This is a genomic window from Tangfeifania sp., from assembly GCF_055108615.1.
In genome coordinates this window covers 1-50109 of record NZ_JBSQIC010000021.1, presented here as the reverse complement: position 1 = coordinate 50109, position 50109 = coordinate 1, and the positions used below count along the sequence as shown (strand labels likewise).

General features: G+C 42.8%; 48 protein-coding genes, 3 tRNA genes and 1 pseudogene. 24 read left to right on the top strand and 28 right to left on the bottom strand.

Annotated features, from left to right (window positions below):
* The first annotated feature begins 40 nt into the window (after nucleotides 1–40).
* The 12 genes from ACTCNA_RS06940 to ACTCNA_RS06885 all read left to right on the top strand — a co-directional run bounded on the left by ACTCNA_RS06940 (nucleotide 41) and on the right by ACTCNA_RS06885 (nucleotide 11793).
* On the top strand, nucleotides 41–169 hold the full coding sequence (locus ACTCNA_RS06940) for a GxxExxY protein (RefSeq protein ID WP_462947176.1): 129 nt from the start codon (nucleotides 41–43) through the stop codon (nucleotides 167–169).
* A 188-nt stretch (nucleotides 170–357) separates the two neighbouring features.
* Entirely contained in the window at nucleotides 358–2520 is a 2163-nt protein-coding gene (locus ACTCNA_RS06935; protein WP_462947175.1) for a DUF5916 domain-containing protein, read from the top strand.
* A 172-nt stretch (nucleotides 2521–2692) separates the two neighbouring features.
* The gene (mdh, locus tag ACTCNA_RS06930) at nucleotides 2693–3628 is read left to right on the top strand and encodes a malate dehydrogenase (RefSeq protein WP_462947174.1); all 936 of its coding nucleotides are present in this window, start codon (nucleotides 2693–2695) and stop codon (nucleotides 3626–3628) included.
* A gap of 74 nt (nucleotides 3629–3702) precedes the next feature.
* Nucleotides 3703–4128, top strand: a complete 426-nt coding sequence (locus ACTCNA_RS06925; RefSeq protein ID WP_462947173.1) for an aspartyl protease family protein — start codon at nucleotides 3703–3705, stop codon at nucleotides 4126–4128.
* A 52-nt stretch (nucleotides 4129–4180) separates the two neighbouring features.
* The gene (locus tag ACTCNA_RS06920; RefSeq protein ID WP_462947172.1) at nucleotides 4181–4594 is read left to right on the top strand and encodes a hypothetical protein; all 414 of its coding nucleotides are present in this window, start codon (nucleotides 4181–4183) and stop codon (nucleotides 4592–4594) included.
* A 122-nt stretch (nucleotides 4595–4716) separates the two neighbouring features.
* Complete coding sequence (gene secDF / locus ACTCNA_RS06915; protein ID WP_462947171.1) at nucleotides 4717–7752, top strand: protein translocase subunit SecDF; 3036 nt, start codon at nucleotides 4717–4719, stop codon at nucleotides 7750–7752.
* 123 nt (nucleotides 7753–7875) lie between these two features.
* Entirely contained in the window at nucleotides 7876–8319 is a 444-nt protein-coding gene (locus tag ACTCNA_RS06910) for a twin-arginine translocase TatA/TatE family subunit (RefSeq protein ID WP_462947170.1), read from the top strand.
* A 14-nt stretch (nucleotides 8320–8333) separates the two neighbouring features.
* A complete protein-coding gene (locus ACTCNA_RS06905; RefSeq protein WP_462947169.1) occupies nucleotides 8334–9359 on the top strand; it encodes a calcium/sodium antiporter in 1026 nt (341 codons plus the stop codon).
* A 31-nt stretch (nucleotides 9360–9390) separates the two neighbouring features.
* On the top strand, nucleotides 9391–10065 hold the full coding sequence (locus ACTCNA_RS06900; protein WP_462947168.1) for an ABC transporter ATP-binding protein: 675 nt from the start codon (nucleotides 9391–9393) through the stop codon (nucleotides 10063–10065).
* A complete protein-coding gene (locus ACTCNA_RS06895) occupies nucleotides 10062–10199 on the top strand; it encodes a hypothetical protein (protein WP_462947167.1) in 138 nt (45 codons plus the stop codon). Before ACTCNA_RS06900 ends, ACTCNA_RS06895 begins: the two co-directional genes overlap by 4 nt.
* Before the next feature lie 2 nt (nucleotides 10200–10201).
* Nucleotides 10202–10918, top strand: a complete 717-nt coding sequence (locus ACTCNA_RS06890; RefSeq protein WP_462947166.1) for a tRNA1(Val) (adenine(37)-N6)-methyltransferase — start codon at nucleotides 10202–10204, stop codon at nucleotides 10916–10918.
* A 206-nt stretch (nucleotides 10919–11124) separates the two neighbouring features.
* Nucleotides 11125–11793: a ferredoxin--NADP reductase gene (locus ACTCNA_RS06885; protein ID WP_462947165.1), complete on the top strand. Its 669-nt coding sequence runs from the start codon at nucleotides 11125–11127 to the stop codon at nucleotides 11791–11793.
* Nucleotides 11794–11907: 114 nt separating this feature from the next.
* On the opposite strand, the gene upp is transcribed toward ACTCNA_RS06885, so the two are convergent.
* The 11 genes from upp to ACTCNA_RS06830 all read right to left on the bottom strand — a co-directional run bounded on the left by upp (nucleotide 11908) and on the right by ACTCNA_RS06830 (nucleotide 20600).
* The gene (gene upp / locus ACTCNA_RS06880) at nucleotides 11908–12570 is read right to left on the bottom strand and encodes a uracil phosphoribosyltransferase (protein WP_462947164.1); all 663 of its coding nucleotides are present in this window, start codon (nucleotides 12568–12570) and stop codon (nucleotides 11908–11910) included.
* Nucleotides 12571–12588: 18 nt separating this feature from the next.
* Entirely contained in the window at nucleotides 12589–13674 is a 1086-nt protein-coding gene (locus tag ACTCNA_RS06875) for a hypothetical protein (RefSeq protein WP_462947163.1), read from the bottom strand.
* A 3-nt stretch (nucleotides 13675–13677) separates the two neighbouring features.
* Nucleotides 13678–13914, bottom strand: a complete 237-nt coding sequence (locus ACTCNA_RS06870; protein ID WP_462947162.1) for an acyl carrier protein — start codon at nucleotides 13912–13914, stop codon at nucleotides 13678–13680.
* Between the two features lie 7 nt (nucleotides 13915–13921).
* On the bottom strand, nucleotides 13922–14665 hold the full coding sequence (locus ACTCNA_RS06865) for a GNAT family N-acetyltransferase (RefSeq protein ID WP_462947161.1): 744 nt from the start codon (nucleotides 14663–14665) through the stop codon (nucleotides 13922–13924).
* On the bottom strand, nucleotides 14658–16154 hold the full coding sequence (locus ACTCNA_RS06860; RefSeq protein WP_462947160.1) for an AMP-binding protein: 1497 nt from the start codon (nucleotides 16152–16154) through the stop codon (nucleotides 14658–14660). Before ACTCNA_RS06860 ends, ACTCNA_RS06865 begins: the two co-directional genes overlap by 8 nt.
* Nucleotides 16151–17179: a polysaccharide deacetylase family protein gene (locus ACTCNA_RS06855; RefSeq protein ID WP_462947159.1), complete on the bottom strand. Its 1029-nt coding sequence runs from the start codon at nucleotides 17177–17179 to the stop codon at nucleotides 16151–16153. The genes ACTCNA_RS06860 and ACTCNA_RS06855 overlap by 4 nt, the downstream gene beginning before the upstream one ends.
* Before the next feature lie 10 nt (nucleotides 17180–17189).
* The gene (locus tag ACTCNA_RS06850; protein ID WP_462947158.1) at nucleotides 17190–18098 is read right to left on the bottom strand and encodes a hypothetical protein; all 909 of its coding nucleotides are present in this window, start codon (nucleotides 18096–18098) and stop codon (nucleotides 17190–17192) included.
* Entirely contained in the window at nucleotides 18088–19413 is a 1326-nt protein-coding gene (locus ACTCNA_RS06845) for a polysaccharide deacetylase family protein (RefSeq protein WP_462947157.1), read from the bottom strand. The genes ACTCNA_RS06850 and ACTCNA_RS06845 overlap by 11 nt, the downstream gene beginning before the upstream one ends.
* A gap of 13 nt (nucleotides 19414–19426) precedes the next feature.
* Nucleotides 19427–20122, bottom strand: a complete 696-nt coding sequence (gene radC / locus ACTCNA_RS06840; protein ID WP_462947156.1) for a RadC family protein — start codon at nucleotides 20120–20122, stop codon at nucleotides 19427–19429.
* Nucleotides 20123–20246: 124 nt separating this feature from the next.
* Nucleotides 20247–20498: a 30S ribosomal protein S20 gene (gene rpsT / locus ACTCNA_RS06835; protein WP_462947155.1), complete on the bottom strand. Its 252-nt coding sequence runs from the start codon at nucleotides 20496–20498 to the stop codon at nucleotides 20247–20249.
* A 30-nt stretch (nucleotides 20499–20528) separates the two neighbouring features.
* Nucleotides 20529–20600, bottom strand: a tRNA-Glu gene (locus ACTCNA_RS06830).
* 612 nt (nucleotides 20601–21212) lie between these two features.
* Between ACTCNA_RS06830 and ACTCNA_RS06825 the strand changes: the two genes are divergently transcribed.
* From ACTCNA_RS06825 to ACTCNA_RS06810, 4 genes are all read left to right on the top strand, one after another.
* Nucleotides 21213–21428, top strand: a complete 216-nt coding sequence (locus ACTCNA_RS06825) for a type II toxin-antitoxin system HicB family antitoxin (protein ID WP_462947154.1) — start codon at nucleotides 21213–21215, stop codon at nucleotides 21426–21428.
* The gene (locus tag ACTCNA_RS06820; protein ID WP_462947153.1) at nucleotides 21425–21610 is read left to right on the top strand and encodes a type II toxin-antitoxin system HicA family toxin; all 186 of its coding nucleotides are present in this window, start codon (nucleotides 21425–21427) and stop codon (nucleotides 21608–21610) included. The genes ACTCNA_RS06825 and ACTCNA_RS06820 overlap by 4 nt, the downstream gene beginning before the upstream one ends.
* Before the next feature lie 4 nt (nucleotides 21611–21614).
* Complete coding sequence (locus ACTCNA_RS06815; protein WP_462947152.1) at nucleotides 21615–22046, top strand: hypothetical protein; 432 nt, start codon at nucleotides 21615–21617, stop codon at nucleotides 22044–22046.
* Nucleotides 22047–22124: 78 nt separating this feature from the next.
* Entirely contained in the window at nucleotides 22125–22460 is a 336-nt protein-coding gene (locus ACTCNA_RS06810) for a hypothetical protein (protein ID WP_462947151.1), read from the top strand.
* A gap of 240 nt (nucleotides 22461–22700) precedes the next feature.
* On the opposite strand, the gene lptB is transcribed toward ACTCNA_RS06810, so the two are convergent.
* Both lptB and tatC read right to left on the bottom strand, forming a co-directional pair.
* Nucleotides 22701–23423 carry an LPS export ABC transporter ATP-binding protein gene (lptB, locus tag ACTCNA_RS06805; RefSeq protein WP_462947150.1) on the bottom strand — a complete coding sequence of 241 codons (723 nt, stop codon included), beginning with the start codon at nucleotides 23421–23423 and terminating at the stop codon, nucleotides 22701–22703.
* A gap of 30 nt (nucleotides 23424–23453) precedes the next feature.
* Nucleotides 23454–24335 carry a twin-arginine translocase subunit TatC gene (gene tatC / locus ACTCNA_RS06800; protein ID WP_462947149.1) on the bottom strand — a complete coding sequence of 294 codons (882 nt, stop codon included), beginning with the start codon at nucleotides 24333–24335 and terminating at the stop codon, nucleotides 23454–23456.
* A 187-nt stretch (nucleotides 24336–24522) separates the two neighbouring features.
* On the opposite strand from tatC, the gene recQ reads away from it, so the two are divergent.
* Nucleotides 24523–26709, top strand: coding sequence for a DNA helicase RecQ (gene recQ / locus ACTCNA_RS06795; RefSeq protein ID WP_462947148.1), 2187 nt, complete (start codon nucleotides 24523–24525; stop codon nucleotides 26707–26709).
* A gap of 323 nt (nucleotides 26710–27032) precedes the next feature.
* Here recQ and ACTCNA_RS06790 read toward each other — a convergent pair whose 3' ends face one another.
* The 6 genes from ACTCNA_RS06790 to ACTCNA_RS06765 form a co-directional block, all read right to left on the bottom strand.
* A complete protein-coding gene (locus ACTCNA_RS06790) occupies nucleotides 27033–27980 on the bottom strand; it encodes a pyridoxal-phosphate dependent enzyme (protein ID WP_462947147.1) in 948 nt (315 codons plus the stop codon).
* Complete coding sequence (locus tag ACTCNA_RS06785; RefSeq protein WP_462947146.1) at nucleotides 27977–28342, bottom strand: nucleotidyltransferase family protein; 366 nt, start codon at nucleotides 28340–28342, stop codon at nucleotides 27977–27979. Before ACTCNA_RS06785 ends, ACTCNA_RS06790 begins: the two co-directional genes overlap by 4 nt.
* A gap of 128 nt (nucleotides 28343–28470) precedes the next feature.
* A complete protein-coding gene (locus tag ACTCNA_RS06780; protein ID WP_462947145.1) occupies nucleotides 28471–29415 on the bottom strand; it encodes an SMP-30/gluconolactonase/LRE family protein in 945 nt (314 codons plus the stop codon).
* Between the two features lie 89 nt (nucleotides 29416–29504).
* A complete protein-coding gene (locus tag ACTCNA_RS06775; protein WP_462947144.1) occupies nucleotides 29505–30317 on the bottom strand; it encodes a purine-nucleoside phosphorylase in 813 nt (270 codons plus the stop codon).
* Complete coding sequence (gene lpxK / locus ACTCNA_RS06770; protein ID WP_462947143.1) at nucleotides 30256–31362, bottom strand: tetraacyldisaccharide 4'-kinase; 1107 nt, start codon at nucleotides 31360–31362, stop codon at nucleotides 30256–30258. Before lpxK ends, ACTCNA_RS06775 begins: the two co-directional genes overlap by 62 nt.
* 72 nt (nucleotides 31363–31434) lie before the next feature.
* Nucleotides 31435–32901, bottom strand: a complete 1467-nt coding sequence (locus tag ACTCNA_RS06765) for a M48 family metalloprotease (protein ID WP_462947142.1) — start codon at nucleotides 32899–32901, stop codon at nucleotides 31435–31437.
* Nucleotides 32902–33406: 505 nt separating this feature from the next.
* On the opposite strand from ACTCNA_RS06765, the gene ACTCNA_RS06760 reads away from it, so the two are divergent.
* The 3 genes from ACTCNA_RS06760 to ACTCNA_RS06750 are packed head-to-tail and all read left to right on the top strand — an operon-like array spanning nucleotide 33407 to nucleotide 37144.
* Nucleotides 33407–34507 carry an AccI family restriction endonuclease gene (locus ACTCNA_RS06760; RefSeq protein ID WP_462947141.1) on the top strand — a complete coding sequence of 367 codons (1101 nt, stop codon included), beginning with the start codon at nucleotides 33407–33409 and terminating at the stop codon, nucleotides 34505–34507.
* Nucleotides 34507–36138, top strand: a complete 1632-nt coding sequence (locus tag ACTCNA_RS06755; protein WP_462947140.1) for an Eco57I restriction-modification methylase domain-containing protein — start codon at nucleotides 34507–34509, stop codon at nucleotides 36136–36138. Before ACTCNA_RS06760 ends, ACTCNA_RS06755 begins: the two co-directional genes overlap by 1 nt.
* Before the next feature lie 46 nt (nucleotides 36139–36184).
* Nucleotides 36185–37144 (top strand): D-2-hydroxyacid dehydrogenase, encoded by a 960-nt coding sequence (locus ACTCNA_RS06750; protein WP_462947139.1) that lies wholly within the window; start codon nucleotides 36185–36187, stop codon nucleotides 37142–37144.
* A 14-nt stretch (nucleotides 37145–37158) separates the two neighbouring features.
* On the opposite strand, the pseudogene ACTCNA_RS06745 reads toward ACTCNA_RS06750, so the two are convergent.
* Nucleotides 37159–37350 (bottom strand): annotated as a pseudogene (locus ACTCNA_RS06745) (NUDIX domain-containing protein); the annotation flags it as partial.
* 208 nt (nucleotides 37351–37558) lie between these two features.
* On the bottom strand, nucleotides 37559–40627 hold the full coding sequence (locus ACTCNA_RS06740; RefSeq protein WP_462947138.1) for a glycosyltransferase family 117 protein: 3069 nt from the start codon (nucleotides 40625–40627) through the stop codon (nucleotides 37559–37561).
* A 134-nt stretch (nucleotides 40628–40761) separates the two neighbouring features.
* Here ACTCNA_RS06740 and ACTCNA_RS06735 point away from each other — a divergent pair.
* Nucleotides 40762–40837: transfer RNA gene (locus ACTCNA_RS06735), tRNA-Gln, on the top strand.
* A 108-nt stretch (nucleotides 40838–40945) separates the two neighbouring features.
* On the opposite strand, the gene ACTCNA_RS06730 is transcribed toward ACTCNA_RS06735, so the two are convergent.
* Nucleotides 40946–41854 (bottom strand): sugar phosphate isomerase/epimerase family protein, encoded by a 909-nt coding sequence (locus tag ACTCNA_RS06730; RefSeq protein ID WP_462947137.1) that lies wholly within the window; start codon nucleotides 41852–41854, stop codon nucleotides 40946–40948.
* Nucleotides 41855–42032: 178 nt separating this feature from the next.
* On the opposite strand from ACTCNA_RS06730, the gene ACTCNA_RS06725 reads away from it, so the two are divergent.
* Nucleotides 42033–42105: transfer RNA gene (locus ACTCNA_RS06725), tRNA-Gln, on the top strand.
* A 115-nt stretch (nucleotides 42106–42220) separates the two neighbouring features.
* Here ACTCNA_RS06725 and ACTCNA_RS06720 read toward each other — a convergent pair.
* The 6 genes from ACTCNA_RS06720 to ACTCNA_RS06695 all read right to left on the bottom strand — a co-directional run bounded on the left by ACTCNA_RS06720 (nucleotide 42221) and on the right by ACTCNA_RS06695 (nucleotide 48998).
* Nucleotides 42221–42502, bottom strand: a complete 282-nt coding sequence (locus tag ACTCNA_RS06720) for a type II toxin-antitoxin system YafQ family toxin (RefSeq protein ID WP_462947136.1) — start codon at nucleotides 42500–42502, stop codon at nucleotides 42221–42223.
* 5 nt (nucleotides 42503–42507) lie between these two features.
* Nucleotides 42508–42711, bottom strand: coding sequence for a hypothetical protein (locus tag ACTCNA_RS06715; RefSeq protein ID WP_462947135.1), 204 nt, complete (start codon nucleotides 42709–42711; stop codon nucleotides 42508–42510).
* Nucleotides 42712–42783: 72 nt separating this feature from the next.
* Nucleotides 42784–44568, bottom strand: coding sequence for an ABC transporter ATP-binding protein (locus ACTCNA_RS06710; protein WP_462947134.1), 1785 nt, complete (start codon nucleotides 44566–44568; stop codon nucleotides 42784–42786).
* Nucleotides 44569–46332, bottom strand: a complete 1764-nt coding sequence (locus ACTCNA_RS06705; RefSeq protein WP_462947133.1) for an ABC transporter ATP-binding protein — start codon at nucleotides 46330–46332, stop codon at nucleotides 44569–44571. It lies immediately after the preceding gene.
* 15 nt (nucleotides 46333–46347) lie between these two features.
* On the bottom strand, nucleotides 46348–47733 hold the full coding sequence (locus tag ACTCNA_RS06700; RefSeq protein WP_462947132.1) for a glutamate--cysteine ligase: 1386 nt from the start codon (nucleotides 47731–47733) through the stop codon (nucleotides 46348–46350).
* A 215-nt stretch (nucleotides 47734–47948) separates the two neighbouring features.
* Entirely contained in the window at nucleotides 47949–48998 is a 1050-nt protein-coding gene (locus ACTCNA_RS06695; RefSeq protein WP_462947131.1) for a glutamate ligase, read from the bottom strand.
* A 381-nt stretch (nucleotides 48999–49379) separates the two neighbouring features.
* Between ACTCNA_RS06695 and ACTCNA_RS06690 the strand changes: the two genes are divergently transcribed.
* Together ACTCNA_RS06690 and ACTCNA_RS06685 are read left to right on the top strand one after the other, a co-directional pair.
* Complete coding sequence (locus tag ACTCNA_RS06690) at nucleotides 49380–49718, top strand: type IX secretion system membrane protein PorP/SprF (protein WP_462947130.1); 339 nt, start codon at nucleotides 49380–49382, stop codon at nucleotides 49716–49718.
* A gap of 20 nt (nucleotides 49719–49738) precedes the next feature.
* On the top strand, nucleotides 49739–50109 hold a 371-nt coding region (locus ACTCNA_RS06685), incomplete at its 3' end, for a type IX secretion system membrane protein PorP/SprF (RefSeq protein ID WP_462947129.1).

The window sequence follows — 50109 nt, the reverse complement described above, 5'->3', positions numbered from 1 at the left end:
AAAAATAAAAGAAACGCTAAAATTCGCAAAGAAAAAACAAATGACTGAGAATGATACTACTCAGTTGCTCACCTATCTGAAATTATCAGGAATAAAACCAGGACTACTAATAAATTTTAACTCCAAAACATTAAAGGATAACATTCACCGGGTGGTCAATAATCTTTAAACTTCGCGCTTTTTGCGCATATAATTTTGCGAGTCTTTGCGTGGAAAATTTTATCAGCACCTCAAAATAATATTCATCCCTAAAACTTTATTATTATGTCATTAAAACATGGAGCAGGTAACATTGGGGTTTTAACAATTTGAATATCTTTGAGGGCTGTAACCTAAATCAATTAACTTTTTCTGAAAATGAAAATTACCGGAACCATCTTGTTAATTTTAACCGTTTCGCTGTTAAATGCCGCCCCGCTGAAAGTGCTGAAAAACGACACAATAAATGACACTCACAACAAAGATTTTGTTTACAACGTAAAAAAAGCGCAGTCGTCAATTATCATCGACGGTGTGCTTGATGAACCCGACTGGCAGGCTGCCCAAAAAGCCCAACCATTTTACAGGGTTCTTCCCGTCGATACCGGCTTTGCCTATCAGCAGTCGGAAGTTATGATGACGTATGACGATGAAGCACTTTACATGGCCTTCGTGTTTTACGACACGGTTCCCGGCAAACGCATAATGGAGTCATTCCGGCGCGATTTCAATTTTGGAAACAACGATAACTTCCTCTCTTTTTTCGACACATTTCTCGATCAAACCAACGGTTTTTCGTTCGGTATATCAGCGTCGGGAGCAAAATGGGACGGCACCATGAGCGACGGCTCTGCAGTGAACCTCGACTGGGACTGCAAATGGGAGGCGGAAACCGTTCATCATGACGACCGGTGGGTATCTGAAATGCGCATTCCATTTAAATCGGTCCGGTATCCTTCGGGCGGCCAGCGCTGGAATGTGAATTTCAGCCGCCTCGATTTGAAAACCAATGAAAAATCGAGCTGGGCACCCGTACCGCGTCAGTTCCCAACAGCGTCGCTCGCCTACACCGGGGTGATGCGTTTTGATGAACCGCTGCCAAAATCGAAAATCAATTTTTCGCTGATTCCCTACATTTATGGAAGCTTTGCCAACGATTATGAATTTGGCGACGGTGCAGAGTACGACAAAGATTTTGGCTTCGATGCCAAAATCGGTTTTTCTTCGTCCATGAACCTGGACCTGACCTACAACCCAGATTTTGCGCAGGTGGAAGTGGATCAGCAAGTGACCAATATCGACCGTTTCGAACTGTTCTTTCCTGAAAAGCGACAGTTTTTCCTCGAAAACAGCGATCTTTTTTCAGGGTTTGGCTACCACACGGTAACACCATTTTTTTCGCGCAGGATTGGTTTAGATGCACCGGTTTTGGCAGGTGCACGGTTGAGCGGAAAACTGGGCAACGACTGGCGCATTGGGTTCATGAACATGGCAACCCGCGAACACCTGGCCCGTAATTTCACCGTGGCTTCGGTACAGAAAAAAGTTTTTGCCCGCTCCAATTTCGGGTTCATCTTTGTGAATAAAGAATACCTGAATCAACCCGACAACTCCAATTTATTTAACCGCGTTGCCGGCTTCGATTACAACCTGGCCAGCAAAAACAATTTCTGGGAAGGCAAATTTTTCTATCACCGCTCATTCCAGCCCGGCAATCCCGACAAGCAATATTCACAGGGAGCTCGCCTCGGGTACAAGACAAAAAATATCCAGGTAGAACTTTCGCAAACATCGGTAGGAGAAAATTACCGCGCCGAAACAGGTTATGTTCCCCGGACAGGATACAATTTTTTAGGACCTGAAATCCGCTATCTTTTTGTTCCAAATAAAAAAGTAGTAAGCCACGGCATTGAAGTTGAACTGGAAAATTATTTCGATCCGGAATACAAAAAAATTGAACACATTTACACCTACAGCTACATGTTTGAATTCCAAAACCGTTCAAATCTGGAGTTTGGTTACCAGGATTCGCATGTGAAACTTCAAAAAGATTTCGATCCCACTCACATCAACGGACATTCGCTGGCAGCAGGTAGCAGTTATCGTTTTGGCAGGGCTTTTATTAATTACATGTCACCATCAAAAAACCTGTTCAACTGGCAGGCCGAAGCAGCCAAAGGAACATTTTACAATGGCAATATTCAATACATAGAGGGGCAGCTCGGCTACCGTTTCCAACCCTATGTAAACATGACCATGAATTTTAACTACACCGACATGGATTTGCCACAGCCGTTTGAGCATACCAAATTATGGCTACTGGGTCCCAAGCTCGATGTTACTTTTTCTAGAAATATTTTCTGGACCACGTTTGTACAGTACAACGAGCAACTGGACAACATGAATATAAACATGCGGTTTCAGTGGCGTTACCAGCCTGTTTCGGACATTTACCTGGTATATACCGACAATTACATTCCCGGAAGCTGGACATCGCGAAACCGGGCGCTGGTATTGAAAGTTACTTATTGGTTAAATTAGGCAACTAATTTCTCAACCGAAAACCGATTTTGTTCTGTTTTACCAAAATGTTAAACCGGATGGGGCTATCTTTAAATCTTTTAAACCTCGATAAATTCGATTATCTTTGCGCTTCTTAAAAACAAATCGTATTTTATTTGTTTAAATAGTAACGTTATAAACGCAATATAAAATGAAAGTAACTGTAGTTGGAGCTGGAAATGTTGGAGCAACCTGCGCACAGATAGTTGCCGAAAAAAACATTGTTCAGGAAGTAGTTTTAGTCGATATTAAAGAAGGAGTATCGGAAGGAAAAAGTTTGGATTTATGGCAAACAGCCCCGGTTAATTATTATGACACCCGGCTAATTGGTTCAACCAATGACTATTCAAAAACAACTGACTCTGATGTAGTTGTAATCACATCAGGAGTTCCGCGTAAACCCGGAATGAGCCGCGATGACCTTATTTCAATTAACGCCGGTATTGTTAAAAGCGTTACCGAAAATGTTGTAAAATATTCTCCGAAAGCAAAAATTATTATCGTTTCCAATCCGCTCGACGTAATGACATACGCTGCTTTCGTTACGGCCAAAAAGCCTAAAAACGAAGTAATGGGAATGGCCGGAATTCTGGACACTGCCCGTTACCGTGCTTTCCTTGCCGAAGCGCTGGATGTTTCGCCACGCGATATTCAGGCATTGCTGATGGGCGGACACGGCGACACCATGGTTCCGCTGCCCCGCTATACAACAGTTTCGGGCATTCCGGTAACCGAATTAATTGACAAAGAAAAACTGGATGCCATTGTTGATCGAACCAAGAAAGGTGGCGGCGAACTGGTTAACCTCATGGGAACTTCAGCATGGTACGCACCAGGTTCGGCAGCAGCACAAATGGTAGAAGCCATTGTAATGGACCAAAAACGCATTTTCCCCTGTTGTGTGAAACTGGATGGCGAATATGGCCTCAACGATATGTTCGTTGGTTCTCCGGTTAAACTTGGCAAAAACGGTGTGGAAGAAATTCTGGAAGTGGCTTTAAACGAGGAAGAAAAAGAGATGCTGCACAGCTCAGCAAAAGCAGTTAAAGGTGTTATGGATGTGTTGGACGAAATGAACATCCTGTAAAAAATATAACAGATTACTGATAGTTGGAACGGCTGTTTTACAAAGCAGCCGTTTTTTTTGTTTATTTTTGAAAAATGAAGATTACTGTTCCCCTGCAAATAATCGAATTGGAAGACGATAATTATCACCTCGTTGTTTCCTCGGTGCTTCCCGACGGAAATGAAGGATTCTGGGTGGTTGATACCGGTGCTTCGAAAACGGTGTTCGATAAAACCCTCTCGGAATACTTCTCAATTGACAACCAGGGCCCAGAAGAAGTGCACACCGCTGGAATTGGCGAAAATCCAATTGAAACCGAAACAGGCCGGCTCCAATCGTTTTTGCTGGGTAAAATGAAAGTGGAAAACCTGCGGGTGGCGCTGCTCGATTTATCGCACATCAACACCTTTTATTCAAAAGCAACAAACCGGAAAATCTGCGGGTTAATCGGAAGTGATTTTCTGTTGAAACACCAGGCAACAATTGATTACAAAAAAAAAATGCTCCGATTGAAATTATAAACTTTTCATTTTTGCAAACCTGAACAATTTGGGTATATTTGCTGCGCTCAAAATGAAGGCTTTGGAATTAAATATCAGGATATCGAAAAAGGCACTTGCCAAAATTGCAGTTTTTGCTGCATTGATTGCGGTTGCTGTACTTTTCGACGAATATTTTGAGAACCATCCGGTAGAGATGGATGAAATGGAAGAAACGACCGACACTTCAACAGAGTTTGGCGTAGTTTACCTCTTCAACCCTGTTAATTCCTGCGGTGCCAACACATCATTTCAAAAACCCCCGTCGCGCAAACTATTTGAGCATTCGCACAACAAACACATTCAGCAATACCACCAGGTTAGAAACTACCAGGTGCTAAAAGCTGAAAGCAAAAAACCACACACCCCCTTGATTTTTTCATACCACCATCTCACGTTCAGGCATTACTACTTTACTTTCCCTGACGACGATCCGCTGCTGTCATAACCAGATTTGGTACATTCGTTATACCTGAAATAGCGAATTCCAGCAACACTTGCAAAAGTGATTCTCAACTTTTTTTCAGGAAAAAATTTCAAAAAAATAAAACAATTTAAAATTTAATTTTCATGCAAAACAAAGGTGCTATTTTAACACTTGCCATCTTGCTTGCCGCCGTTTGCCTTTACCAGCTATCGTTTACCTGGAAAGCCCAACAAGTGGAAAAAGATGCTGTGGAGTATGCCCAGGGCGACCCGGACAAAGAGTATTTTTACCTGGACTCCATCTCAGGCGAAGTTGTATATAACTTTTTGGGCCTGAAAGAATTTACCTACAAAGATGTGAAACAACTCGAGCTTAACCTCGGCCTCGACCTCAAAGGAGGTATGAACGTAACGCTTGAAGTTTCAGTTGAAGATTTAATCAGATCGTTGTCAAACAACAGCACTGACTCCACGTTCAATGCTGCTATAGCCCGTGCCAACGAATTGCAGGAAGATAGCCAGGAAGATTTTGTAACCCTTTTCGGTGAGGCATTTGAAGAAATCGATCCCAACGCGCGGCTGGCATCAATTTTCCTGACACTCGAACTTCGCGACCGAATTAACATCAATTCAACCAACGAAGAAGTGCTCGATGTTATCCGCGAAGAAACCAATGCTGCCATCGACAATGCTTTTAACATTATCCGCACACGTATCGACCGTTTTGGAGTGGCGCAGCCCAACATTCAGCAGCTACAGACAAAAGGCCGCATTTTGGTTGAACTCCCCGGGGTGAAAGACCAGAACAGGGTTCGCGATCTGCTTCAGGGAACGGCCATGCTCGAATTCTGGGAAACCTACGAAAACCAGGAAGTTTACCAGTACCTGCTGCAAGCCAATGAACGGTTAAAAGACCTGGAATCGATTGAAAGCGATACAGCAGAAACTGAAGCCGAACAGGTTGATGAAGTTGATGAAACCGCTGAAACAGCAGAAGAAGTTGCGGAAGCTGATACCGCTGAAACAGAAAGCTCATTACTCGATGAACTTTCAGAAGGTGCAGCAGATGACACTACAGGAGCTGGAATGGATAACCTTGAAAATTTCAGGGAAGAATATCCGCTTTTCGCTCTCTTAAACCCAAGCACCGACCAGCAGGGGCAACTGTTCCCCGGCCCGGCTGTGGGAATTGCTCATTTTAAAGATACGGCAAGGGTGAACGACATACTGGCCCGTGAACAAATTAAAAACATTTTCCCGCGGGATTTGATGTTCCGCTGGACAGCCAACCCGGTTGACGAAGCAGGAAATTATTTCCGCTTAATCGCATTAAAAGTAACTACCCGCGACGGTGAACCACCACTTGATGGCGACGTTATTACCGATGCCCGCCAGGATTACGACCAGTTTGGTTCAAACCCGCAAGTGTCGATGACCATGAACAGCGAAGGTGCCAAGATCTGGCAACGGATGACCAAAGAAAACATTGGCAAATCAATTGCTATCGTGCTCGACGGCTACGTTCGCTCATTCCCAACCGTTCAAAATGAAATTTCAGGCGGTCGTTCAAGCATTACCGGGCTCGAAAGCATTGAAGAAGCAAAAGACCTTGCCAACATTCTGAAGTCGGGTAAAATGCCCGCCCCGGCACGTATTATCCAGGAAGAAATTGTTGGGCCTTCATTGGGCCAGGAAGCCATTAACAGCGGTTTCTATTCGTTCCTGATTGCATTTATCCTGGTACTGATTTACATGTTCTTCTTTTACAGCCGCAATGCCGGCCTGACAGCCAATGTGGCACTGATAGCCAACATGTTCTTTATTATTGGAATACTCGCATCGCTGGGTGCTACATTAACACTGCCCGGTATTGCCGGTATTGTGCTTACAATAGGTATGTCGGTTGATGCCAACGTGCTTATTTACGAAAGGGTACAGGAAGAACTCAGGGCCGGGAAAGGACTTAAGCTGGCTATTTCTGATGGGTATAAAAATGCGTATTCCGCAATTATCGACGGCCAGGTAACTACCCTGCTCACCGGTATTGTGCTTTATGTATTCGGGTCAGGACCGATTAAAGGTTTTGCAACTACCCTGATTATCGGTATTATCACCTCACTTTTCAGTGCCATATTCTTAACAAGAATTATTTTTGACTATAGACTGAAAAAGAACAAAAAGATTTTATTCAGTTCAAAATTCACCGAAAACTGGTTGCGTAATACCTCCATTAAATTCCTGGAAAAAAGAAAAATTGCATATATCGTTTCCGGTGCACTGATTATTTTGTCCATTGGTTCGCTCGCCGTTCGCGGATTAAATTACGGCATCGACTTTAAAGGAGGCCGCACCTATGTGGTACGCTTCGACCAGGATGTGCAGGTGAACGATGTCCAAACTGCCCTGGGTAACGTTTATGGCGAAATTCCCGAAGTAAAAACCTTTGGTGCCGACAATCAGGTTCGAATCACTACTGATTACAAGATTGATGACGACAGTAAAAACGTTGATAACGAAGTGGAAGAGTTGTTAATGCAGGGGCTTCAGGAAGAAGGACTGATTGACAGCAACGTAACACTTGAACAGTTTACATCTGATTACCAGATGAGTTCGCAAAAAGTTGGCCCGTCAATTTCTGACGATATCCGAAAAGATGCTGTTATTGCCATCAGCCTTGCCCTCGTTATCATCTTTTTATACATTCTTGTCAGGTTTACCAACTGGCAGTATGGCCTGGGAGCAATTGTCGCCCTCGCCCACGACTCCATAATTGTGCTCGGTATTTTCTCGCTGCTGTACAATATTTTGCCGTTCTCGCTTGAAATTGACCAGGCATTTATTGCGGCAATTCTTACTGTTTTGGGTTACTCCATTAACGACACGGTGGTAGTTTTCGACCGCATCAGGGAATACATGAAACTGCACCCGAAGCGGCACCGGGAACAAAATGTTGACGAGGCTGTGAACAGTACGTTACGCCGTACTTTTAGTACATCGCTTTCAACGTTTGTGGTGCTGCTCGCCATATTCCTCTTTGGAGGGGCAACCATTCGCGGGTTCACATTCGCGCTTCTCGTGGGAGTTGTTGTAGGTACCTACTCATCGTTATTTGTAGCTACGCCAATTTCGTACGAGTTCCAAAAGAAAGTGGCAAAAGTTGTCAGCAAGCGTAAAAAATAATGCTTTGAAGTAATACGAATAAAGTGAATAGCCTTGCATTTTGCAGGGCTATTACTTTTTTAAGCCATCATTAAAAATTGATGGTTCCAATTTGTATATTTGTGAGCTAAATAAAAAAGTAGAATGAACCACATATTATTCATTAGCGGAGGGGAACTTGTTTTGGTAATGCTGCTGGCATTGCTTTTTTTTGGTGCAAAAGCAATTCCCGATATTGCCAAAACCCTGGGAAAGGGAATGCTCGAATTTAAAAAGGCAACCAATGAGATAAAGCGCGAAATCAACGAAAACACTTCTGATATCAAAAAGGATTTCAACGAAATTAAAGACAACGTTAAAAAGAAAACCGATGAAGTGAAGCACGAATTTGACGAGCAAACTTCTGACGTGGAAAAAAACATTCAGAAAATATCGGAAGATGTAAAAGAAAAAGCCAACGAGGCTACTGAAAAAGTGGGTAAAGAAACCACCAAATTAGGAAAGAAAATAGAAGAATCCGCTGATGATAATGCCAAAAACAAAAAAGATGATGACAAAAAAGGCATTAAAGATTACACAGAGGATTAATTAAACCCGGGATTATGGTTTTGCTTTCAGCCCTGGCAATGTTGGTTTGTTTTGTTTTACTGGCCCGCATTGTCGATTTATTTTTCATTGCTTCCTTAGACAAAATTTCCACCGATCTTCGTCTTTCAAGCGATGCCGCCGGCGCAACACTTATGGCTGTTGGCTCCAGCGCCCCGGAACTGTTCGTAGCCCTGTTTTCAGTATTAAAACCCGGAGAACACCAGGCCATTGGCATTGGCAGTATTGTGGGCAGCGCCATTTTTAACCTGCTTGCCATTGTTGGGGCAGCAGCCCTGGTACGAAAAACCAGGTTAAACTGGCAGCCCGCAGCCCGCGATTTCTTTTTTTACTCCGTTTCCGTGCTGCTGTTGATCCTGTTTATCTGGGACGGAAATTTTACCATGAATGAAGCCATTATCCTATTGGGTGTTTATGTGGTTTATGTAGTTGCCGTGATATACTGGAAAAAAGTATTGCCCTATAACGATCTCGAGTACGATGAGCCGAAAGCAAAAATTAACAAAAAAGGAATTATCGGAGTTTTCGACCGGCTGATTTCACGCATTTTCCCTGACGAAAAACATTACTACCTGGTTTTTCTCATGTCGGTTCTTTTTATTGCAGGATTGAGCTGGGCGCTGGTTGATCTGGCAGTTTTTGTGTCAGCAGCTATGAATATCCCCGAATCGATTATTGCACTTACTGTGCTTGCTGTGGGCACTTCTGTCCCCGACCTCTTTTCTTCTTTAATAGTTGCACGGCAGGGACGCGGCGATATGGCCGTAAGCAATGCCATTGGTTCCAATATTTTTGATATACTCGTGGGACTTGGTTTACCACTGGGCATTTTTATCCTGCTTTACGGCGGAACGGTAGAATCTGGCGGAGACATTACACGTTCGGCTGTCATCTTGTTCGGCTCAGTTGTTTTACTCCTGCTGCTGCTGATTTTCAGCAAGTGGAAACTTGGGAAATTATCAGGTGGTATCCTGATTGGAATTTATATTTTATACATCATTCAGGAAATACTTTTTGTTTAAAATTGAAGTTATTAAATAAAATATTTGGCCGTTGATAAAAGCAAAAAACATAAAAAAATCGTTTGGGAACCTCGAAGTGTTGAAAAATATCCACCTGGAAATTCCGCGGGGAAAAATTTATTCGGTGGTGGGTGCCAGCGGTGCAGGCAAAACCACTTTGCTGCAAATTTTGGGAACACTGAGCAAGCCCGACAGCGGCGAAATTTTTTATAACGACAAAAATGTGTCTGCACTTCCTGAAAAAAAACTTGCTGAATTCCGGAACAAGGAAATCGGTTTTGTATTTCAGTTTCACCACCTGTTGCCGGAGTTTACGGCCCTCGAAAATGTTTGTATCCCGGCTTTTATCGCCGGACTTTCAAAACGGGATGCCGAGAAGGAAGCGATGAAACTGATTGATTACCTGGGATTAATCGAACGAATCCACCATAAACCTTCAGAATTGTCGGGTGGTGAAAAACAGCGGGTAGCAGTGGCGCGCGCCTTAATTAACAAACCCGCCGTTGTTTTGGCCGACGAGCCCTCGGGCAACCTCGATTCGGCCAACCGAAACGAATTGCACGACCTGCTCTTTAACCTGCGCGACGATTTCGGGCAAACCTTTGTAATTGTTACCCACGACGATCAGTTTGCTGAACGTTCCGACAAAATTATCCACCTAAAAGACGGAGTGATTGAAGGATGGGAAAACGGGACTACAGAATGACTGAAGGGAGGTTTGATCTCAAAAAATTTCTCGACGAAAAGGCAGAAAAATACAACCGCCCGTTATTCACAGAAACCGATCCTGTGAAGTATGACTTTGCACTTTTCGGAGTGGGCATTTTTGAAAAATTTTAAACATGGCACATAACAACTGGTTTCAGTTTAAGCAATTTAAAATTATTCAGGAAAAAGCAGCCATGAAAGTCGGTACCGACGGGGTTCTGCTCGGTGCCTGGGTGAATATTTCCGGTGCAAATACAATGCTGGATGTGGGAACCGGCACCGGCATTATTGACTTGATGCTGGCACAACGCTCCCGGGCAAATATTACCGGGATCGAAATCGAAAAAAATGCAGCAGGCGAAGCAGCTGAAAATGCCCGTAATTCGCCCTGGCCAAACCGGATTTCTATTCACCACAAATCTTTTCAGGAATTTGCGGCTACAAGTCAAAATCAATTTGATTGCATTGTTTCCAATCCGCCATTTTTCGAAAACAATAAAAAACCGGCCGACAGTAACCTGGCCATGGCGCGGCACAGCGATTTACTTTCGTTTACCGATTTGGCCGAAGGAGCCAAAAAACTGTTAACAGCAAAAGGAAAACTGGCATTGATTTTACCGGCAGATAGTGCCCCAAAATTCATTGAAACGGCAAAACACCATGGGTTATACCTTTCATTTTTAACGGAGGTAAAACCCAACCCACAAAAACCGGCCAACCGCAGCCTCATGGAATTTACACAAAAACCACAACAGCCTGAAAAAACCAGCTTAAGTATTCGGAATGATGAGGGCAGCGACTTTTCACCTCAATACAAAATGCTGACTCACGACTTCTACCTGAAATTTTAAGCTACCTGTTTAATATTTTGGCTTTCAGGGGTAAACTGAAATTAAAAAATGTTTTACGAACAATTGTGTTATTAATGGGTTAATTCTCTATAATTACCGACCATATTTCAGACAAAAAAGTATTTTATTCCCGGTAGATATTATTTTTGCTGACTTTAAACAAAAAAAAGAACATTTTAACAGAAGAATACGGCATGACATTTACTATGAAACCAGAAGTACAAATTGACACCAATTACTACAGAGTACTGGATATTCGCAATTTAACAGAATCAACATTTGTGTTGCAGCTCCCCAAAAGCAGGTTCAAATTTGAAGCGGGCCAACACATTTCGCTTTCAATAAAAGGAGATTATCAAAGTCGGGAGTACTCCATATACAGCGCTGAGGAAGGAGAACACCTCGAAATTTTAGTGAAAGAAGTTGAGGGTGGTTACTTTTCGCCTAAACTGAAGTACCTGAAAAAAGGTGATATGGTAGAAATTCATGGCCCGTTTGGAAAATTCTCGCTCGACAATAAAAGGCGCGATACCCACAAACATGTATTTATTGCCAGCGGAACAGGCATTGCCCCTTTTCACAGCATGATCCTCAGTAATCCCGGTTTAAACTACCAGATGATTCACGGCGTGCGCTTTGCAACCGAAGCTTACGAAAAAGAACATTACGACAGCGACAAATTTGTTTTGTGCACTTCGCGCGATGATTCAGGTGATTTCCAGGGACGTGTTACCAATTACCTGGAACAAAACCAATTTGATGAAAACACCAGCTTTTACCTCTGCGGCAACAGCGACATGATTTTCGATGCCATGGAAATCCTGAAAGGAAAAGGGTTTAATCGCGACAACGTAAATGTGGAAGTGTATTTTTGAAAGATGTCGGAAGTCCGGGAAAAGTCCGTAAATAAAAGCTGTCATTCCCGCGAAAGCGGGAATCTCATAACCTATAGCAGATCCCCGCTTTCGCGGGGATGATGGCTGAAGCCATCACTTTGAATCCACTTTTTCACCGTAAGCGAGATCGCCGGCATCGCCGAGCCCGGGCACGATGTACGATTTAGATGTCATGCTCTCGTCAACAGCGCCCAACCATAGTGTTACATTGTCTGCTTTAATGGTTTCTTTAACGTACTCCACTCCTTGCTGACTGGCAATAATTGCCACTAGGTGAACATGTTTTGGTGTGCCTTTGCTGAATAGCGCTTCGTAACCTATTTCCATCGATTTTCCCGAGGCCAGCATGGGGTCGGAAAGAATAACCACTTTCTCGTCGAGCGATGGCGAGGCCATGTATTCAAATTCGATTTCGAAACCGCCATTCTCCGTGTATTTTCTATAAGCGGAAATAAAACAATTCTCAGCGCGGTCCAGAATTTTCAGCAACCCGTTGTGCATGGCCAAACCGGCACGTAAAATGGTAGCCAACACAGGTTGTTTTTTTAACACCGGAACTTTTGCAGTTCCCAGCGGCGTTTTAATATCTGAGGTATCATATTCCAGCTCCTTACTGATTTCGTAGGCAAACAATTCGCCAAGGCGGTATAAATTTTCCCTGAACCGCAGCGGATCTTTCTGGATGGATTCGTCCCTGATTTCTGCCAGGTACTGGTCGAATATGGTTTGGTTGTTTCCAAAAATTTTTATTTCCATTTATCAAATAATTTGTATTTACGTAAAAACAACATCTCCCTCTCCATCCTGAAAAGAAAAATTTTTTTCTGCAAAAATAGGATCCAATTCTTTTGAATAGCCAGCAAACCGGGTAATATTTTTTCGAAACCACCACATTTTTCCTGTTTTTCCAAGGGCATTTCTCAGGTGGGGATAAAAAACTACCAGGCTGGTTGATTTAATCCGGGCTAAATGGGCCCAAAGAACGTGTGCCACATCGTTCAGCACGCCTTCTTTATAGTAGATAAACGGCACGGAAGCATGGTTGTCGCGAACCGATAACAGCAGCAATGCTACAGTTTCAGGTCCCTTTTTCACCTCCAGGAATTCCTGACTGAAATTTTCAACCCGGTAAGTGAAAGGGTACGAAAATTCCGGGTCTTTTTTGTTATACGTAACCCAGGGATTTTCCACTATCCAGTTTAATTTCGCACTGTCTTGCAATAAAAAACTATCCCCGGAATGTTGTTTTACAAATTCTGCCAGATTATCACCTATAGTGATCCTCGAATTTATTGAATATTTTTCAGGTAAGTGTCTTTTTAACAGGGATGAAACACGGAGGGAAATCAAAGCATTCAAAATTTTATCGAATACCGAAAAAGGGTAGGATAAAAACCGTTTTTTTTTGTTTTTTAGCAACCACTCACCCGAGTAAAAGCGAAGAAAAAAACGGGAGCCTTTAACCGGTGGAAAAAACGTAAACAATCCTGTTTTTTCGAGAATGGATTGGGTGTGGGCTGTGGCATCGGTAACAAACATTCGCTGCCGGCAAATCCGAAGAGCATGCAAGAGCACCGGGAGACCAAACTTACGCCCATACTCTGGATGAACCCACCATCCTGAATTGGAAAACACACGCTCTTCTGATCCTGAAATTTTATGCGGAAGCAATCCCGCAAATGCCAGCAATGTGTCGTTAGTGGCAACAAAAACCAGTGCCACATCATCTTTTTCGGCATGCGGATTTTTGAATTGTGAAATAGCCCTGTGAGGTGTAATGGGTTTTGGATGGAGACTTTTATATTCCCGGCTTTGGATAAAATCAGGCAATGCTCCTACTGTAATTTCCCTGATTTCCATGCATTATTTTTTTGAGTAAATATAATCTACCAATCCGCCCACGTCCCTGATTTCAATAATCTCAAACAAATCGAATTTCATCCCGAATGTTTTTTCCAGCTCCTGTATCAAAATCACGTGGTTCAGCGAATCCCATTTATCGATATCGTCGGCCGAAGTTTGTTCACTTAAATGCGCGACATCTCCAAAAACTTTTTGAAAAATGATGAATGTCTTTTCCGCTATTTCTTTTCGTTCCATCAATGTATTACCGTTTCCAAAAAATTACCATTTTCCCGCAGACCGAAAATCCCAGCCGCGTGTACAAAGGTACTGCCTTTTGCGTGGCCTGCAAAACCACTTTGTTTGTTTCCTGTCTGCACAAACTTGTTACATGCCGAATGAGCCCTGCCGCCAAACCTTTTCCCCGAAAAGCCCGTTTCGTTGCAATAAAATAGAGCCCGGTGGTATTTAAATCGGAAAAGGCAAGAAGGCCGCTGACCAGTTCTCCTGCAGCAAATAGCCCGTAAAAACTGAAAGCATCTTTATCATTCATTTCTTCAGCCAGTACCGGATTCATTTTTGCCGATTGCAAGAATTCTGCATTTATCAAATCCATAAAATCATGAAGTTCAGTAGTCGTCTGCAGTTTTCTGATTTCAACGTTTTTTTGCTGCCCGTGTGGTTTTGATGCGAAGGATCGGGCATTCATAAGTGTCCATATTTTTACCGGATAAATATCTTTTTCACGCAGGATTTCCAAACTCTGCATATTGAAAAAATCAGCATTGCAAACTGCGAATCCTGGTAGATTTTCGGAAACGGTTTTGGTTAGAATCTGCCCGATATCTGTTGCCGGATTTGGGGAAAGCTCAAGCCCGAAAACCATTTGCGGCCAGCTGTTGTTTAGTCCGCTAACCGCGCAAAAATGGACTTCCTCAATCAGTGAAACCGAAGGACATGCACCAGCTTCGCGATAAAAATTAAACAGGTTATTTATATTTTCATTCATTTGTTTGAGAAGCAAGAAATTGTGACACAAGCATTTTTTTATCGGTCTTTCCGGAACGGTTCAGGGGAAATTTGGGAATGCCGGTAATTTTTTCCGGAATTTTATAGTGGGGAAAACGAAGGGCCATTTTTTCGGTAATTTCGTTTCCGTTCCCCTGGTAATTTTCGATGAATACCACTAACTGCTTCATCCCCGGAGATTTTTCCACGGCCACCGCGGCCACATTTCCTGCCCCTGAGATAATTTTCCGCACCCCATTTTCAACTTCAGCTAAATCAATGCGGTACCCGTTTATTTTAACCTGATCGTTTAACCTGCCCAGAAAATAAAGATCCCCCTCATCGTCTTGCTCCACTTTGTCGCCAGTTGGATAAAATTGTTTTGACTGCCCGTTGGTTTCAATTGTTTTGAAAGGCTGCTCACCGGAAAACCAGTATCCTTTCATCATTTGCTCCCCGGTAATGTATAGCTCGCCACGGTTTTCCTTTTGGCCTGGCATTTTTTGAATAAAGACTTCAACGTTTTTAAAAGGCTTGCCAATACTCACCACATTGTTTTTTTCTTTCAGTGGTTCCCCGGGAAGGCACTTATAAATGGTTGCTGTAATTGTGGTTTCGGTTGGACCATATCCATTCGAAATTTCGGCATTCGGTATGCGGGGCCGCCAGGCTTCAACGAAACCGGCAGGAAGCGCCTCGCCTCCAAAATGGAAATGTTTTAAGCGGGGCAGATGAATCGACTCAAAAAACGGCCGCAGGCAAGCCAATAATGAAGGGGTAGCCTTTACCCAGGTAATGGGTTCTTCGGAAAGAATTTTAGCTGTCGCAAAAGGTTTGAACGGGCTCTCGGGAACCGAATATACAGTAGCCCCCAGAAGAAATGGCACCAGGTAGCCGGAGAAGGCAGCATCGGCTGTTAATTCGTAGGTTTGTAAAAAATTATCGGAAGCATCGAGATCCGGGTATTTTTCGAGAAATCCTTCGAGGTAAGCCGCTACATTTTTCAGGGTGATGGGCACGTTTTTGGGTGTTCCCGTGCTTCCCGAAGTGTTTAAAACGTACAGGGTCTGATTTTCATCCCAGGGGAAAAGCGAAGATTCTTTATCCGAAGAAACATTTCTGTTATTCAAAATATTTGCATCCTTAAAACCCGTTTTGTCCGTTTTTTTCCCAGCACTGAAAATGAATTCGATATTGTATTTTTGAATAATCTCTTCATTTACTGCCTTTGGTGCCTTCGGATCCAACGGAACAAAAACGCCACCCGAAAACCAGATGGCAAAAACGGCGGCGTAGGTTTCCGAAAATTCATTGACCAGCACAGCAACCGGTTTTTCGGCCCTGAATCCGGGTTGGGATTCAAGTAATTCGCGGCTGCCGTTTATAAATGACAAAAATTCCCTGTACGTATAGCTATTATCCTTCAGACAGAAAGCTTTATTTTGTCCAAAGCGGGTAAAAGTATCGAGATATTTTTGGATGAGATTCATTTTCGTTTCACCAGGTTTTTAGCGATCAAAGCCTTGCCAAGATAGTAAAAATACTCTGACCGGATAATTTCTTCTGCTCCATTAAATCCATGAATTTCCATTGGTATTCGCTGAAGGTTTCGGGGAGCTTCATCGCGTTTAATCCCCGAGGTGCCGAAACTTATCTCCACGTTCATTTCATCGGTAAGATACCTGAATAGGGAAAGTGGTACTCCTAAGTCGCTGAAAGGGAATGAAAATACCCGGTGCCCGGTTTTTAAATTCGATTCAATAAAGCGAAAGCTCTGTTCGATTTCTGATTTCATTCGCTCCTCGTTCAGCACATGGAATTCCGGATGGCCGAAACTATGCGACCCGATTATAAAACCGTCGGATTGCAACTGCCGTATTTCTGACAAGTTCATGTAGGGTTTAAAAGTATTGAGGGCCTCTTCAAAATCGATTTTGAAAAGACCGGCCAGCGCTTCAATTTTTTCGATATCGGCAACGGTAAAATTTTTTACAATTTCCACCAAATCAACTGATTCCTGCAGGGTTTCGCCAATCAGGATACCTGCTTTTTTTAGCAGTCCGTTGGAAACCGGTTGCAACACTTTATCGATGAGGAGGCTCACCATTTGCCGATGCGATAATTGTTGGTTTCCAACAAAAGCAGGATTGATAAAAAACGCAGCGGGAATTCCTTTCTCTTTTAAAATTGGGGCAACAACATGCCAGCACTCTGCAAACCCGTCGTCGAAACTGAGAAAGAAGCCTGGTTTTTTGGGTTTTTCCCCGCTTTTGGCAAAATGGAAAACCTGGTGGTAGTCAGCTGGCGAAAAGTGTGAAAGCAGAAAATCGAGGTCTTCCCGGAACTGTTTCTCAGTTGGAACAGGATAGAGATGTTTCACGCAGGGTGATGGCGTGTTGGTTACCGTATGGTAAAAAGGAAAGATAAAATTTTGACCGGATAACCTTCGAAGCCATTTCAGTGGAAAAGGTCGAGACATTCTGAGTGCCAGTTTTTTAATTGACAGTCGGTTCATTCTTGCCGTTTTAGAATTTATTCAATGGAAAAGGCAACTTGTTTTGAAAAAGTTGGTAATACGTTTCAGGAGTAGCACCAAATCCTTCAAAAAAGCGGGCTATCCCCGGTATTACAGAGCCTTCAAAATCGATAACCAGGTTTTTGCCCGCGCTTGTCTGCAGCAGTTGATCAAGTAAATAAAACATGGCCCTTAGTTTCTTCCCTTCCGAACTGGAAACGGCATTCAGGTAAATCAACCTTTCTTTCCAACGGCAAAAATAAACGGCCGCACACAATTCATTGGATGGCGAGTAAATGCCGGTAATTTCCCCGATTCCTTTATACTGGCTGTAGGCAATGATGCTTTTTAATTTTTGAATAACAGATTTAGAAGTATTGCCCGCTAAATTTTTCTCTTTAAAAGCCAGAAACTCTTCCAGCCTGGTTCCTTCTACAAAATTCAGGTGATTTCTATTTGCCTTTGCTATGTTCCGGCGTGTATTTTTGGAATATGCCCCTGCCAGGCTTTTATAACCAATGTTTAAGGGAAGCAGGTGATTTTTTCGGGTGGACACCATAAGATTTTGCGGCGGAGGATTGGACGAGTTGGTTTGAATATTTAAATACCTGAAATAGCTGGATGCATTTTTATAAAACTGAGCTGCAATTTCGGGTGCCGGGTTCGGGAAAATTCCCAGTTGCTGACTATAAAACGGCTGATAAAGATATTTTATCCCCCATTTTTTTCGATGGGGAAGCGGCATCACAACATCATAATCTCCCCAAACCAAGGCATCCCAGACTTCAGCAGTGCGGTCGAGGTGCCACGACATGGCGTAAACCCTGCTGTTGCCGGCGCTTTCAATGCAAAGGTCCCATTTTTTATAATCAATGTCCTGATGCTCAATATATTTTATGCCTCCGCCATTACTGCTCATTTGCCCACTCAAATCCTTTTTTATTCATTTTCTCAAAAACGTTGCGGTATCCGTTCCAGTGGCCTTCGTCGTTCACCGTTTCGTTGTGCCAGATGCCCACAAATATACCACCTACATTTTTAACCTCCTGCATGAGTTGTTCCACTTTTTTAACTGCCTCATCGGGCGAGAGGTTCAGGTAATTGCGCAGCGTTACATCCATCACCTGAAACGGATAAATTTTGAGATTTGTTGCCTTCTCCTTTTTCACATCAAAAAAACAGAAAGGAGTGCAAATTCCGGCCCTGAACCCGGCCTGCGAGGAATATCCCATAGTGTAATCTTCTTCAATACCTGCCTTAACCAGTCGCCGGTAGGTCCGCGGAAATTTCAGGCGCAGAAAATGCTGCCGGCTTTTTACTGGTTTTTCGCCTGTTATTTCTTCCAGTCTTTTTATTTCAGCATACAATTTGCCTTTCCCTTTTTTCTTGCTCGAAGAATAGGACGGATGAATTCCAACATGGTACTTTTGGGCTGTTTCCTGAATAAGTTTTCTGAATAATTTGTTTTTGTACGAGATGTTTTTGTCGTAGCGTTTGTAATCGCCCAAAAGAAAGAAGTACAGTACTTTGTTCTCATTTCCTTTAAAAACCGAGTCGAGGTAACTGTAAGTGTCATACGGATCATTTTCTTTTCCCTGCCACACGCGGATACGTTTTTTTACTTCAGCAATCTCTCCTTTTGAAAATGATTTGGCAAGAGCTCCCAACCCCCGCCAGAATCCTTTATGCGAAAAAGCCCATGCATTGTCAATGTCGATGGATGAGATGAATTTAAAATTCGATTTCGGGAATTCAACTTCAGGGAATTTCTCCTTCATTTTGGCTGCCAGCATTTGTGCCCAAATGTTTACCACCGGCTTTTCAAGTAATCCGGTTTTATAAAGAATGCTCTTTTCTGCCGGGTAGCGTTTGTATTTTCCGTGTTCTTTTTCAAGGTATTCTTCGTACCGGCTTACCAGGTAAAACGCTGCAGCAAAAAGGTCGAACGGAAAAACAGAATCTTTCGAGCTTTCGAAGAAATATTTCTCCCCTTCGTACCAAACCGTTTGAATATTGGGTTGGATGAGTGCTTTGCAGTGCATAAACCGGTGTGGTTTAATGTACAACTCATCGCCAAATTTTTCGTACGAGTAATTTATTTTGGGCAGTTCCGAATTTAAAAATTCAGAAGACTTACCCGTAAAAGCTATTTCGGCATTAAGAATCTGGGAAAAAATCAATTTTGCAGTGTACTCGATACGGGGATTAAGCTCATCGGAATAAAAAAGTATCATGGTTTTGGTCTTTTTACATCATGCCTTCATCGGCAAGACTAAGATAACTGTTTTGTCCGATTATGATATGGTCGAGCACGGAAATGTCCATCACGGCTGCGGCATTTTTTATTTTCCGGGTAATTTTCAGATCGGCATCCGAGGCTTCCATTGTGCCTGACGGGTGGTTGTGGCAAAGGATTAGCGAGCTGGCCAGTTTCTCCAGTGCATTTTTCAGGATAATCCGTACATCGATAACGGTACCTGAAATTCCCCCCTGGCTAATCATAAAGTGATCGATGATTTTATTTCCCCGGTCGAGCAGCAACACCCAGAACTCTTCGTGGTTGAGATCGCCGAGCAACGGGGTGATAAAATCGGCAGCATCGCGGCTGCTGGTAATTTTCTTTTTCACAAAAACCTCGGCTTCTTTGCGGCGTTTGCCCAACTCAAGTGCCGCCACTATGGAAATGGCTTTTGCTTCGCCAATACCGTTAAACGTTTTCAGGTAGTCGATTCCTTTTCGTCCCAGGTCGTTGAGGTTGTTATTCACCGAAACAAGGATCCGGCGGCCCAGTTCTACCGCGGTTTCATTGAGGTTTCCGGAACCAATCAGGATTCCAATAAGCTCGGCATCGGTAAGTGAACGTGCTCCTTTAACCAGAAGTTTTTCACGTGGCCGATCTTCAACAGCCCACTCTTTTAGTTTAATTTTTTTGTATTCGCTCATTTTTATGGTATGGAGTGATTTAACAGGAGTAAAGTACAAAAAATATAATAAACCCTAGCGGCAGGAAGCAAAAAAAACCTCTCCGCAAAGCGAAAAGGCTTTCAATTTATCATGAAAATTTCTTTTATAAGCTATTCAACTGTCCTGCCAGTTTCGATTTCAGGTTGGCTGCCTTGTTTTTATGAATGATATTCTTTTTTGCCAGTTTATCAATCATAGAAACCACTTTAGGAAGTCTTTTTACAGCTTCTTCTTTATCGGTTTCGTTCCGCAAATCCCTAATCGCGTTGCGGGTAGTTTTGGCGTAATACCTGTTGTGTACGCGCTTTTTCTCGTTTTGCCTAATTCTTTTTAAAGCTGACTTGTGATTTGCCATTTTCTTCTTTTAAAATCATAAAAAATTAAGTAGCCCGTAGGGGATTCGAACCCCTGCTACCAGGATGAAAACCTGGCGTCCTAACCCCTAGACGAACGGGCCATCATATGTTTCCCTAAAATTGGGACTGCAAAAATACTTCATTTTTGTTATCCACCAAATTTTCTTTATAAATTTTTCTCCTCCGTCTCTGGAACCTGGACCCAAATATTTAATTATTGAAACAATGTTTTTTATATTTCGTAAATAATACCTGCTATTCTCGGATCGCTGGCAATAATGGTAATAATGGTCGATCTTGTAAAAACAACTCAAAAAGTTGTTACAGCAGAGAAATCATGAATTGTGGTTTCGGGTTATAACCTGGCCTTTCCTGCTTTCCATGCACAGAATTGTACTAAAAACAATGTTTGTACCGGCAACTGGTTTCATTTTAAAAGTCTGCCATGAATTTGTTGTGCCGGTCTTCATTCAATTTTTATTCAAAAAATTTAAAAGCCTAACATTCGGGAGTATGGATTACTTCTTCTAATTTTTTTAAAAACTATGTCAAAATTATACTTTTTCCCTTTCATTCCTTTCCCTCCATTATTTAACAATTTTTTTCCAAATTGTGCTTCAATTTGAAGCACATACGATAGCCATTCACAGTTCAAAGAGAAATTATATCAAATATTATTATTAATTTTACAACAATAATAAATAATTACTAATATGCATAACGAATTCAATGCTATAATTGAAAAAGATGGTAAATGGTTTATAGCTTATTCGCCTGAAATTCCGGGAGCTAATGGACAAGGACTTACAAAAGACGAATGTCTTAATAACCTTACAGATGCAATCTATCTTATTTTAGAAGATCGAAGAAAGGATTTCATGAGAGGTCTCCCAAGTAATGTAATAAAAGAGAAAATAGTCGTAAAGTGAAACGAAGCACTATATTAAAACATTTAAGGCGAAATGGTTGTTACTTAAAACGTGAAGGCCGATCTCATTCATTATGGTGTAATCCTAAAACCGGACATATTGAAGCTATCCCTCGTCATGTTGAAATTCCAAATAAACTAGTAAAAAAAATAGTACGTTCACTATCTTTACCTGAATTATAATAATGTGTTAGATAAAAAGCTTCAAAATTTGTCAATAGTAATAAATGATTTTATCGAAGTACCTCTTTTTAAGGAGGTTCCTTCTGATAGACTACGATCATTGGGTTTAGCCGTTTCAGATGAAGATTCATTAAGAGCAAGATTCTCAGACTTGTGCAATATTTTGGATAGAATGAATAAAAAGGAATTGGATAGGTTTACAGATGTATCTACAAAAGATAGCAGAGATTGTCTTATTTGTTTAATGAAAAGGATAGTGCCTGATGAGCATGTAAAAATAGACCAAACGATTGATGTGCCGCTTGGGATGATTTTGCTTTTTAGGGGTTATATTACTCACCGGAGGAATAGAGGTATTCAGAAGCCATTAAATTCATTACCAAATTTTTATGAATTTTTTTTTGCGATTACATTCCAACAGGGTAACTTATATTAGAGAGAAAAGAAAAAGCAAAAGTGCCGTCAAAGGCTCGAACGTTTCAACGGGAAACAGTTCATCATTTTAGTTTACACCGTGCTCAAAAGGCATTATCCTGATTTTTACCGGCTGCTGGAAAGCATCCCCGACCACAGGGCGCGGCGCAGTTACAGTATTGCCGAGATAATCATGGGCGGGTTGTCGATGTTTATTTTCAAGTGTGGTTCGCGTAACAACACCGACAAGTTTATTACCGACCGGGTAGAAAAGAATTTTATCACCATCTTCGGTCTGCGCCTGCCTGTGATGGACACGGTCGATGTTTTTTTGCGGGAGCTGCCAACTTGTGAGCTTGAAAAACTAAAACAGTTGCTGGTGCGGCAGTTAATCGAAAAACGGGCACTTGATAAGTTTCGTTATCGTGGCCGTTGATGGCACAGGAGTTTACAGTTTCGATTACGAACCTTTTGCGGGTTGTCCGCACAAAAATAGCAAGAAAAAATATTTTATCCCAATTTCATTAACTCCTTTTAATCAGTGCTTTATTGATATTAGAAAAATCAAGCGGAATTGCTGGTAAATTTTTCTCTGCAAAGATTTTTTAACCTAAACCTTAACGAACCCGGCTGACAGCATTCTGAAATTAAGTTTTTCAAGAATGTGAAAATTACATTAACGCAATTCAAAATTCTGTCCCAGGTAAACCCTTCTCACATCTTCGTCGTTGGCCAGCTCTTCGGCATTGCCTGCTTTCATAATCGATCCTTCAAAAAGCAGGTAGGAGCGGTCGGTAATCGACAATGTTTCGTGAACGTTGTGATCGGTAATGAGCACTCCAATATTCTTCTCTTTAAGTTGTATAACAATCTGCTGTATGTCTTCCACAGCGATTGGATCCACTCCGGCAAACGGTTCGTCGAGTAGAATAAATTTGGGGTCGATCGCCAGCGCCCGGGCAATTTCAGTACGGCGGCGTTCGCCACCCGAAAGCTGAACTCCCTTGCTCTTGCGAATGTGTTGCAGCCCGAATTCATCAAGCAGGCTTTCAACTTTCTCACGCTGGTATTCTTTTGAATATTTGGTCATCTCGAGTACAGCCTTCAGGTTATCTTCCACACTCAGCTTCCTGAAAACCGATGCTTCCTGTGCCAGGTACCCGATTCCTTTTTTTGCACGCTTATAAACCGGCAGTTTGGTGATTTCTTCCTGGTCAAGAAAAACTTTTCCTGAAAGGGGTTGTATCAGGCCCACAATCATATAAAACGATGTGGTTTTGCCGGCACCATTTGGACCCAGCAACCCTACAATTTCCCCTTGTTTCACATCAAAGCTAACTCCTTTTACTACCGTTCGTTTACGGTATTTCTTAACAATATTTTCTGCTCGAAGAATCATTCAGGCAAATAACGAATTTATAATTGAATATTATATTTCGTCCATCTCTTTTTCACGTTTTTTAACTACCCTGCGCGAAATAATAATACCTATTTCATACAGAAACACCAATGGGAAACAAACCATTATCTGGCTGAAGATATCGGGCGGTGTAATAACAGCCGAAAGGAGCAACATAACTACATAGGAGTGCCTCCGGTATGTTTTCATAAACTGCGGGGTGAGTAAACCCACCTTGCTCAGGAAATAGGAAAAAATGGGTATTAAAAATACTACCCCGGCTGCCAGCGAAATGGAAGTAACCGAGCCTATGTATGACTTCAGGTTAATTTGGTTGGTTACATCGCCACTTACATTGTAGGTGCCTAAAAAATGGATGGAAAGCGGTACTATTAAATAGTATCCAAACAGTATCCCCATTAAAAATAAAACAGAAGTAAAAAAAACAGCGCCACTGGCATGTTGTTTTTCGTTCTCGTAAAGCGCGGGTTTAATAAAACGCCAGAATTCGTAAAAAACCACAGGTGAGGCAATAATAAAACCCGCAATAATGGACACCCAGATGTGGGTCATAAACTGTCCGGCAATTTTAATACTTATCAACTCCAGCGGGGTTTGGTTAATCCTCAATGCATCAGTACCCACTGCGTCAGCCAGCCGGGCAAACATCCGGTTAGTCCAGAAATCGGGGGTTCGCGGATTTAAAATTACAGTATTGAAAATGAAATCTTTTAAAATAAATGCCACCACAGCAAACACAATAATGGCAAGAGCCGAACGGATGATGTGCCAGCGCAATTCTTCCATATGTTCCAAAAACGACATCTCGGCATAGGCTGTTTTCATACCGCTTTTATCTTCCCTGTTTTTCTTCTTCCCAAAACGCTTTTTTCTTTTTTCTTCTTCGCTCATTAACCTTTTCTTTAAAAAACTTCACAAATATAAATACTTCCTGCTATTAGCAGCTTTACATCAATCCAATTATTTAAAAGATTGCTATATATTTATAAAATTTATTAAAATGTATTGACATTTTACCTACTTTTAATAATTTAGAATATTAAGAATTAGCAGAAGACATTGAGGGAGAATTGTTTTTATGAATAACCAAAAAACATTAACGGATTACTTACAGCACTATTTTGGTTTCGACCGCTTTAAAGGCCAACAGGAAGAAGCGGTGAAAAGTGTGATGGATGGAAATAATACATTTGTACTGATGCCAACCGGCGGAGGAAAATCATTAATATATCAGCTACCTGCACTACTGCTCGAAGGAACTGCTATCGTTATATCTCCGCTAATTGCCCTAATGAAAAACCAGGTGGACTCCATAAGGGGAATGCATTCCGAAGATAAAGTAGCCCATTTTTTAAATTCATCATTATCGAAAGCTGCCCTGCAGGAAGTAAAAAAAGATGTGCTGGCAGGAAGCACGAAACTATTATACGTAGCGCCTGAGTCGTTGACTAAAGAAGATAATATTGAGTTTCTTAAAAAAGTGAAAATTTCATTTTATGCCATCGACGAGGCGCATTGTATTTCTGAATGGGGACACGACTTCCGCCCGGAATACCGGCGTATCAGGCCAATTGTTGATGAAATTGGCAACGCCCCCATCATTGCACTTACGGCAACGGCAACAGCAAAAGTACAGCACGATATTCAGAAAAACCTGGGTATTCTCGATGCACAGGTATTTAAAGCTTCGTTTAACAGGGCCAACCTTTATTACGAAATAAGGCCAAAAGTAAAACCCGAGGCCCAAATTATCCGGTTCATTAAACAAAATGAAGGCAAATCGGGCATTATCTACTGCCTGAGCCGTAAAAAGGTGGAAGAACTTGCCGAAACACTACAGGTTAACGGTATTAAAGCTTTGGCTTACCATGCCGGGATGGATGCTGCTACCCGCTCGGGAAACCAGGATAAATTCCTCATGGAAGAGGTGGATGTAATTGTGGCTACCATTGCTTTTGGAATGGGAATCGACAAACCCGATGTGCGGTTTGTAATCCACTACGACATTCCCAAAAGCCTTGAAGGATATTACCAGGAAACCGGACGTGCAGGGCGCGATGGCGGCGAAGGGCAGTGTATTACTTTTTACAGCTATAAAGATATTCAGAAGCTGGAAAAATTTATGCACGGCAAACCCGTGGCCGAGCAGGAAATTGGCAAACAGCTTTTGCTCGACACTGTTTCTTACGCCGAATCGGCACTTTGCCGGCGCATTATATTATTACACTATTTTGGTGAAACATATACTAAAGAGAACTGTGGCAACTGCGACAACTGCCTCAACCCCAAAGAGCAAATTGAAGCCAAGGACGAAGTGGTACGGGGCCTGAAAGCCATTATTGAGGTAAATGAAAAATACAAAGCCGACCATATTGCCAATATATTAATTGGTAACAAAACAGCAGCCATCAAATCGTTTAAACATTATAAGGTTAAATCGTTCGGGGCCGGGAAAGACCACGACGAACGCTTCTGGAACGCAGTTTTCAGGCAGTCGATGATTGCCGGCCTTATTAATAAAGACATTGAAAACTACGGCTTGTTGAAAATGACCGAAAAAGGGCACGAATTTCTTAAAAACCCCACCAGTTTTATGCTGGTTAAAAACCACGAATACGAAGAGGAAGCAGAAGATATTAACACCGGTGGTGCCCCTTCGGGAGGGACAGGCGGTGACCCGGCATTGTTTGCCATGTTAAAAGACTTGCGCAAAAAAATTGCCCGAAAAAAGAACCTGCCTCCTTTTGTAATCTTTCAGGATCCATCGCTGGCCGATATGTCAATCCAGTATCCGGTATCACTCGGCGAACTTCAGAAAATACAGGGAGTTGGACAGGGAAAAGCCCGAAGGTACGGGAAAGAATTTGTTGAGCTGATTAAAAACTATGTTGAGGAAAATGAAATTGAACGTCCTGAAGATTTTGTTGTACGCACCATCGCCAACAAATCGAAGATGAAAGTTTTCATCATCCAAAGCATTGACAGGAAGATTTCATTTGAAGACATTGCCGACACCAAAGGAGTTGAGGTAAAAGATATAATTTCGGAAGTGGAAGCAATTGTCAACTCCGGAACGCGATTAAATATTGACTATTACCTGAACGATGTTTTGGATGAAGATCATCAGGAAGAAGTGTTCGAATATTTCAGGGAAGCGGAAAACGATTCGGTACAGGAAGCTCTCGACGAACTCGGAGAAGATGAATACTCCGAAGATGACATCCGGCTGATGCGTATCAAATTTATGTCCGATATGGGAAATTAGTCCTTTTCCTCACCCCACCCGATTGGGTGTACGACAAATTCCGCGTTTTTTAGAAAAAATGGGTTATAAACTGATAATTAATATCATATATTCAGACTTCCAATACCTATACCTGATTATCAGCATATAATACAACAATTAGCGTAATAATAATACTTATCTTAACGGTAAATTGGATTGAAAAGAATTTTCATCTTTTTAGGTATTTATTTATATTTACACCCGCGCTCGTGGCGCACCAGATTTTCGCAGATAATTTCTAAAATCAGCGGCTTTCTGCCTTATCCCAGCCTGCGTCTGGCAGGTGCGGGAAATCGATTTTCTCAAAATGGCAACTTTCCCAAATCCAAATTTCCGCCGGATAAAATAATTCCCACTTTTTTATTTTGCACATCAATTTTATTTTCGAGAATAGCGGCCAGCGGCACGGCGGAAGAAGGTTCAATAATGATTTTCATCCGTTCCCAGATGAGTCGCATGGCTTCCACAATTTTTTCTTCGGAAACGGTAACGATGGCATCCACTTTTTCGGAAATGATGGAAAAATTACGTTCGCCGAGTGAAGTGAGCAGTCCGTCGGCAATGGTTTTTGGATTGACCGAAGGAATCAGTTTCCCGGCCCGGAACGACCGGAATGCATCGTCAGCGCCAGCAGGTTCGGCTCCAATAACCTTGCAATTGGGTAACAATTTTTTGGTTGAAATGGCAGTTCCGCTGAGCAAACCACCGCCGCCCACCGGGACAATTATTATATCGAATTCCCCATTCTCTTCAATCAGTTCTTTGGCAGCGGTTCCCTGGCCGGCAATCACAAAAAAGTTGTTGTACGGATGAATCTCGGTGGCGCCGGTTTCTTCCACCACTTTTGCCAGCGTGGATTCCCGGGCTTCAAGTGTGGGCTCGCAAAAAGTAATATCGGCACCGTAACCCGCTACTGCTTTCTTTTTAATTTCGGGCGAAGTGCGCGGCATTACGATGTGGGCGGCAATTCCGCGCATTTTAGCTGCCAGCGCCAGCGCCGCCGCATGGTTCCCGGATGAATGGGTGGCCACTCCTTTTTGTGCATCTTCTTCCGAAAGCGAAAAAACGGCATTGCACGCTCCCCTGAATTTAAAAGCCCCCACTTTCTGGAAATTTTCACATTTGAAAAACAAATCAGATTCCACAATTTTATTGATACCGGAAGAACTTAAAACCGGTGTTTGATGGGCATATTCACGAATGATGTCGTGTGCTTTTTCTATGTTGGTATAGTCGGGCAAATATTTCATTTTGATTGATTTAATTTTAACGTCACCTCATTTTTCAAAACCGTCAAATGTTTTTTGATGACGGCCCATATAGCATTATCATCAATGCTATCCCTTAAAATTTTATTACGAATCGATAAATTTGTCAGTAAATCAACTTTTCTATTAAAAAATTCCTCCAGTTTATCCCATAATGAAAGTAGTTTTTCACCTTTTGAAATGGGATCCGGTTCATCGATTTCAACCAGCAAATCAATGTCACTTTTATCGGTGTCAAACTTATCAGATACAGATGAACCAAAAGCATAAATTTGCATCACGTGATGATTCTTACACAAGGCTTCAAAATCATCTCCGTTTCCTATCAAATCGTTTATGACCATGATTCAAAGATAGTTCAAATATTAATTGGATTCAATTATTTTATTCTCTCGCGAAGACGCAAAGACGCAAGGAAAAAAATGAAAACAATATTCTTTGCGCCTTCGCGCCTTGGCGTGCTATTCCCTCATTAAAATTCTCCTTTAAAGAAAAATGCTTCCACACCTTTTACGCCCGGGCGTGTTTTGAACAGGCCACCGGCATGTGGATATTTTTCCAGTTCCTCATCGCTGGTTCCCTGCCGGGCAGTGGTAATGTAAAGCGTGCCTAAATCCTCATCGCCAAAGGCGCAGGAAGTCACATTTTTTGCCGGCACTTCAATGGTGCGCAGCAGTTCACCGGTTTCGGGATTCCAGCAGCCAACAGCCGAGCCGCCCCACAATGCGACCCAGATATTTCCTTCTGCATCGATGGTCATTCCGTCGGGCGCGCCCATTTCAGCAGGCACTTCAACCGCAGTTCGCGGATTTGAAATGTCGCCGGTTGCATTGTCGTAATCGTAAGCCATCACTTTTCGGGTGGGCGTATCGATGTAATACATTTTTGTAGCATCGGGCGACCAGGCAATTCCGTTGGAAATGCTGACATTTTGAATCATCGCATGAATTGTGCTGTCAGGGTCGAGCCGGTAAAGTGTGCCGGCTTCTTTTTTCCCGTCCATGTTCATGGTCCCGGCCCAAAACCGTCCGGCAGGATCGCATTTGCCGTCGTTGAAACGGTTGCCTTCGATTCCTTCTTCCGGATTGACAATCAGTTTTTTGGAACCTGTTTCCGGATCGAACTGGTAAAACCCGTTTTCCAGCGCCACCATTACCATCCCCGATTCGGCAGGAACAACAGTTCCAATCATCTGACCGGTAAACATTTCCTTGTTGTTTTTCAATTCAGGATTATAAAAATTCAGGATTTTACCGGTAATATTCACCCACATGAGCTCTCCGGTTTTGTGATTCCAGATGGCTCCTTCGCCTAAATCCGATTGCGTATCGAGTACCAGCTCCACTTCGTTCTTTTTTTGTGATGAACAGCCTGCCAGTAAGGCTGCAATAATAATTATCAATAACGTACTTTTCATTTTCTCTGCTTGATTTATAAAGATTCCGGCTTTCGCAGGAATGACAAAAGCCGTGATAAAAGTTCGATTTTTCAATGAGCATCTGCGAATCAAATACTTTCAATGAGCTTTTTCAGAATCAGCGTCATTTTGGGTTCGGCTTTCATGGCCACTTTTTGTACCTCTTCGTGCGAAATTTCTACAATCTCGCCGGGCACGCCGCTGTCGGTAATAATGGAAATACCAAAAATCCGGATACCCATGTGGCGGGCCACAATAACCTCGGGCACGGTTGACATTCCGATAACATCGCCACCCAGCACGCGGAACATCTTGTATTCGGCCGGCGTTTCGAACGTTGGCCCCTGCACACCGATATACACTCCTTCTTTCACCTGTATATTGTGTTCCAGTGCTATCAGTTTGGCTTTGTTGCGCAACCGCTCGTCGTAAACTTTGCTCATATCGGGAAAACGCGGCCCCAGTTCATTGTTATTTTTCCCGTGCAGCGGATGTTCCGGGAAAAAATTGATGTGGTCGTTAATCAGCACAATATCGCCCACATGCCACTCCGGGTTCAGGCCTCCCGATGCGTTGGAAACAAACAGGTGAGATACGCCTGCAAATTTCATCACCCTGACCGGGAAAGTCACCTCTTTCATGGTATATCCTTCGTAATAATGAAACCGGCCCTGCATGGCCAGCACTTCTTTGTTGCCCAACTTGCCGTAAATCAACCTGCCAGCATGACCATCTACTGTAGAGACGGGAAAACTGGGGATTTCATCATAGGGAATGGAATCCAGTATTTCGATATCATTTACCAAACCTCCCAGACCGGTACCCAGAATAATGCCAACCTCAGGCCGGGCGTTTATTCTTTCTTTTATGTAGTTCGCGGTTGCTTTTATTTTCTCCAACATAATTTAAAATCTTTTTATTAAACATTTTACCTTCGTTTTCCAGGAACCTGACTTTCACCGGTAAATAGTAAAGCACATCTTTAAGCTGTTCATCCAGATTGGTCATTCCGCTAAAACGCACGGCATCTTTTTCGGTAGTAATAATTATCTTTTTATCTCCCGGCAGCGATTCAAATTTACGCATAATTGTATCAATGTCATTCTTCGAGTAATTATGATGATCGGGAAAAGAAATAATTTCGGTGGTATCTGAAAATTGTTTGAGGTATTCGGGAATTATCTTGGGGAATGCAATTCCGGTAACAATAAGAATGGCGTAAGATTTTTTATCGTAAAAATCGGTTTTCAGTTCAGTCCCTGAAAATACCGGTTTGATTTTATCGTACTCAAAAGTGGTAAAAAACAGCTCCTGATAGGGTTTCAGCCCAATAGTTTTAGTAAGAATACGGCGCATAATAGGAGTGATTTCTCCCGGGCATTTGGTGAAAATAATAATGTTGGCCCGGCGCATTTGCCTGGCGCTTTCGCGCAACCGGCCGGCGGGTAAAAGCATATCTTCATTTATCTGCCGGTTATAATCGATGAGCAAAATATTTAACCCGGGAGTTATGCGCCTGTGCTGATATGCATCGTCGAGCAGGATGACATCGGGAGAGGTTTCATCGTCATCCTGAAGTAATTTCTCAACTCCCGCCACCCTGTTTTCGCATACCGAAACTGAAATGTCCGGAAATTTCTTCTTCACCTGCAAGGGCTCGTCGCCAACTTCAGAAAAATGAGTTTCAGCCTCAACCTGCATAAAACCTTTGGTTTTACGTTTGTATCCACGACTTAAAGTGGCTACCGTAAAGTTATCTTTTAACAGTCCGATCAAATATTCAACATGAGGTGTTTTGCCTGTTCCGCCAACCGTAATATTCCCGATTGAAATCACGGAAATATCAAATTCCTTCGATTTCAAAATATTCAAATCGTATAAACGGTTGCGGATGTAAACGGCAACTCCGTAGAGAAAAGAAAAAGGATATAGCAGTAGTTTAACCATCTGTTCAATTTTAAGAAAGCGAAGATAAAAATTTTAACCCCGGGAGAAAATCGCACCAGGCAACAACTACATCTATTCCACGATGGTTTTTAACAATTTCCCGGCCTGCACGCGGTCAGTTAATTCCATATTATTAAGCAACGCCAGCTCGTCCATTTGCGACTGTGGCACACCGAATGAATCCAGAGCCTGTGCCAGTGTGGAAGTCTGCTGCACCCGTCTGACGTTAATACGTTTGGGCTGCTCGTTAAGTTTCGCAGGATCGGTGAGCCGGTTGAAATTCATCATCGTCGATTCGAAAGTGCGGAGCCACGAGTTAAAATCAGGCCCGGTTGACACGCCGTGAAACACGTAAATGGCATCGTTGTAGTCGATGAAATACGACAATACCTTAATTGTTTGCTGCTCGCCGGTTTGCTGATTTTGCGATGTCTGTTCCGAAACCGCAGAAATAGCCGGCATCCCGTTCACCGTGGTTTTTTCTGAATCAAGGACATTCAACTCCAAATCGCCAAGAGTGGTTTCAGCAGCTTCGTCGAGATTATCTTGCCGGGCCAGTGAAAAAACCATCATAGCGTTTCCCTCTTTCGGTGCCATCTGCACCTGGAGCGGGGAGTTTTCGAGCTGCCAGCTGGCAGGAACCGGGAACTGAAACTTCATTTCGGGATGGTAAAATGCATTTCCGTCAACATACCCCTGCCGCGGGTCTTCGCCATAAACCATCCCGTCAATCATTTGCAGATAGCTGTCTTCGTTTACTATCCACTCGTTGTAACCGAGGCTGTCTTTCCACTGACTGGCCAGTTGCGTTACCGTGGTATAGCGGTCGCCCGGGTCGGGGTGAGTCGATAAAAAAGTAGGGATGCCTCCCTGGCTGCTTTCCATCTGCATTTTGTTCAACACATTAAAAAAGTCGGCCATTTTCTGTCCGTCATAGCTGATGCGCGATGTATATTCAACTCCCAGGAGGTCGGCTTCCCGTTCGTTGTCGCGGCTGAATTTCAGGAACAACAGTTGCATGCCCTGCATGGCATACCCTGCAAACTCACGAAAATCCTCGGAAGCAATCATCCCGCCAATTAAAAGAAGCTGCCCCAGCTGCTGCTTGCTTTGCTGGCTAACGGTATGCCGGGCGGTAATGTGCCCCATTTCGTGCCCTAAAACGCCCATCAGTTCTGCCTCGTTGTTAAAATGTGCCAAAATTCCCCGCGTAAAATAGATGTACCCGCCGGGAACGGCAAAAGCATTGACCACTGGAGTATCCAAAATCCTGAAATGGTATTGCAGGTTGGACCGGTGGGAAATTTTTCCCATTTCGTTGCCTTTAGTTTGAATCAGCCTCATGAGCTGCTCGTCTTCATACTGACCAAAGGTGGCAATCACCTGCGGATCGTATTGTTCTCCCATCGCAATTTCCTGGGCTTCCGACATGAGCATCAACTGCCTTTCCCCGGTTACCGGGTTAATGGCACACGACGGCACCATCAGCAAAATTGAAATGATTAGCGTTAACTTTGTCAGAATATTTATTGTCTTCATTTTCAGTTTATTTTTAAATAAAACCACCGTTAAAATTACTGTTGTACTTTCGATGATTGCACTTAATTGCTATTTTTACTTTTTGGTATCATAAATATCGCAATTTATTTTTCGGAAACAGAATGATTTTAAATAAATCGCATCCTGTTCGATAAGGTGAAACGCGTGGCCGATTTGTGCATTTTGGTGGGGATTGAAATGGCCAACAAGGTGAGAAATAAATGATTTTTTTTTGATTATTCGAAGTTTCTGTTAAAATTAACACAATCAGCGAGAAAATTTCTATTAATTTCCAACAAACTAAAGAATTCTAACAATAACAATGAAAATTTTTTGCAAACAAAAAATTAAATGATTGCCCTAAAATAATTTAGCACATGTACAAATTTTTTACGTACTACAGACTACAGAAACCTGTTGAATCAGCTTACACAAGAGCTAAGTAAAGTCTTTATTAATGAGAATTAAATTGTAACTTTGTAAATTATTACTTATCATTTTGTTTATGCCCTATTTTGATGAATTAAGAGAAATTACGAAGGACATCCCAGATACTATTGTTGATTTCAATATTCCGCGAGACAGGACATCACCTCCAACTCAGGCTTCGAGCAACTTTATCACAAATAAAGAACAAGGCGACTGGGCTGAAGATTTGATTTTTAGAGCAATAAATGAAACGTCAAAAAATTTTGTTGCAGTTAGATATGGAAAATCTGATGACTTAGTCGCTGGAGAGAAAGGGTTTGATGAATTTTATAATGAGTTTCAGGATGAATTAGATGATATTGGGAAAAGACCTGATTTATTAATTTTCAAAAAATCAGACTACAACGAAAAACTCGGCTTTGATATTAGTGGTTTAAGCCATTCAGATATCACTAACTATGTAAAAAAAGCGTTTGCTGGTTTAGAAATCAGGTCTAGTGCTTTCTTGATTGAAAAATATGAAAAGGAAATGCAAAACAGAACCAAATATCATCTTAAAGAAACTTTAAAAATTAAAGACAAAATTATCAATGAGTTTTCTGACTTATTAGACCACCCAAAGAAAAAAGCATATTTAGATTTATTAAAAAACATCAATGAAAATACTATTTATGCCATAAGCTTCAGAAGACCAAGCTGGAACTCTACCGAAAGGTTGCAAGAAGTAACAGCTCTTTTTAAAGAATTAAAGAGGCATATCAATATAATACAAAAAAGAGATTATTTAAGCATTACTCCAAAAGTAGAAGATATTAAAGTCGTATATAGATGGGCAGAAATATTTGATGTACCACACTATTATTTTCAAGTTTTTTTCGATAAATCCTATGGCATTTCCTTTAAACATATTCTCACTCTTTTAACTGATTCGGATAAAGAAGGTGAATATTATGAAATCAGTAAGGACATTAAAAATCAAAATAAGACAACGATCAAAATCAATACAAGGAATACTGAACAGATTGCTTACAAAATCATAGAACCTGAACATAGCAGTGTTAAAAGAGAAATGGGAAGGGGCAGGCTATTGTTTTATGTGACTTTTAAAGGTGGAACGGCCTTCCTTGATATAGATAATTTAAGAAACCTTTTAGGTATCAGCGAAAACGACTTCTGATGACAGCAATAAAGGAAATATTACTAAAAGGCAATTCAATTGAGAAAGAATATTCTAAATTAACATCTTTAAAGCATAGAAAAAAATTTGCTCAATACTTCACCCCATTTCCTATTGCATCACTAATGGCAAACTGGCTTTTAAATAATTCAAATCTAAAAACCGTTGTAGAACCAGCCATCGGGTTGGGAGTTTTTTCCAGAGCCTTGTTAGAAAAGAATGATATTAATATTAAAGGATTTGAAATTGATAATACGATACTTGCTAAGTCAAAAGAAATTTTTGCAGACTACGATAACATTGATTTCCTTTTAAAGGATTATATGTTTAATGATTGGGATAACAAGTATGATGGAATTATTTGTAATCCCCCTTATTTTAAATTTCACAACTACGACAATAAAACAATCATAAAAGAAATTGAAACAAGATTACGTATTAAACTAAATGGTTTTACAAACCTCTATTCATTATTCTTACTCAAATCAATTCACCAACTCAATGCTGATGGCAGATTAGCTTATATTGTTCCCTCTGAATTTTTAAATTCAGATTATGGTAAACTTGTCAAAACTGTATTGCTAAAAAGAAAAATCCTTCGACATATAATTATAATAGATTTTAAGGAAAAAGTTTTTGATGATGCCTTGACAACAGCTTCTATTTTACTTTGTTCAAATGATACTTACTCTAATCGTGTTAAATTTACTTACGTTAATAAGCTCACAGAACTAAATAAAGTTGAAGAACTAATAACCCAGTATCCGGAAATTAATGATGAATCAAACACCTATTTTCTACATGAACTTTCTCCGGATGTTAAATGGAAAAAATATTATCAGAAACAAGAATCGACAGCCTTTAAAAACTTAATTCCTTTTGCCAGAGTGGGAAAGGTGGTCAGAGGAATAGCAACCGGCGCAAATGATTATTTTACTTTTTCTAAATCCAAGGCAGTAGAAAATGGAATCAATGACAAATATCTTCTACCCTGTATTTGCAAAGCTTTGGACGTAAAGAATAAATTCTTCACTAAAAACGACTTTATTAAACTTGTAAATAATGATCGAAAGGTTTTTTTATTTGATGCCATTAATGCAAATGATGATAGAGTTAAAAACTACATCAAAAAAGGAGAAAAGTTAGGAATTCATCAAAAATACTTAACATCTTGCCGCACCCCTTGGTATTCATTAGAAAACAGACCACCAGCACCTATTTGGGTCTCTGTCTTTAATAGAACTGGACTCAAATTTATTAGAAATGAAGCCAATATTTCAAACCTGACCACTTTTCATTGCATTTATCCTGTGCAATCAAATCTTTTTGACAATATTGATATTGACCTTTTATTTGCCTATTTAATCACAGATGTAGCGAAAAAAATATTTGGCGACAATAGCAGAGAGTATGGTAACGGATTACAAAAATTTGAACCGAATGACTTAAATAAAGCTCAAATACTTGATCTTACAATGTTAGATAAAAAAAATGAACAGGATATCTTGAACTTATATTATCAATACAGAGAAACTGTTCTCAACTCATCACCAGACGAAACGTTAGTAGAAAAAATAAATGAAATATTCATATCTATATATCACATTCCAATTTCTAGGATCTTTCGCTAAATAAACTGGTTATTTTTTAAATATCCAGAAACAAACAACCATAAATATGAAAATAGTAGTTCTCGACGGATACACACTGAACCCTGGCGACCTGAGCTGGGATGGAATAAAAGAACTTGGCGATTGCACCATTTTCGACCGCACACCTCCCGAAAAAACAGTGGAGCGGGCAACCGGCGCCCGGGCCGTTTTTACCAACAAAGTGATGTTCGACAAAGACACCATCGGGCAACTCCCCGGGCTTGAATTTATTGGCGTGCTGGCCACCGGCTACAACGTAGTGGATGTTGAAGCAGCCAGCAAAGCGGGAATAACAGTTTCCAACATTCCTGCCTACAGCACAGCCTCGGTGGCGCAGATGGTTTTTTCGCACATCCTGCATTTTGTACAAAATGTTTCTATCCATGCAGCATCGGTAAAAGCCGGCGAGTGGGCCGACAGTATTGACTTCAGCTACCACAAAACACCCCAAACCGAACTGGCCGGCAAAACGCTCGGCATTATCGGATTTGGCCAGATTGGCCAGGCAGTTGCACGAATAGGACTGGCTTTTGGCATGAAAATTATTTTTAATAATCGCAGCCCAAAAGAAACCGATTTATATGCCCGCCAGGTTGATTTGGATACACTGCTGGCCGAAAGCGATTTCATCAGCATCAACTGCCCGCTAACCGCTGACAATGAGGGATTTTTAAACAAAAGTGCCATTGAAAAAATGAAACCCACAGCTTTTCTGGTGAACACCGGCCGCGGCCCGCTGATAAATGAAGATGACCTTGCTGAAGCGCTGTACAACGGCAGAATTGCCGGTGCCGGCCTCGATGTATTGTCAACCGAGCCGCCACGACCCGACAATCCGCTCACAACGGCAAAAAATTGTTCCATTACTCCGCACATTGCGTGGGCAACCACCGAAGCCCGCGAAAGATTAATGCAAATTGCAACCGAAAACCTGAAAGTATTTCTGGAAGGAAAACCACAGAACAAAGTGAACGGTATCAGTTGAATTTGTTTAAATCCGTAATCGAAAACGGCCGGATTCAGTTTTTCTCCAACTTCTACCTGGAGCTCGAGTTCTTCTTCAATTTCACGCTGAATGCACTGCTGTTCTGTTTCGCCCGGTTTTAATTTTCCACCGGGAAATTCCCATTGGTAAGGATGATGTGGATGTTTGCCACGCTGGGTAAGCAGGATTTTTCCATTCTGAACAATTATGGCGCATGTAACTTTTTATCATCTTTCAAAAATAATTAATCGGAAGCTGATATCTTTGTAAAAATGGCATAAATTTCAGAACAGGAGCCGGATTTAACCGGAGCTGCTTTCGGTCATCAACCACGAAATTGAACTGCATGCCACTGCCGGAATCATTTCGAGGGGAAAAAAACTGGCCGGCAAACTGGCAAAACAGATTGCCAGATTATGAACCAACTTCTTCCGACAAGCGGTTAATCAAGTCCTCCAGCCGGTTGTCGATTTCCCCGGCAAGCTCAGCCTGGTTCTGTTGCCGCGCGAGCACCAGCAAGTTCCTGATATGCGAAATTTCGCGGTTCTGTTCATCTTCCACCACCCTTGCAAAGTGTCCGGGAAGCGAAAAATAATAGTTAAGCATGGCAAAACTGTTGTCCACCATTTTTCGCACTTTGTCGTTTCCTTTTTCGATGGCCCCGGCCCGGTAATATTGTTCGGTGGCCGGAAAGGAGTCGAACGTAAGCGGAATTATTTCGTCGGGAAACAGCTCAAACATTTTATCGATCACCTGCTCGGCTTTTTCCAATTGTCCTTCATTTATCAGCTCTTCGGCCAGGCGGGCAAACATGTAACGGGCCTGAATAATTTTGATCTCGCGCTTGTTGTATTCATCCAGAAAAATATCCGGATCATTCACGCTCCCCCACACAAATTTATTCATCACATTTTCGTAAAGAATATCAGTATTCACATGGCCAAAACGCATCCCTTCCCCGGGAGTTTTAACCGGCACAAACCGGTAGGCCAGTCCTTCAAACTGCAGCCAGTCGGTAAAAAATATACTGCCGGTGTGCAGCAGGCTGTGGTCGATGTAGATTGGCCGTTCCCATTCATTTGCGGCAATAATGTTCAGCACGGCCCACTCACTTTTCGAAAGATAGCTTTTATCGATGCTGAACTCCACCCTATCGGCAATTAAAGCTGAATCTTCAGGCTGAACGGTGCCGTTTTCGAGCACTTTCTCTTTATCCACTTCGAGGTAAAAATCCCTTGACGGAAAGTAATTCAGCGAACTGCCATTTTCCATTTTGAGCTGGGTGCGGGCATCGTCGCTGCCAATAAAACTCATGGCATCTTTCAAATGAATTGCGCCATCTATTCTTTCCTGAAATAAAACAGCATCGCGGTGGCCGGTGTAATACTTTTCTTTACCGAAAGAAAACGGAATGGGATCAGCCTCGTATGAAGCCATCCGGTGCTGGTTTATGTACCACTCCATCCCGAGGTAACTCAGGTTGACAATCTTAATGTCGGGACGCACTCCTTCCACTTCCTGCACATACCACAGCGGGAAGGTGTCGTTGTCGCCATACGTGAAAAGGATGGCATTGGGAGCGCACGACTCGAGGTAATTAATGGCATAATCGCGGGTCATGTACCGACCCGAACGGTCGTGGTCGTCCCGGTTTTCCGAAGCCAGGATTCCCGGCACCAACACCAGGCTGACTGCCGTCACTGCAACAGCGCCCGGAATACCGTTCAGCACTTTTTTAATCCCGGAATAAAACGCAGGAACCGCCAGCCCGATCCAAATGGCAAAGGCATAAAACGATCCCGCATAAGCGTAATCTCTTTCGCGGGGCTGCACCGGAGTCTGGTTCAGGTAAACGATAATGGCAATTCCAGTGAACACGAACAAAGTCAGGGTTATGGCAAAACCCTCTCGTCCCTTTTTGCCCTGGTTGTACTGATAAAAAAAGCCAATCAGCCCGAAAAGTAAGGGTAAAAAGTAGTAGGTATTGCGTGAAGGTTCATTTTTCATAAAATCGGGCATGGCATGGCGTGGCCCTGTTCTTTCTTTATCCAGAAAGTTGATTCCGCTAATCCAGTTCCCGTTTAAAAAACTGCCGTGCCCCTGAGCATCATTCTGGCGGCCTGCAAAATTCCACAAAAAATACCGGAAATACATGTGCCCCACCTGGTACGAAAAAAAGAAACGCAGGTTTTCAGCAAAAGTGGGCTTCATTACGGTTTTTGTTTCGCCCCGGTCGCGTATCCTCACCGGCCTTCCTTCCACATTTCCCCACTGTTTGTATTCTCTTACATGTGCTGGCCGGCTGCTGTACATGCGCGGAAAAACTGTTTCCAGTTTCGGTTCGTAACGTGTTTCTTTTGCAATGGTACCGGTTACTTTATATTTTCCGTCAACCTTGTTGTATAACTTTTGCTGTCCCACGGAAGCAATTGCCGGTGCGTTGTAATAAGGTCCGTGCAAAAGCGGACGGTCGCCATACTGCTCGCGGTTTAAATAACGTTGCAGTGCAAATGCATTGTCGGGCTGGTTTTGGTTCATGGGCGGATTGGCGGCAGAACGTATTAAAATGACCCCGAATGAGGAATAACCGATAAGAATTACAATGACTGCCGTAACCACAGTATTCCAAACCACCAGGTTTTTTTGAAGCGTGTAACGCACGGCCCACACCGAAGCGGCAACGATAAGTGCAATCATGAAAAGGATTCCTGAATTGAACGGAAGACCAAATGTGTTCACAAACAATTTATCGAAAAGGAATGCAATCTTGGGGATTCCGGGAATAATAACATATTGAATACCGCCCAGGATTGCTATTGAAACAGCAAAAGCTGCCAGGGCACCTGTCCACGAAAATTCATACTTCCGGAAATAATAAACCAGAACTATCGCAGGAATAGCCAGCAGGTTCAGCAGGTGCACGCCGGTTGAAAGCCCAACGAGGTAGGCAATGAGCATCAGCCAGCGATTGGCATACTTTTCACCGGCTTCATTTTCCCATTTTAATATGGCCCAAAACACGGCAGCCGTAAAAAACGACGAAAGGGCGTAAACTTCGCCCTCCACCGCTGAAAACCAAAACGAATCGGTAAATGTAAATGCAAGCGCCCCCACCAGGCCGCTGCCCAAAACAACCCACTGTTCTGCCTTTTTCAGTTCTCCTTCAGGAAATAATTTTTTAGCCAGGTGAACAATACTCCAGTAGAGCAGCATTACCGTTCCGGCACTGGCCAGCGCCGAAAGCATATTCACCATAAACGCCGCATGGAAAGCATCGGGGGCCAGCAGTGTGAATACACGGCCCAGAATCATGTGAAGCGGAGCTCCCGGCGGATGCCCAACCTCGAGTTTATAAGCACTGATGATAAATTCGCTGCAATCCCACCAGCTGGCAGTGGGCTCGAGTGTAAGAATATAAGTAATGGCAGCAACCACAAATACTACCCAACCCAAAAATCGGTTGATGCTTTTGAAGCGAAACATGGCGTAGTTTTAAGATTCTGACAAATATAATGTTTTATGAGAAATGGCCGGTGGCAAAAAAACAGGGCAAAATGTTTGAGAAAAGAAAAAATTTATACTTTTGCAGCGTCTTTAGAAAAAAGACAGTAAGGTACTGACCCGTGGTGTAATTGGCAACACATCTGATTTTGGTTCAGAAGAGTCCAGGTTCGAGCCCTGGCGGGTCAACCAAAGATAATTAAGGAGAGCAATTCATGTTGTTCTCCTTTTTTATTTCACAAAAAAAGGAACCCGAACGCATTTGGATTCCTTTCTCCATATTAAAAGTATTGAACTAATCTAAACCAGGATATCGGTAGTGAGATTTTCAATACTTGTTTCAATTCCTTCGAACGGTTTGCCGTTGCCCTGGTTGTCGTCTTCCACAAAGAGGTATTTCATTCCGGCAGTTTCGCGGGCTTCCCAAATACGTTTGAAATCGATAAGACCTGAACCAACAGAAGTAAGGTCGTCTTTAATCACTTCGTAGAATGGGATATTGCTGTCATCAGCCATATCTTTGAAATGCAGCAACTGGAATCGTCCCGGGTATTTGTTAAACATTTCCACCGGGTCCTGGCCCGCTTTGGTAGCCCAGTACAAATCCAGCTCCATAGTAATGAGGTTGGCATCCATCTCTTTCATAAAAAGATCGTAATAAGGAATGATGCCATCCAGGGGTTTGAACTCGAAATTGTGGTTGTGGTATCCAAACTGAATGCCCACATCTTTCATTACAAGGCCAACTTCGTTCCAGGAGGCTATCATTTTTTTGTAACTTTCAATGTTGCGGTCTTCTTCGTTTACCCAGGGCTGTACACAATATTTAACACCCAGCGCGGCATGGTCGTCGGCCATTTTTTGCGCATTTTCCCGGGTAATTCCGGTAGCTTCAACGCCGGCATGGCTGCTGATTATTTCCATGCCCATGTCATTCACAATTTTTTTGAACTCGGCAGGTGCATATCCGTAAAACTTGCCGTTGGCGTAATCGGCCAATTCCAGGTTTTTATAGCCCATATCGGATACTTTTTGCAATGAACCCAAAACGTCATCTGCCATAGCATCGCGGATAGTGTACAACTGCAGGCCTACGCCATAACTTTTCCGGTTATTGCCAGCACCTGAGCTGCAGGCCATTGGCCCCAAAGCAATGGCACCCAACATACCTGCCGCTGAAATTTTTAAGAAATCCCTTCTTTTTTGCATCGTATTCAAATTTTTATTGTTGATTTAAGTTAATAATTCTTTTTAGAAGGGTAAAAATAATGCATTCCAATTATTTAAAGGTCAAAAAAACAAAATTATTGCACTATTAAAAGGCCGAAGATTTTTGAAAAAGGTTATTTCGCTTTAACACAATTGTGTTATTTTTGCATCCGAAAATTGTCCCGTGGTGTAATTGGCAACACGTCTGACTCTGGATCAGAAGAGTCCAGGTTCGAGCCCTGGCGGGACAACAAAAATTGAATGAGTTATGAAGTTTTTCGTGACTCATTTTTTTGAGCGCCCCCTTTACAACGGATAAACAAGCTCCAGGTAAAATTATTCTGTGCAAGAGCAGTTTAGGATCAATTAAAACAAATCGGAGTGGGTTCCGGTACGTACCAGTGTAATCTTCATGGCCTGGTTATCTTCCATCCAAATTAAAAGTAAATCGAACAATACATGGCATTCGTTGTGCCGGGCAAATTTGCCTTTTAATTTATGTGGCTTATGCTTTTTATCGATTCCATTAAAACCAGATTCAGAGAGGTTATGAATAAAATTCCGGAGTAATTCAAAATCGTGAGGAGAACGTTTTTTTAGCGTCTTTAAATCTTTTTTGAATTTACCGGTAACATGAAGTTCATACATAGAAACTAAATTGAATCGAACAATTCATCTACACTATTCACTTTGGTTCCCTTACCCTGCTCTGCATCCTTCATTGCTTTAATAGTTTCATCATTCGGGATATGTTCGAATTCAATATCCCGGCCGGTTTTCGCCATTTCCTTCAGTAATCCGTAAAGGTATTTGCCGCGTTTAGTGTTAGTTTTTATTTTCACCTGAACAGTTGCCATATCATTTTTTTACAAATATACGAATTGAGTTTCATTCTCATAACCGGCATCGCTGTTTCATTTTTTCGCTCTTTAACCCACTGGTTGGTTCTCTTCCTCAAACTGGTGAAGCAAGCCAGCATATTTTCCTCCTTTTTTGAGCAGCTCGTTGTGATTGCCCCGCTCTATAATCTGCCCTTCTTCCATCACCAGAATCATGTCTGAATTTTTGATGGTGCTTAAGCGGTGGGCGACGGCAATTACTGTTTTCAGCGAAAAAATATTTGCAATGGCCTGCTGAATGTATTGTTCGGTGAGCGAATCGACCGAGCTGGTGGCCTCGTCCAGCACAATAAGCTCGCTGTTGCTGCAAATGGCGCGTGCAAACGATATCAGCTGGGCCTGTCCTTTCGACAGGTTATCGCCATTGTCCTGCACCACAAACTTATATTTACCCGGCAGCTGTTCAATAAAATAATCGGCATAAACAAACGATGCTGCCTGCTCCACATCGGCTTTGGAAACCGACTTGCGCCCCAGCGAAATATTGAATTCCACCGTATCGTTAAACATGAAAATATCCTGCTGCATTACCGAAATGGTTTCCCGGACACGGGCAAGCGGAATGTCGACAAGTTCTTCACCGTTAATTGTAATCGACCCCTCGTAACCGGTGTAAGTTTTCGCCAATAACCGGATGATGGTGGATTTTCCCGAGCCGGTGGCCCCCACCAGTGCCAGGCGCTCGCCCTTGCTGAGTTTGAACGACACATTTTTCAGCACATACGGGGAATCTTCCGAATAGCGGTAATTCACATTCTTAAATTCAATTTCCTGAACTGGCAGCGGTTCAATTTTTTCATTTTCTATGACTGATCGGGGAGCTTCTTCTTTTTGCTCAAACAGTTCATTAATGTGTTCGAGAGCCGAGAGCGCACGCTGAATAGTTGATATCTGCTGGGCAAACTGCTTTACCGGGACAAACAACCGCTCCAGGGTAGTAATGAAAACGATAAGCACTCCCATGGTGTAGCCATAATCCCAGATTTGAATGGCCCCGTACCAAATTACCAGCGCTGTGGCCACCGAGGTAATTCCTTCCACCACCGAATACAGCAGCGAATCATAAATATTCGATTTGTTCTGCGCATCGCTGTACTGCTTGTTCAGGTTGTCGTATTTTTTAAAAGCCTCATCTTCTGCCGAATAGAGCTGAAGCGTTTTCATGCCGTTCAGCGACTCCTGCAAATAGGCAGCTGACTTAGCAAGGCTGGTGCGCGATTTATTATACGCATTCCTGATTTTTTTGCGCAGATAGGCAACCGTAAAAATAATTAACGGCACAACCAACATCAGCACCAGCGTGAGACGCCAGTTGAGGTAAAAAAGATAGCCCAGCAGCGCCAGCGTTTTTACACTGTTGGCCAGCAGCCCGAGAATTCCGGCAGCAAACGATTCCGAAATGGATTCCATATCGCTGGTGAGGCGCGAGAGCGTTACGCCAATGGGTTTTTTATCGAAGTAACTCAACGGGAAACGCAACGATTTTCCAAACAGGTATTTACGAAGATCGACAATGGCCCTGTTGCCCGCTATGGAGAAGGAGTAACTGTAAAAACCATCGAAAAGTATATTTATGAGCAGGGTCAGCGATAATAAGGTTACCTGCTTTATCAGGCCTTCCACATTGCCCGGCACAATATAGTCATCAACAATACCCTGCACCAGCCAAAGGAACACAATGCCGGCCATTGCGGTAACCGGAATGGAGGCAATGCTCAGAAAAAACCATTTTTTATGCGGTTTAAAATACCGGGCAAACTTAAGCAGCAGCTGCCAGTCTTTGGTTTTCACTATTTTATTCGGCAGTTTTATCATTTATCCTTTCGTCTTTTTGTGGCCTTCCTGTTGCAGGTTCAGAATATCGCTGTAAAATTTTGATTGTTGTAACAGCTCCCGGTGGCTTCCTTTGGCTGCCATCCGGCCATCTTCCAGCACAATGGTGAAGTCGGTTTTTTCAAGCACGCTTATCCGGTTACTCACCACCAACACGCTTTTTGCCGCATGGTTTTTAATTGCATGCTGAATAAGAAACCGCTCCGTTTCGGTGTCAACAGCAGAAAAAACATCGTCGAGAATCAGCAGATCGCACGGTGTGTAAAGCGCCCTCGCCAGGCTAATGCGCTGCTTCTGCCCGCCCGACAGCATGATGCCTTTTTCGCCCACCAGTGTTTTCTCTTTCATGGGCAGCCGGGTCAGCTCATCGGCAAAAGCACTTTTAAAAATTACATCCTCAAAATTCTCTTTCACCGAAAACTTTTCGGAGCCCAGGAAAATGTTATTTTCAATCGTATCGGAAAACAGAAATACTTCCTGGGTAACAGTTCGTACCACCGACCGGATATCCTCACCTCTCAGGAAAGCTGCATCTTTTTCACCAAAATAAACCATCTTTTCATCGGGCCTTAGATACCCGTTCAGGCAGTTAATCAGGGTTGTTTTCCCCGAGCCCACCTTCCCGGTGATTCCAATTACCTGCCCGGGTTGTATAGAAAATGAAATGTCTTTCAGCTCAGGTCTCTCCCCGTTGTGGTAAGTGTAGCTGAGGTTTTTCACATGAATGCCATCTTTAAAGAGCTGTTCTTTTTCATGGGCAGGCAGCGGTTTTCGTTCATCGTCAACCCCGTTTCGGTTCATAATGGTTTGCAGGCTGGAGATGCCCACAAAACCCTGCTGTAAAACAGTGAGCAGCCACCCCAGTCCCATTACCGGCTGGGCCAGCAATGCCGAATAGGCAATATATTCGGTGAGCTCGCCAATGGTAAACTCCCCGTTTATCACGAACACTCCGCCCGCAAAAAGCACGACAATCTTTAAAATCTGGCCCAAGTTGCCAAGCAGCGGTAAAATGAACGAACGTACCCATGCAATTTTCATGGTTTTGTCGAACAGGGAAAGGTTCTCTTTTTGCACCTCATCTTCGGCATACGAATAAATATTGTAATTTTTTATGACACTGTTGCCGGAAAGGAAAGAGATGGTTTTCCCGGAAAGCCGCTGGAGAATATCCATGCGGAAACGGGTGTTTTTTACCATCATGGCCATGCCAATGCGCACGACAATAAAAACCAACAACAGGGGCACGATAACATACAGCGTGAGCACCGGCGACATTTTCCACATTTTGTAGGGCGTAACCGACAGCGACAGCAACACATTGCCAATCTGCAAAATACCAAACCCGGTAATCATGCGCACCCCGTTAATGTCATTATTCACGCGTGAAATAATGTTACCCGTAGGATTTTGGTCATAATAATCTTTGCCGAAGGAAGACAGCTTTTTAAACATTTCCCCTTTCAGTTGTTTTTCTATCAACCGTGCAGGAAAGAATATCAAAATCCGGGAAAAAGTCCTTACCAGGATCAGTACCAGCGCCAAAGCAAAAATCAGCAGCACGTTATGGTAAAATTCAGTTCTGCCCTCTTCCGGTCCATTTCCAATCAGGTCAACGCTTTTCTGGATAAACTCAGGAATGGTAACCGATGCCCATACCGTGAGAATCAGGAAGATGATTCCCCCTGTGTACCACCACCGGTACTGATGCGTATAGTTGAGCAGAAATTTTAATTTCGAAAACATTAACCTGAGTACTGTTTAAATTTTGCTGTTGTCGTTTGTTTCGCCGGTCAGAATTTGCAACTGGTACTTCTCCCAACCCGAAACGTTTAATCCGGCTGAAAGTTTCTTTTCATTAAGCTGAAGGAGCATTTCGGCCGGGGTAACACCGGATGTTGTAATTTTCCGGACCGGTTCCAGAAAGCGGCTTTCATCATCGATGCCTAAAAATTCAGAACGCCTTTTCAACCCGTTTTCAGCGATTTGGCAAATTTGTTTCGCGATTTTACCGGCATGTAAATTGCCACTCGCGGCATTTAACCCGTCCTTCGGCACACGCGAACGCATTTCTTTTACCTCGTTTATGTTCCAATTTGAAATCAGCTCATACGATTCTTCCAGGCTGGCACTGTCGTACAACAAACCCGTCCACAACGCCGAAACAGCAGTTACGTGAGGCACGGAGCCTGCATCGGCACCGCGCATTTCAATAAACTGCTTGAGCCGGATATCAGGAAAAACGGTAGCAACATGCGTATCCCAATCGTCTATTGTTGGTTTCAGCTTGTGTTTTCCCTGTAAAAAATCACGGAAAGTCATTCCGCCGGCCGGCAGGTACTCTTCGCCCCGCTGAATAAAATACATGGGAACATCTAACAGGTAGTCCACCCAGTATTCAAACCCAAAACCTGTATCGAAAACGAAAGGTAAAAAACCGCAACGGTCAGGATCGGTATCATCCCAGACATGTGCGCGGTAGCTCAAAAAACCGTTGGGCTTACCCTGCGAAAAAGGCGAATTGGCAAAAATGGCTGTGGCTACCGGTTGCAAAGCCTGTGCGACGCGCATTTTTTTTATCATATCATCCTCGCTGCTGTAGTCCAGGTTCACCTGCACCGAAGCAGTGTTGAGCATCATCTCGTGGCCCAGCTTCCCTTTGCGCGGCATGTATTCCTTCATGAACCCGTACCGTGTTTTGGGAATCCAGGGAACATCCCTGCGGGCCGACAGCGGATCGAATCCCAGCGACAGGCTGAACAGTTCCAGCTTTTCGCAAATGTCCTCCAACACATCAAAATAGGTTTTGGTTTCTTCGGAAGTTTCCTGCAGCGTTTTCAGCTTACTGCCCGAAAGCTCCACCTGTCCGCCGGGCTCCAGCGTAACGAAGGCTGCGTTTTTTTTGAGCCCCACCACATTTTGCTTTTCCCAAACCGGTTGCCAGCCATTATTTTGCAGGTGTTTAAAAATGGTACGTATCCCGAGTTCGCCGAAGTAGCTGATGCGCCGGGAGTCATTTTTATAAAACAGAAACTTTTCGTGCTCAGTGCCGATGCTCCATTCTCCGGGCGGTTTGCACCCCTGCCCGAAATATTCTGTCAATTGCGATTTATGCGTTATTTCCGGTTTTTTGTCTGTTTCAGGCATTCTTATCATTCATTTTTTCTCTCAAATATGTTAGAGTAACAAAATAACAATTTCATTCGCGAATTGCCTTTATTCATTTTGGATTAACGGGATAACTTAATGATAATTCTATTTTGACCCATTTCTTTAAAGTTGAAAAATTCCCGCCATCCGACCGGGGTATTATTTCTTATTTCACCCCCTGGGGCGGGGTAAAAAATAAGAAAAACCGGTTTTCATTTTGAACTTAGGATTACATCGAGCACATATTTCTCCACATGGCGGTTTTTCCCGATATACGGAAAATCGTGCATCGACAGCATTGCCGGGGCATTCAGCTCCACCACAATGTAATTGCCGGGTGCCGGAGCTGTGTCAATATCCTGAATGATAATATCGATGCCGGCAATTTTCAGGCCTGCCGACTGCGCTGCCTTGACGGCAACATCTTTATAAAACGAAGGCATTTCGTCGGTGATGTCGATGCTGTCGCCACCGGTGCTCAGATTTGAATTTTTTCGCAAATACACTTTTTCGCCTTGTTTCAAAACCGAATCCAGGTTTAACGAATTGGCATTTAAGTGTCTTTGCACCTCTTCATCGGCAACAATTTTCAGCAGCGGATGCCTGTAATCGGTTCCGCGCCCCACATTTTTCCGGTCGATTAACTGCTGAATGGTTTGCCTGCCGTCGCCTGTAACATTGGCCGGCTCGCGGTAGGCAATTGCCCGCACTTTATCGTCAATCACCAGGAAGCGGTATTCCCTGCCGGGAAAATATTCTTCCACAATCACTTTCCCGGAATACTGAAATGCGTTTTCAACTGCCTTCATCACCTCATCCCGGCTTTGCAGGTTCGTGCTCACGCCAATTCCGTGGTCGGTATCAACAGGCTTTACCACTGCCGGAAGTTGAACAGCATCGAGCTGGGCGGGAAGAAAACCGCGCTCCAGCAAAATGCCTTTGGCATGGCTGATTCCGTTTCGCTGCAGGAATTGACGGGTCATCCATTTGTCGTTTGAAATCCAGTAGGCAATCAGGCTGTTGGCATCCGAAATGGTGCCTTCGTGAATAATGTATTCTTTGCTGCGGTACGTTACTGAAATCAGGTTATTGTCCGCATCGATGATCTCAAACGGCAGTTTTCGCCGCAGGATTTCAGCAATAATTATTTGAGTGGTGGCCTCAAAATGTTCGTGCCCGGGCAGTGGCGTAAAATTACTGCCGGGTCCCGGAGTTGTTTCATCGCTGGCGGTTTTGTTTTTTTGCTGGTGTTGGTCTTCCATAAATGTATAGTAAAAAATTAAATGAATGCCTGCATTCATATCTAAAAAAACTCCCGCTCCTGCCAGGCGCAGGCTGGGATTGTGCTGATTTTCGCAGAAATTTATAAAAAATCAGCGTTTATCTGCGGGTTCTGCGCGAAAACAATAAAATTTTAAGATTCAATACATTCCTCTGTTGTTTATTGTATCATCCTGCAGGTTGTCAGTTATACAGCTAACCCATACGGTTTGTTTACCGGTAGATTTGCAAAGATACAATCGCCAGCTTAACTATTTGAAGGCAATATTATTAGGCCTGGTGGTTCAGCATGAATAATTTTCCCCTGCTATTGTCTATGTCCGTTTAAATTAGTAGTTTTCACCGCTTTAATTGCTGAAAAAATGGGAAACCGGGTTAAACATTTGTTTGTTTCATTACTGCTGTTGCTCTTGATGTCAGCAAGAAGTTTCGGGCAGTATGAACCCATTTATACCCAATACATGTTCAACATGCAGCCCGTTAATCCGGCCTACGCGGGGATGTGGGAAAAAATCGGATTTTCCACGCTGGTGCGCAAGCAATGGACGGGCATCGACCGGTCACCGCTCACGCAGGTTTTTTCATTTCATTCCCCTACCAACAACAGAAAAGTGGGTTTGGGGCTGAACGTAGCCAACGACAGGTATGGACTGGAAAATAAACTGAGCATTTTGGCGATTACGCTTACGAAATTGCCCTGACCCCGCGAACCCGTCTGCGCATGGGGCTGAAAGCCGGTTTCATCAACTACAAAAATCCGCTTACTCAATATGAATTATATCCCGATGGTGAATACGACCCCGCATTTGGCGCGGATGTGGACTTGAAATTTATGCCCAATTTTGGACTTGGCGCGTTTCTCTACGAAGAAAATTATTATGTGAGCCTCTCCATTCCCAAACTGCTGAAAAATGACTACAGGGCCAACCTCAACAATTACAACCTTAAAACTGAAATCCAGACCATTTACCTCGCGGGCGGTTACGTTTTTCGTTTTATCACGTTAAACTACATGGCTTTCAAACCAACCATATTGGTTACAGCTACCCGCGGGCTGCCGCTTCAATACGATCTGGCAGCCAATTTTTTGCT

Bases quoted from the DNA above. Each gene is read 5' to 3' on its own strand.
- ACTCNA_RS06940 (WP_462947176.1), top strand. From the start codon at position 41: ATGACTGAGAATGATACTACTCAGTTGCTCACCTATCTGAAATTATCA.
- ACTCNA_RS06935 (WP_462947175.1), top strand. From the start codon at position 358: ATGAAAATTACCGGAACCATCTTGTTAATTTTAACCGTTTCGCTGTTA.
- mdh (WP_462947174.1), top strand. From the start codon at position 2,693: ATGAAAGTAACTGTAGTTGGAGCTGGAAATGTTGGAGCAACCTGCGCA.
- ACTCNA_RS06925 (WP_462947173.1), top strand. From the start codon at position 3,703: ATGAAGATTACTGTTCCCCTGCAAATAATCGAATTGGAAGACGATAAT.
- ACTCNA_RS06920 (WP_462947172.1), top strand. From the start codon at position 4,181: ATGAAGGCTTTGGAATTAAATATCAGGATATCGAAAAAGGCACTTGCC.
- secDF (WP_462947171.1), top strand. From the start codon at position 4,717: ATGCAAAACAAAGGTGCTATTTTAACACTTGCCATCTTGCTTGCCGCC.
- ACTCNA_RS06910 (WP_462947170.1), top strand. From the start codon at position 7,876: ATGAACCACATATTATTCATTAGCGGAGGGGAACTTGTTTTGGTAATG.
- ACTCNA_RS06905 (WP_462947169.1), top strand. From the start codon at position 8,334: ATGGTTTTGCTTTCAGCCCTGGCAATGTTGGTTTGTTTTGTTTTACTG.
- ACTCNA_RS06895 (WP_462947167.1), top strand. From the start codon at position 10,062: ATGACTGAAGGGAGGTTTGATCTCAAAAAATTTCTCGACGAAAAGGCA.
- ACTCNA_RS06890 (WP_462947166.1), top strand. From the start codon at position 10,202: ATGGCACATAACAACTGGTTTCAGTTTAAGCAATTTAAAATTATTCAG.
- ACTCNA_RS06885 (WP_462947165.1), top strand. From the start codon at position 11,125: ATGAAACCAGAAGTACAAATTGACACCAATTACTACAGAGTACTGGAT.
- upp (WP_462947164.1), bottom strand. From the start codon at position 12,570: ATGGAAATAAAAATTTTTGGAAACAACCAAACCATATTCGACCAGTAC.
- ACTCNA_RS06875 (WP_462947163.1), bottom strand. From the start codon at position 13,674: ATGGAAATCAGGGAAATTACAGTAGGAGCATTGCCTGATTTTATCCAA.
- ACTCNA_RS06870 (WP_462947162.1), bottom strand. From the start codon at position 13,914: ATGGAACGAAAAGAAATAGCGGAAAAGACATTCATCATTTTTCAAAAA.
- ACTCNA_RS06865 (WP_462947161.1), bottom strand. From the start codon at position 14,665: ATGAATGAAAATATAAATAACCTGTTTAATTTTTATCGCGAAGCTGGT.
- ACTCNA_RS06860 (WP_462947160.1), bottom strand. From the start codon at position 16,154: ATGAATCTCATCCAAAAATATCTCGATACTTTTACCCGCTTTGGACAA.
- ACTCNA_RS06855 (WP_462947159.1), bottom strand. From the start codon at position 17,179: ATGAACCGACTGTCAATTAAAAAACTGGCACTCAGAATGTCTCGACCT.
- ACTCNA_RS06850 (WP_462947158.1), bottom strand. From the start codon at position 18,098: ATGAGCAGTAATGGCGGAGGCATAAAATATATTGAGCATCAGGACATT.
- ACTCNA_RS06845 (WP_462947157.1), bottom strand. From the start codon at position 19,413: ATGATACTTTTTTATTCCGATGAGCTTAATCCCCGTATCGAGTACACT.
- radC (WP_462947156.1), bottom strand. From the start codon at position 20,122: ATGAGCGAATACAAAAAAATTAAACTAAAAGAGTGGGCTGTTGAAGAT.
- rpsT (WP_462947155.1), bottom strand. From the start codon at position 20,498: ATGGCAAATCACAAGTCAGCTTTAAAAAGAATTAGGCAAAACGAGAAA.
- ACTCNA_RS06825 (WP_462947154.1), top strand. From the start codon at position 21,213: ATGCATAACGAATTCAATGCTATAATTGAAAAAGATGGTAAATGGTTT.
- lptB (WP_462947150.1), bottom strand. From the start codon at position 23,423: ATGATTCTTCGAGCAGAAAATATTGTTAAGAAATACCGTAAACGAACG.
- tatC (WP_462947149.1), bottom strand. From the start codon at position 24,335: ATGAGCGAAGAAGAAAAAAGAAAAAAGCGTTTTGGGAAGAAGAAAAAC.
- recQ (WP_462947148.1), top strand. From the start codon at position 24,523: ATGAATAACCAAAAAACATTAACGGATTACTTACAGCACTATTTTGGT.
- ACTCNA_RS06790 (WP_462947147.1), bottom strand. From the start codon at position 27,980: ATGAAATATTTGCCCGACTATACCAACATAGAAAAAGCACACGACATC.
- ACTCNA_RS06785 (WP_462947146.1), bottom strand. From the start codon at position 28,342: ATGGTCATAAACGATTTGATAGGAAACGGAGATGATTTTGAAGCCTTG.
- ACTCNA_RS06780 (WP_462947145.1), bottom strand. From the start codon at position 29,415: ATGAAAAGTACGTTATTGATAATTATTATTGCAGCCTTACTGGCAGGC.
- ACTCNA_RS06775 (WP_462947144.1), bottom strand. From the start codon at position 30,317: ATGTTGGAGAAAATAAAAGCAACCGCGAACTACATAAAAGAAAGAATA.
- lpxK (WP_462947143.1), bottom strand. From the start codon at position 31,362: ATGGTTAAACTACTGCTATATCCTTTTTCTTTTCTCTACGGAGTTGCC.
- ACTCNA_RS06765 (WP_462947142.1), bottom strand. From the start codon at position 32,901: ATGAAGACAATAAATATTCTGACAAAGTTAACGCTAATCATTTCAATT.
- ACTCNA_RS06760 (WP_462947141.1), top strand. From the start codon at position 33,407: ATGCCCTATTTTGATGAATTAAGAGAAATTACGAAGGACATCCCAGAT.
- ACTCNA_RS06755 (WP_462947140.1), top strand. From the start codon at position 34,507: ATGACAGCAATAAAGGAAATATTACTAAAAGGCAATTCAATTGAGAAA.
- ACTCNA_RS06750 (WP_462947139.1), top strand. From the start codon at position 36,185: ATGAAAATAGTAGTTCTCGACGGATACACACTGAACCCTGGCGACCTG.
- ACTCNA_RS06740 (WP_462947138.1), bottom strand. From the start codon at position 40,627: ATGTTTCGCTTCAAAAGCATCAACCGATTTTTGGGTTGGGTAGTATTT.
- ACTCNA_RS06730 (WP_462947137.1), bottom strand. From the start codon at position 41,854: ATGCAAAAAAGAAGGGATTTCTTAAAAATTTCAGCGGCAGGTATGTTG.
- ACTCNA_RS06720 (WP_462947136.1), bottom strand. From the start codon at position 42,502: ATGTATGAACTTCATGTTACCGGTAAATTCAAAAAAGATTTAAAGACG.
- ACTCNA_RS06715 (WP_462947135.1), bottom strand. From the start codon at position 42,711: ATGGCAACTGTTCAGGTGAAAATAAAAACTAACACTAAACGCGGCAAA.
- ACTCNA_RS06710 (WP_462947134.1), bottom strand. From the start codon at position 44,568: ATGATAAAACTGCCGAATAAAATAGTGAAAACCAAAGACTGGCAGCTG.
- ACTCNA_RS06705 (WP_462947133.1), bottom strand. From the start codon at position 46,332: ATGTTTTCGAAATTAAAATTTCTGCTCAACTATACGCATCAGTACCGG.
- ACTCNA_RS06700 (WP_462947132.1), bottom strand. From the start codon at position 47,733: ATGCCTGAAACAGACAAAAAACCGGAAATAACGCATAAATCGCAATTG.
- ACTCNA_RS06695 (WP_462947131.1), bottom strand. From the start codon at position 48,998: ATGGAAGACCAACACCAGCAAAAAAACAAAACCGCCAGCGATGAAACA.
- ACTCNA_RS06690 (WP_462947130.1), top strand. From the start codon at position 49,380: ATGGGAAACCGGGTTAAACATTTGTTTGTTTCATTACTGCTGTTGCTC.